Annotated in this window: 56 protein-coding genes and 1 tRNA gene (1 of these 57 running past the window's edge); 38 read left to right on the top strand and 19 right to left on the bottom strand. The window is 55.2% G+C overall.

Annotation, left to right across the window (positions count from 1 at the left end; translation table 11 throughout):
- Window positions 1–183 precede the first annotated feature (183 nt).
- The 4 genes from ASD8599_RS15780 to ASD8599_RS15765 all read left to right on the top strand — a co-directional run bounded on the left by ASD8599_RS15780 (window position 184) and on the right by ASD8599_RS15765 (window position 4,657).
- Complete coding sequence (locus tag ASD8599_RS15780) at window positions 184–1,200, top strand: amino acid ABC transporter substrate-binding protein (RefSeq protein WP_108829419.1); 1,017 nt, start codon at window positions 184–186, stop codon at window positions 1,198–1,200.
- A gap of 148 nt (window positions 1,201–1,348) precedes the next feature.
- The gene (locus ASD8599_RS15775) at window positions 1,349–2,575 is read left to right on the top strand and encodes an amino acid ABC transporter permease (protein WP_108829418.1); all 1,227 of its coding nucleotides are present in this window, start codon (window positions 1,349–1,351) and stop codon (window positions 2,573–2,575) included.
- A 1-nt stretch (window position 2,576) separates the two neighbouring features.
- Window positions 2,577–3,875, top strand: coding sequence for an amino acid ABC transporter permease (locus tag ASD8599_RS15770; RefSeq protein ID WP_108829417.1), 1,299 nt, complete (start codon window positions 2,577–2,579; stop codon window positions 3,873–3,875).
- 11 nt (window positions 3,876–3,886) lie between these two features.
- On the top strand, window positions 3,887–4,657 hold the full coding sequence (locus ASD8599_RS15765) for an amino acid ABC transporter ATP-binding protein (protein WP_108829416.1): 771 nt from the start codon (window positions 3,887–3,889) through the stop codon (window positions 4,655–4,657).
- A gap of 64 nt (window positions 4,658–4,721) precedes the next feature.
- On the opposite strand, the gene ASD8599_RS15760 is transcribed toward ASD8599_RS15765, so the two are convergent.
- From ASD8599_RS15760 to ttcA, 8 genes are all read right to left on the bottom strand, one after another.
- Window positions 4,722–5,351, bottom strand: a complete 630-nt coding sequence (locus ASD8599_RS15760) for a ferredoxin (protein WP_108829415.1) — start codon at window positions 5,349–5,351, stop codon at window positions 4,722–4,724.
- Window positions 5,348–6,142 (bottom strand): sterol desaturase family protein, encoded by a 795-nt coding sequence (locus ASD8599_RS15755; RefSeq protein ID WP_108829414.1) that lies wholly within the window; start codon window positions 6,140–6,142, stop codon window positions 5,348–5,350. Before ASD8599_RS15755 ends, ASD8599_RS15760 begins: the two co-directional genes overlap by 4 nt.
- Window positions 6,143–6,199: 57 nt before the next feature.
- Window positions 6,200–7,060: an acetylglutamate kinase gene (gene argB / locus ASD8599_RS15750; protein WP_108829413.1), complete on the bottom strand. Its 861-nt coding sequence runs from the start codon at window positions 7,058–7,060 to the stop codon at window positions 6,200–6,202.
- A gap of 101 nt (window positions 7,061–7,161) precedes the next feature.
- Window positions 7,162–7,812, bottom strand: coding sequence for a ribosome biogenesis GTP-binding protein YihA/YsxC (gene yihA, locus ASD8599_RS15745; RefSeq protein ID WP_108829412.1), 651 nt, complete (start codon window positions 7,810–7,812; stop codon window positions 7,162–7,164).
- Window positions 7,812–8,552, bottom strand: coding sequence for an MOSC domain-containing protein (locus ASD8599_RS15740; RefSeq protein ID WP_108829411.1), 741 nt, complete (start codon window positions 8,550–8,552; stop codon window positions 7,812–7,814). Before ASD8599_RS15740 ends, yihA begins: the two co-directional genes overlap by 1 nt.
- Window positions 8,552–10,363: a membrane protein insertase YidC gene (yidC, locus tag ASD8599_RS15735; RefSeq protein WP_108829410.1), complete on the bottom strand. Its 1,812-nt coding sequence runs from the start codon at window positions 10,361–10,363 to the stop codon at window positions 8,552–8,554. The genes ASD8599_RS15740 and yidC overlap by 1 nt, the downstream gene beginning before the upstream one ends.
- A gap of 137 nt (window positions 10,364–10,500) precedes the next feature.
- A complete protein-coding gene (locus ASD8599_RS15730) occupies window positions 10,501–12,051 on the bottom strand; it encodes a putative bifunctional diguanylate cyclase/phosphodiesterase (protein ID WP_422664754.1) in 1,551 nt (516 codons plus the stop codon).
- A gap of 73 nt (window positions 12,052–12,124) precedes the next feature.
- Window positions 12,125–13,012, bottom strand: a complete 888-nt coding sequence (gene ttcA / locus ASD8599_RS15725; protein ID WP_108829409.1) for a tRNA 2-thiocytidine(32) synthetase TtcA — start codon at window positions 13,010–13,012, stop codon at window positions 12,125–12,127.
- A 96-nt stretch (window positions 13,013–13,108) separates the two neighbouring features.
- On the opposite strand from ttcA, the gene ASD8599_RS15720 reads away from it, so the two are divergent.
- Window positions 13,109–13,639, top strand: coding sequence for a DUF3833 domain-containing protein (locus tag ASD8599_RS15720; RefSeq protein ID WP_108829408.1), 531 nt, complete (start codon window positions 13,109–13,111; stop codon window positions 13,637–13,639).
- Here ASD8599_RS15720 and yidD read toward each other — a convergent pair.
- Genes yidD through rpmH form a run of 3 tightly spaced genes read right to left on the bottom strand, consistent with a single transcriptional unit; the run spans window position 13,636 to window position 14,438 of the window.
- Window positions 13,636–13,884: a membrane protein insertion efficiency factor YidD gene (yidD, locus tag ASD8599_RS15715; RefSeq protein ID WP_108829407.1), complete on the bottom strand. Its 249-nt coding sequence runs from the start codon at window positions 13,882–13,884 to the stop codon at window positions 13,636–13,638. The two genes, ASD8599_RS15720 and yidD, sit on opposite strands and share 4 nt — an antisense overlap.
- Window positions 13,881–14,276 carry a ribonuclease P protein component gene (rnpA, locus tag ASD8599_RS15710; protein ID WP_108829406.1) on the bottom strand — a complete coding sequence of 132 codons (396 nt, stop codon included), beginning with the start codon at window positions 14,274–14,276 and terminating at the stop codon, window positions 13,881–13,883. Before rnpA ends, yidD begins: the two co-directional genes overlap by 4 nt.
- A 27-nt stretch (window positions 14,277–14,303) precedes the next feature.
- A complete protein-coding gene (gene rpmH, locus ASD8599_RS15705; protein ID WP_108829405.1) occupies window positions 14,304–14,438 on the bottom strand; it encodes a 50S ribosomal protein L34 in 135 nt (44 codons plus the stop codon).
- A gap of 295 nt (window positions 14,439–14,733) precedes the next feature.
- On the opposite strand from rpmH, the gene ASD8599_RS15700 reads away from it, so the two are divergent.
- From ASD8599_RS15700 to ASD8599_RS15635, 14 genes are all read left to right on the top strand, one after another.
- Window positions 14,734–15,477, top strand: a complete 744-nt coding sequence (locus ASD8599_RS15700) for a TVP38/TMEM64 family protein (protein ID WP_108829404.1) — start codon at window positions 14,734–14,736, stop codon at window positions 15,475–15,477.
- A gap of 4 nt (window positions 15,478–15,481) precedes the next feature.
- Window positions 15,482–16,900 (top strand): dihydrolipoyl dehydrogenase family protein, encoded by a 1,419-nt coding sequence (locus ASD8599_RS15695; protein ID WP_108829403.1) that lies wholly within the window; start codon window positions 15,482–15,484, stop codon window positions 16,898–16,900.
- Window positions 16,901–16,913: 13 nt separating this feature from the next.
- Complete coding sequence (locus tag ASD8599_RS15690) at window positions 16,914–18,302, top strand: sensor histidine kinase (RefSeq protein WP_108829402.1); 1,389 nt, start codon at window positions 16,914–16,916, stop codon at window positions 18,300–18,302.
- A gap of 68 nt (window positions 18,303–18,370) precedes the next feature.
- Window positions 18,371–18,447: transfer RNA gene (locus ASD8599_RS15685), tRNA-Arg, on the top strand.
- A gap of 120 nt (window positions 18,448–18,567) precedes the next feature.
- Window positions 18,568–19,740, top strand: a complete 1,173-nt coding sequence (locus ASD8599_RS15680) for a DUF3644 domain-containing protein (protein WP_108829401.1) — start codon at window positions 18,568–18,570, stop codon at window positions 19,738–19,740.
- A 502-nt stretch (window positions 19,741–20,242) separates the two neighbouring features.
- Window positions 20,243–21,082: an arsenate reductase/protein-tyrosine-phosphatase family protein gene (locus ASD8599_RS15675; RefSeq protein ID WP_108829400.1), complete on the top strand. Its 840-nt coding sequence runs from the start codon at window positions 20,243–20,245 to the stop codon at window positions 21,080–21,082.
- Between the two features lie 4 nt (window positions 21,083–21,086).
- Window positions 21,087–22,085: an ArsJ-associated glyceraldehyde-3-phosphate dehydrogenase gene (locus ASD8599_RS15670; RefSeq protein ID WP_108829399.1), complete on the top strand. Its 999-nt coding sequence runs from the start codon at window positions 21,087–21,089 to the stop codon at window positions 22,083–22,085.
- Window positions 22,082–23,347, top strand: coding sequence for an organoarsenical effux MFS transporter ArsJ (gene arsJ / locus ASD8599_RS15665; protein WP_281261560.1), 1,266 nt, complete (start codon window positions 22,082–22,084; stop codon window positions 23,345–23,347). The genes ASD8599_RS15670 and arsJ overlap by 4 nt, the downstream gene beginning before the upstream one ends.
- 236 nt (window positions 23,348–23,583) lie before the next feature.
- Window positions 23,584–24,399 carry a phosphonate ABC transporter ATP-binding protein gene (gene phnC, locus ASD8599_RS15660; protein WP_108829398.1) on the top strand — a complete coding sequence of 272 codons (816 nt, stop codon included), beginning with the start codon at window positions 23,584–23,586 and terminating at the stop codon, window positions 24,397–24,399.
- Between the two features lie 49 nt (window positions 24,400–24,448).
- On the top strand, window positions 24,449–25,360 hold the full coding sequence (phnD, locus tag ASD8599_RS15655) for a phosphonate ABC transporter substrate-binding protein (protein ID WP_108829397.1): 912 nt from the start codon (window positions 24,449–24,451) through the stop codon (window positions 25,358–25,360).
- Window positions 25,361–25,429: 69 nt separating this feature from the next.
- Window positions 25,430–26,311 (top strand): phosphonate ABC transporter, permease protein PhnE, encoded by an 882-nt coding sequence (phnE, locus tag ASD8599_RS15650; RefSeq protein WP_108830227.1) that lies wholly within the window; start codon window positions 25,430–25,432, stop codon window positions 26,309–26,311.
- Window positions 26,308–27,624 (top strand): phosphonate ABC transporter, permease protein PhnE, encoded by a 1,317-nt coding sequence (gene phnE, locus ASD8599_RS15645; RefSeq protein ID WP_108829396.1) that lies wholly within the window; start codon window positions 26,308–26,310, stop codon window positions 27,622–27,624. The genes phnE (ASD8599_RS15650) and phnE (ASD8599_RS15645) overlap by 4 nt, the downstream gene beginning before the upstream one ends.
- Before the next feature lie 141 nt (window positions 27,625–27,765).
- Window positions 27,766–28,383, top strand: coding sequence for a DapH/DapD/GlmU-related protein (locus ASD8599_RS15640; RefSeq protein ID WP_108829395.1), 618 nt, complete (start codon window positions 27,766–27,768; stop codon window positions 28,381–28,383).
- Between the two features lie 103 nt (window positions 28,384–28,486).
- On the top strand, window positions 28,487–29,713 hold the full coding sequence (locus ASD8599_RS15635) for a glycerophosphodiester phosphodiesterase family protein (protein ID WP_108829394.1): 1,227 nt from the start codon (window positions 28,487–28,489) through the stop codon (window positions 29,711–29,713).
- 49 nt (window positions 29,714–29,762) lie between these two features.
- Here the strand turns inward: ASD8599_RS15635 and phnF are convergent, their stop codons facing one another.
- Entirely contained in the window at window positions 29,763–30,503 is a 741-nt protein-coding gene (gene phnF / locus ASD8599_RS15630; protein WP_108829393.1) for a phosphonate metabolism transcriptional regulator PhnF, read from the bottom strand.
- Window positions 30,504–30,581: 78 nt separating this feature from the next.
- On the opposite strand from phnF, the gene phnG reads away from it, so the two are divergent.
- The 8 genes from phnG (at window position 30,582) to ASD8599_RS15590 (ending at window position 36,962) form a co-directional block, all read left to right on the top strand.
- Window positions 30,582–31,037 carry a phosphonate C-P lyase system protein PhnG gene (gene phnG / locus ASD8599_RS15625; RefSeq protein ID WP_108829392.1) on the top strand — a complete coding sequence of 152 codons (456 nt, stop codon included), beginning with the start codon at window positions 30,582–30,584 and terminating at the stop codon, window positions 31,035–31,037.
- Complete coding sequence (gene phnH / locus ASD8599_RS15620; RefSeq protein WP_245926069.1) at window positions 31,037–31,627, top strand: phosphonate C-P lyase system protein PhnH; 591 nt, start codon at window positions 31,037–31,039, stop codon at window positions 31,625–31,627. Before phnG ends, phnH begins: the two co-directional genes overlap by 1 nt.
- Window positions 31,627–32,715, top strand: a complete 1,089-nt coding sequence (locus ASD8599_RS15615; protein WP_108829391.1) for a carbon-phosphorus lyase complex subunit — start codon at window positions 31,627–31,629, stop codon at window positions 32,713–32,715. The genes phnH and ASD8599_RS15615 overlap by 1 nt, the downstream gene beginning before the upstream one ends.
- Complete coding sequence (locus tag ASD8599_RS15610) at window positions 32,712–33,575, top strand: alpha-D-ribose 1-methylphosphonate 5-phosphate C-P-lyase PhnJ (RefSeq protein ID WP_108829390.1); 864 nt, start codon at window positions 32,712–32,714, stop codon at window positions 33,573–33,575. Before ASD8599_RS15615 ends, ASD8599_RS15610 begins: the two co-directional genes overlap by 4 nt.
- Entirely contained in the window at window positions 33,572–34,342 is a 771-nt protein-coding gene (phnK, locus tag ASD8599_RS15605) for a phosphonate C-P lyase system protein PhnK (protein ID WP_108829389.1), read from the top strand. Before ASD8599_RS15610 ends, phnK begins: the two co-directional genes overlap by 4 nt.
- Window positions 34,343–34,344: 2 nt before the next feature.
- Window positions 34,345–35,028, top strand: coding sequence for a phosphonate C-P lyase system protein PhnL (phnL, locus tag ASD8599_RS15600; RefSeq protein ID WP_108829388.1), 684 nt, complete (start codon window positions 34,345–34,347; stop codon window positions 35,026–35,028).
- Window positions 35,025–35,570 (top strand): phosphonate metabolism protein/1,5-bisphosphokinase (PRPP-forming) PhnN, encoded by a 546-nt coding sequence (gene phnN, locus ASD8599_RS15595; RefSeq protein ID WP_108829387.1) that lies wholly within the window; start codon window positions 35,025–35,027, stop codon window positions 35,568–35,570. The genes phnL and phnN overlap by 4 nt, the downstream gene beginning before the upstream one ends.
- Before the next feature lie 198 nt (window positions 35,571–35,768).
- Complete coding sequence (locus tag ASD8599_RS15590) at window positions 35,769–36,962, top strand: alpha-D-ribose 1-methylphosphonate 5-triphosphate diphosphatase (protein ID WP_108829386.1); 1,194 nt, start codon at window positions 35,769–35,771, stop codon at window positions 36,960–36,962.
- A 162-nt stretch (window positions 36,963–37,124) separates the two neighbouring features.
- Here the strand turns inward: ASD8599_RS15590 and ASD8599_RS15585 are convergent, their stop codons facing one another.
- Window positions 37,125–37,532: an RrF2 family transcriptional regulator gene (locus tag ASD8599_RS15585; RefSeq protein ID WP_108829385.1), complete on the bottom strand. Its 408-nt coding sequence runs from the start codon at window positions 37,530–37,532 to the stop codon at window positions 37,125–37,127.
- 111 nt (window positions 37,533–37,643) lie between these two features.
- On the opposite strand from ASD8599_RS15585, the gene ASD8599_RS20360 reads away from it, so the two are divergent.
- The 7 genes from ASD8599_RS20360 to ASD8599_RS15550 are packed head-to-tail and all read left to right on the top strand — an operon-like array spanning window position 37,644 to window position 43,481.
- The gene (locus ASD8599_RS20360; RefSeq protein WP_306418885.1) at window positions 37,644–37,928 is read left to right on the top strand and encodes a DUF6525 family protein; all 285 of its coding nucleotides are present in this window, start codon (window positions 37,644–37,646) and stop codon (window positions 37,926–37,928) included.
- 12 nt (window positions 37,929–37,940) lie between these two features.
- Window positions 37,941–39,464 (top strand): ABC transporter substrate-binding protein, encoded by a 1,524-nt coding sequence (locus ASD8599_RS15575; RefSeq protein WP_108829384.1) that lies wholly within the window; start codon window positions 37,941–37,943, stop codon window positions 39,462–39,464.
- Complete coding sequence (locus ASD8599_RS15570) at window positions 39,461–40,144, top strand: ATP-binding cassette domain-containing protein (protein WP_108829383.1); 684 nt, start codon at window positions 39,461–39,463, stop codon at window positions 40,142–40,144. Before ASD8599_RS15575 ends, ASD8599_RS15570 begins: the two co-directional genes overlap by 4 nt.
- On the top strand, window positions 40,138–40,863 hold the full coding sequence (locus ASD8599_RS15565; RefSeq protein WP_108829382.1) for an ABC transporter ATP-binding protein: 726 nt from the start codon (window positions 40,138–40,140) through the stop codon (window positions 40,861–40,863). The genes ASD8599_RS15570 and ASD8599_RS15565 overlap by 7 nt, the downstream gene beginning before the upstream one ends.
- Window positions 40,860–41,798 (top strand): ABC transporter permease, encoded by a 939-nt coding sequence (locus ASD8599_RS15560; protein WP_108829381.1) that lies wholly within the window; start codon window positions 40,860–40,862, stop codon window positions 41,796–41,798. Before ASD8599_RS15565 ends, ASD8599_RS15560 begins: the two co-directional genes overlap by 4 nt.
- Window positions 41,791–42,585 (top strand): ABC transporter permease, encoded by a 795-nt coding sequence (locus tag ASD8599_RS15555; protein ID WP_108829380.1) that lies wholly within the window; start codon window positions 41,791–41,793, stop codon window positions 42,583–42,585. The genes ASD8599_RS15560 and ASD8599_RS15555 overlap by 8 nt, the downstream gene beginning before the upstream one ends.
- Entirely contained in the window at window positions 42,582–43,481 is a 900-nt protein-coding gene (locus tag ASD8599_RS15550; protein ID WP_108829379.1) for a DMT family transporter, read from the top strand. The genes ASD8599_RS15555 and ASD8599_RS15550 overlap by 4 nt, the downstream gene beginning before the upstream one ends.
- A 392-nt stretch (window positions 43,482–43,873) precedes the next feature.
- Here the strand turns inward: ASD8599_RS15550 and ASD8599_RS15545 are convergent, their stop codons facing one another.
- From ASD8599_RS15545 to cuyA, 5 genes are all read right to left on the bottom strand, one after another.
- Window positions 43,874–44,626: an alpha/beta fold hydrolase gene (locus ASD8599_RS15545; RefSeq protein WP_108829378.1), complete on the bottom strand. Its 753-nt coding sequence runs from the start codon at window positions 44,624–44,626 to the stop codon at window positions 43,874–43,876.
- Complete coding sequence (locus ASD8599_RS15540) at window positions 44,623–46,164, bottom strand: ABC transporter permease (protein WP_108829377.1); 1,542 nt, start codon at window positions 46,162–46,164, stop codon at window positions 44,623–44,625. Before ASD8599_RS15540 ends, ASD8599_RS15545 begins: the two co-directional genes overlap by 4 nt.
- Complete coding sequence (locus ASD8599_RS15535) at window positions 46,161–47,219, bottom strand: quaternary amine ABC transporter ATP-binding protein (RefSeq protein WP_108830224.1); 1,059 nt, start codon at window positions 47,217–47,219, stop codon at window positions 46,161–46,163. The genes ASD8599_RS15540 and ASD8599_RS15535 overlap by 4 nt, the downstream gene beginning before the upstream one ends.
- 72 nt (window positions 47,220–47,291) lie before the next feature.
- Complete coding sequence (locus ASD8599_RS15530) at window positions 47,292–48,251, bottom strand: ABC transporter substrate-binding protein (RefSeq protein WP_108829376.1); 960 nt, start codon at window positions 48,249–48,251, stop codon at window positions 47,292–47,294.
- Window positions 48,252–48,298: 47 nt separating this feature from the next.
- Complete coding sequence (gene cuyA / locus ASD8599_RS15525; RefSeq protein ID WP_245926159.1) at window positions 48,299–49,339, bottom strand: D-cysteate sulfo-lyase; 1,041 nt, start codon at window positions 49,337–49,339, stop codon at window positions 48,299–48,301.
- Window positions 49,340–49,503: 164 nt separating this feature from the next.
- Here cuyA and ASD8599_RS15520 point away from each other — a divergent pair, with 164 nt between their 5' ends.
- A complete protein-coding gene (locus ASD8599_RS15520; RefSeq protein ID WP_108829375.1) occupies window positions 49,504–50,394 on the top strand; it encodes a LysR family transcriptional regulator in 891 nt (296 codons plus the stop codon).
- A 20-nt stretch (window positions 50,395–50,414) separates the two neighbouring features.
- Here the strand turns inward: ASD8599_RS15520 and ASD8599_RS15515 are convergent, their stop codons facing one another.
- The gene (locus ASD8599_RS15515; RefSeq protein ID WP_108829374.1) at window positions 50,415–51,383 is read right to left on the bottom strand and encodes a LysR family transcriptional regulator; all 969 of its coding nucleotides are present in this window, start codon (window positions 51,381–51,383) and stop codon (window positions 50,415–50,417) included.
- A gap of 128 nt (window positions 51,384–51,511) precedes the next feature.
- Between ASD8599_RS15515 and ASD8599_RS15510 the strand changes: the two genes are divergently transcribed.
- The 3 genes from ASD8599_RS15510 to ASD8599_RS15500 form a co-directional block, all read left to right on the top strand.
- Complete coding sequence (locus ASD8599_RS15510) at window positions 51,512–52,519, top strand: TAXI family TRAP transporter solute-binding subunit (RefSeq protein ID WP_108829373.1); 1,008 nt, start codon at window positions 51,512–51,514, stop codon at window positions 52,517–52,519.
- 95 nt (window positions 52,520–52,614) lie between these two features.
- Window positions 52,615–54,834, top strand: a complete 2,220-nt coding sequence (locus tag ASD8599_RS15505) for a TRAP transporter permease (RefSeq protein WP_108829372.1) — start codon at window positions 52,615–52,617, stop codon at window positions 54,832–54,834.
- 2 nt (window positions 54,835–54,836) lie between these two features.
- Window positions 54,837–56,003, top strand: the 5' portion of a protein-coding gene (locus tag ASD8599_RS15500; RefSeq protein ID WP_108829371.1) for an NAD(P)/FAD-dependent oxidoreductase. 72 nt of this gene lie beyond the right edge of the window; 1,167 of the gene's 1,239 nt are visible here — the first part of the coding sequence; its start codon is at window positions 54,837–54,839; its stop codon lies beyond the right edge, outside the window.

Raw genomic sequence — 56,003 nt, 5'->3', positions numbered from 1 at the left:
CGTAATCGATGTTCAATCACGGATTTCTGTCTGGTTAAATGATCATCTCACCCTTGACCTTTTTGGACGTTTGCGACCACACTAAGCGCCACCATCGAGGCAATCTCGTGTGGTATCGCCTAAGGCACATAACGTGCCAAAGCATCTGCCGTAAAAACGGTGGAAAATCAGGAAGAGGTTAAAATGAAAACATCCGTATTTTTTGGTGCGCTGACAGTAGCTGGCCTTGCGGCTGGCGCAGCAGCGGCCGGTACGCTTGACGACGTAAAAGCACGCGGCAAGCTGAACTGTGGCGTAACAACGGGTCTGGTTGGCTTTGCCGCACCAGACGCAAACGGTGAATGGAAAGGTTTCGACGTCGCAGTATGTCGCGCCGTTGCAGCCGCTGTTTTGGGTGACGGCAACGCCGTTGAATTCGTCCCAACAACAGGCAAAACACGCTTTACTGCGTTGGCGTCTGGCGAAATCGACATGCTGGCACGTAACACAACTTGGACATTCTCGCGCGACGTGGACCTGAAGTTCACATTCGTTGGCGTGAACTACTATGACGGCCAAGGCTTCATGGTTCCAAAAGCATTGGGCGTGTCCTCTGCCAAGGATCTGGACGGCGCGACTGTCTGCATCCAAACCGGCACAACAACAGAGTTGAACTTGGCGGATTTCTTCCGTTCCAACAACATCTCCTATGAGCCAGTGCCTATTGAGACAAACGCCGAAGGCCAGCAGCAGTATCTTGCGGGCGCATGCGACACGTACACAACAGACGCATCCGGTCTGGCTGCGACACGTGCCACATTCGAAAACCCAGGTGACCACGTGCTGTTGCCAGAAATCATCTCCAAAGAGCCACTCGGCCCACTTGTTCGCCACGGCGACAACGAATGGGGCGACGTCGTTCGCTGGACTTTGAACGCAATGATCTCTGCTGAAGAGCTGGGCGTTACATCTGCAAACATCACCGAGATGTCTGCTGGTACAAACAACCCTGAGATCAACCGTCTCTTGGGCACCGAAGGCGAATTGGGCAAAATGCTGGGTCTGGAAGCAGACTGGGCGATGAAAGCTCTGTCCGTTGGTGGCAACTACGGTGAAGTGTTCGAAAAGAACATTGGCGAATCCACTCCAATCGGTCTGGCCCGTGGCCTGAACGCACAGTGGACAGACGGCGGCCTGCTTTACAGCCCCCCCTTCCGCTAAATCCAAAGTTGAAAGGCGCAGGGTCAAACCTGCGCCTTTCGCGCCTCTAGGGGTACAAAGAACGACCTTAAATAAGACGACCTAGACAAATTCTGGCCAAGCCGCGCGTAGACGCATTATGAGCAGGCCAGACAACGGGGATAATCCAATGACGATAATGACCGACCCTCCCAGAGGGCAGTTCCGTCTATCTATGCTATTGAGCGATACGCGATACCGCTCCCTTACTTTACAAGCGATTGCAGCCTTGGTTTTGGCGCTGTCGATTTTCCTTCTAGCCAGCAACGTGGCGACCAACCTTGCTGCACAGGGTTTGGACATCAGCTTTGATTTTCTTGGCACGCCAGCAGGTTACGATATTAATCAGCGTCTGATTGAATACACCAGCCAGTCCTCTAACCTACGCGCCGCAATTGTTGGCATCCTGAATACGCTGCTTGTTGCCTTTCTGGCCTGCGTAACAGCAACGGTTTTTGGGGTTTTGGCCGGGGTTTTGCGCCTGTCGAACAACTGGCTCGTGTCCAAATTGATGGCATTTTATGTTGAGATTTTCCGCAACATTCCCGTGCTGATCTGGATCCTCATCATCTTTACAATCATGACGGCTGTGCTGCCGGGGCCACGCGCCTTTCGAGGGGACGAACCCGAAGCCAGCATGTTGTTCAACGCATTTGCCTTTACCAATCGCGGCATCTACACGCCGTTGCCTTTCTTTCAGCGCGGCTTTGGTGGCGGTTTGGATTTCCTGCTGGTGCTGGTGTTGCTGGTCGGCTCCTTCTTTGGGGCGCGCGCCGTAACGGCCCGTGCGACCCGCATTCAGGAAGCCACAGGTGAGCGTCCAGCAACCTTGCTGACCAACCTTGCGATCTGGTTTGGCCCTCTGATTGCCGTTTCACTGATCCTCGGTCTGTCGTTTGAACTGCCAGAACTCAAAGGCTTCAACTTCAAAGGCGGCATTACGATCCGTGGGTCTTTGATCGCGCTTTGGTTTGCCTTGTCGATCTACACGGGGGCCTTCATCGCGGAAAACGTGCGTGCAGGCATCCAAGCGGTATCCAAAGGCCAAACAGAGGCCGCCGCCGCATTGGGTCTGCGCCCGGGCCGCACCATGAGCCTTGTTGTGTTGCCTCAGGCCTTGCGCATCATCATTCCACCTCTGATTTCCAACTATCTGAACATCACCAAGAACTCGTCGCTTGCGATTGCGGTGGGGTATATGGATGTGACGGGCACTTTGGGCGGTGTGACACTGAACCAAACGGGCCGCGCCATCGAATGCGTGATCTTGCTGATGTTGTTCTACCTCGTCATCTCGCTCAGCATTTCCGCTGGAATGAACGTCTATAACAACGCCATGAAACTGAAGGAGCGCTGATATGTCTGATCAATCAACCAATTCAGTCGCCTTCGTGCGCACACAAGAGGTGGCCGCAAAGCCCCCCCCAAACACAGCGGCTGGTCCGGTCAAGTGGGTGAAGGACAACTTGTTTGCGACCCCCGCAAACAGCATTTTGACTATAATTGCGCTTTATGTTGTTTATCTGGTGCTCAGCGGCGCGCTGCCGTGGATCATGAACGGGATATGGGATTCCCCCAGCCTGAAGGCCTGCCGCGAGATTTTGAACGGTGAATCAGGGGCCTGTTTTGCAGTTCTGACGGAACGCTGGAACCAGCTGATCTTTGGGTTCAAATATCCAACAGACTTGTATTGGCGTCCCGGGCTGGCCTTTGTCCTGCTGTTCTTTGCAGCCGCGCCTGTTCTGTTCTTTGATCTGCCACGCAAGTTGTTGATCATTACAGCATTGTTCCCGTTTGTGGCCTATTGGCTGATCTGGGGGGGGGCAATCTGGGCCCCCGTGACAGCGCTTTTGGGAATCATCGCAGCATATGTGTTCTATTCGCGCTTTGTGGCGCAGAATTTTGCGCTTGGGTTCTTTGGCGGGATTGCGACAGCATTTGTCGTCTGGATCATCTGTGGATACATCTTCCCCAGCAGCGAAATCACTGAAGGTGCGATGCGGTCTGTGCCGTCGCGTGACCTTGGGGGCTTCATGTTCAACATGATGCTGGGTGTGACGTGTGTGTCATTGTCCATCCCAATTGGGATCGCTTTGGCATTGGGCCGTCAGTCCAGCATGCCTTTGATCAAGTGGATCTGCGTGGTTTTCATTGAATTCATTCGTGGCGTTCCGCTGATCACCTTGCTGTTCGTGGCGAGTGTGATGTTGGCCTATCTGTTTCCTCCGGGATCAAATCCTGACTTGTTCATTCGGGTTGTGATCATGATTACGCTGTTCTCCTCGGCCTATATCGCCGAGGTGATTCGGGGTGGTCTGGCCGCTTTGCCAAAAGGGCAATATGAGGCCGCAGACAGCCTTGGTTTGGATTACCCGCAAGCGATGCGGCTGATCATTCTGCCACAAGCGCTCAAGATTTCCATTCCTGGGATCGTGAACGTGGCGGTGGGTCTGTTCAAAGACACCACGCTGGTGTCGGTCATTTCGATGTTCGATATTGTCGGCATGATCCGGGGGCCGATCTTGGCATCGACTGAATGGAATGGGGTCTATTGGGAGCTGTTTGGCTTCGCATCGGTTCTGTTCTTTGTCGTGTGTTACGGCATTTCACAATATTCGCAGTGGCTGGAACGCCGCCTTGCAACAGATCATAAGTAGGAGGTCGCGACATGGCTGACCAAGCAACAAAACTGGCCGTCTCTGACGAGATCGCAATCACCATTCAGAACATGAACAAATGGTACGGCACGTTCCACGTTCTGAAGGATATCGACCTGACGGTGAACCGCGGTGAACGCATCGTGATTTGTGGGCCGTCTGGTTCTGGTAAATCCACGTTGATCCGCTGCATCAACGCTTTGGAAGAACATCAGCAGGGGTCCATCGAGGTGGATGGCACATTGCTGTCATCTGACCTTAAGAACATCGACAAGATCCGGTCAGAGGTTGGCATGTGTTTCCAGCACTTCAACCTGTTTCCGCATTTGTCGATTTTGGACAACCTGACTTTGGCGCCGATCTGGGTACGTAAAACACCCAAGAAGGAAGCCGAAGAAGTGGCAATGCACTACCTTGAGAAGGTGAAAATCCCCGATCAGGCCAACAAATTCCCCGGTCAGTTGTCCGGTGGTCAACAACAGCGTGTGGCGATTGCGCGATCCTTGTGCATGAAGCCGCGCATCATGTTGTTTGATGAACCGACGTCAGCCTTGGACCCTGAGATGATCAAAGAGGTGCTCGACACCATGATCGAGCTGGCTGAGGAAGGCATGACCATGTTGTGTGTGACCCACGAGATGGGCTTTGCCCGTCAGGTGGCCAACCGCGTGATCTTTATGGATGCGGGTCAGATTGTGGAACAGAATGAACCGGAAGAGTTCTTCAACAATCCACAAAGCCCACGCACCCAATTGTTCCTGAGCCAAATTCTGGGCCACTAAAAACAATCGATAGATTTGCGCAAAGGCGGGCCAAGGCCCGCCTTACGTATTTGGTCAGTTTTGTTTATGTGCTTGGATTGAATGCACGCATATGAAACGCAGATTGTGCGTCCGGTCGATCAAACTGTATGCTTATTGGGCACAGGCGACGCGCCAAACATCCCTTTGACATGCAATCGCCACCTGCTGGCGTATCAAGATACGCCTTACATTTAGGCACATCGTAAAAGCTAACTGCATTCAACGCACCAACAGGGCATGCGGTGACGCAGGGCCGTGTTTCACAGCTGTCACATGGCGAGGCTTCAAGTGCTTGTGATGCAGCAAAGGTTCGGGGCAAGCGGATCGCGCCACGGATCGAAATCATCAACCCAGCGGTATCATGCACCATCATTCCCGTCGGGCTTTGCCAAAACCGACCGCTTTTCAACGCCCAAGTGATGAAAGGATCGTAGGGGGGGCCGTCAGACGGGAAGTGGGTCACGGCCCCGTCGGCCATGCCCCCGATCACTCTTTTTGAATAGCGATCAATTGGGTTCTTCATACCATCTTTGAATTCGGCGCTTTGTGTAAAGACGTCCCAGAAACCGGTATCGGCACCAACCAGAACCAATGTATCTTCACCGTCTGACAGATGCCCCATCACGAACATACCGTACGCCGCGTAGACTGTGTTAAGGCTGCCCAAGTTCATTGTCTGAAAAACGGCAGCCTTAACGACCACCCCAATTTGCTGGGACGCGTGTCCTGCCACTGCAACCCGATGGCCATTTTGTCATGACCTTGGGCGGGTTGGGCGATGTATGTGCCAAACACGCGATCCCAAATGGACAATGCAAACCCGTAGTTGCTGTCGTGTTCGTGACGGTGCACTGAGTGGTGTACGCGGTGCATGTCGGGCGTCACAAGAACACAGCGGACCAAGGCGTCTACGGCCAAAGGCAGTTTGATGTTGGCATGATTGAACATGGCAGTGCCGTTTAACAGGATCTCGAACAAAATGACCGCAATAGCGGCGGGGCCAAGCAGGTAAACAAGCCCGATTTTCAAAACCATAGATAGGGCGATTTCAATCGGATGGAAGCGGATGGCAGTGGTGACATCAATGTCCACATCAGCATGGTGCACGCGGTGCAGACGCCACAAAAGCGGGACGCGGTGTGTGATAAGGTGTTGCAGCCAGATTGCAAAATCCAGGATCAGCATGGCCAGGACAACTTCGATCCAGACCGGCAGACCCACCAGATTGAATAAGCCCCAACCATTGAATTGGGCATCAGCGGCCGCACCTACAGCGAGAAGGGGCAAAAACACGGCCATAGCACGTAAGGTCGCCGTGTTCACCAATGTCATGCACCAATTGGTGGACCACCGCGCTGTGCGGGTTTGGCGGCGCTTGCGTCGTGGTGCTGCGACTTCGATCGCGGCTAGGATCGCGAACAAGCCTAAAAAGATGCCGAAACGTATGAAGACTTCGTGTTGCATGCCACAGGTGTAGATGCCGATGGCACCCGTGCCAAGCGTTGGCTGGACACAGCTGTGTTACGTTCGGATCAAGCTTCCTGCGCCGTGGTCGGTAAACAGCTCAAGCAGGCAGGCGTTGGGCACTTGTCCGTCCAGAATGACAACGGCCCGAACACCTTCTTCGATCGCTTTCAAGGCGGTTTCGGTTTTCGGAATCATACCACCCGCAATGGTGCCATTAGCCGTCATTTCATGGATCTGCGCGGCTGAGATTTCAGTCAGCACATCGCCGGATTTGTCTTTGACACCGGGCACGTCGGTCAGCAGCAACAAACGATCCGCTTTCAACGCGCCCGCAATAGCGCCTGCCGCTGTGTCGCCGTTGATGTTGAAGCTTTCACCGTTTTCTCCTGCGCCCAACGGGGCAATGACAGGGATGGTGTTGCCATCAAACAGGTTGCGCAAAATGCCGGGGTCTACGGTTGTGGGGGTGCCGACGAAACCCAAATCCGGGTTCGTTTGGGTGCATGTGATCAAATGGGCATCTTTACCAGACAATCCAACAGCACGCCCGCCTTCAGCACCGATGGCCTGCACGATACGCTTGTTGACAAGGCCGGACAGCACCATTTCAACCACTTCCATAGTGGCGGCATCTGTGACGCGTTTGCCGTTGATAAAGTCTGACGTGATGTTCAACCGTTCCAGCATCGCGTTGATCATGGGGCCACCGCCGTGGACAATGACAGGGTTCATCCCGACTTGACGCATCAAAACAACATCGCGGGCAAAGCTGGCCATCCCTGCATCGCTGCCCATGGCATGACCGCCCAGCTTGATAACAACAGTGGCCCCCGCATAGCGCTGCATATAGGGTAGGGCGCTGCTTAGGGTTTCTGCGGTGGCGATCCAATCGCGGTTCATATCTTGTGTTCTCATCCCTGACCCTTTGGGTACGGTTATGGGAAATGCAATGCGGGGGTGCAAGCCATTGTGTGGCCTAACCCTTGGCAGTGCCGCGCATAAAGCCGTTGGGGGCGTTATTCCAACGTGGCAATGATGCTGCGCAATGTGGGGATACCGTCCCCTTTTTCCGACGAGGTCAACAGGATCTCTGGATAGGCGGCGGGGTGTTTTGCAAGTGCGGCACGGGTTACATCAAGAACCTTTTGCCGGTCTTTTTCTTTCACCTTGTCCGCTTTCGTCAGCACACATTGAAAGGTGACGGCCGCGCTGTCCAACAGGGACATGATTTCTTCATCGACCTGTTTGACGCCGTGGCGCCCGTCAATCAGCACAAAGGCACGGCGCAAAGTTTGGCGGCCTGACAAATATTGCTTTAAAAGGCGTTGCCACTTTTCGACAACAGACAAAGGGGCGTTTGCGTAGCCGTAGCCCGGAAGGTCGACAAGATAAAGGTCGTCCCCCGCAGTGAAATAGTTGATTTCTTGCGTACGGCCCGGGGTGTTCGACGCCCGCGCCAGCCCTTTGCGACCCGTCAATGCGTTGATTAATGTGGATTTCCCGACGTTGGATCGCCCCGCAAAACAGACTTCCATGCGGTCCGCTTCCGGCAGGCCTGACATGGCAACGACGCCTTTCACAAACTCTGTTTCACCAGCAAACAAAAGACGCCCGCGTTCTTGCGTTTGCGCGTCAGGTTCTTCGGCGATGGGAAATGGCATTTGCATCAAAGCACCTCGACAGTGTCGCCAACAGCGACAGGACCTGTTTCTATGACTTCAGCAAGCATACTGAATTCTTGATGCCCAAAGTGATCGAGCGCACCCAATGTATCGGCATCCCGCACCCCAGTGTCAGGGTTCGAAGCCGTCGACATGCAACGCGTCGCAAGTTCGCGGGCTTTGAACACACATCCACCAATCCGGATGATCTTGCCGGTCCATGACATTTCTTCCCATGGCGCAATACCATCAATCCACACGTTTCCGCGCCATCTGTGAATAGACAGTTCGGTGCCCAAATGGGTCTCTACAGCTTTATGAGACGCCATATTGCACAATGAGACAGACGCAAAAGGGCTGTCGGTATATCCGCGGCCGTCCAGCCGCATAATGTGGCTTGGCAAAGCGCGGTCTTTGGAAACCAGCGAAGCCGTCCAGTCGATTAACGCGTTTGGCGTATCATCCGGTTTGAAAGTCAGATCAGGCAGGTCTGGGTGAGACAAGGTGATCGTCTCGGACGTCTCATCCAAAGCGGCTGTGACAGCCATCAATGCCGGTGCTTTTGCAGCACGACCAAAGTTACCGCATTTGGCCCATTCGCCCGGTTCCGCTTTGGAAGCTTCATGTGCGACAGCCCAAACCCGGTCCCAAGGCATGGATTGCCCGGCTGCAAAGACCACTTTGTCTATCGCTTCGCGACCGTATCCTTTTATGGGATGACGCCAAAGACTGGCCACATGTGACATTACTTGCTGTCCGTTTCAGTTTTGCGGCGGAAACTTTTCATGATGTTTCCAAAGACATCAGGTTTGTAGCCCTGGCTGCGCATGATCAGGTACTGCTGCGTAAACGTGATGGTGTTGTTTGCAATCCAGTAGACAACGAGACCACTGGCGAAACCACCCAACATAAACATGAAGACCCAAGGCATCCAGGCGAAGATCATTTGCTGCGTGGGGTCTGTGGGGGCCGGGTTCAGTTTTTGCTGCAACCACATGGAGATACCCAAAAGCAGGGGCAAGATACCGATGAAGACCAAAGCCATGATCGAACCGGGCTCTGGTGCGCCGTTGGGCAAAAGACCGAACAGGTTTAGCAAGGATGTCGGATCTGGTGCTGATAGATCCTGAAACGGCCCAAGCCAAGGGGCGTGGCGTAATTCGATTGTGACAAAGATCACTTTGTACAATGAAAAGAAGATGGGAATTTGAAGTAGAATAGGCAGACATCCCGCAGCGGGGTTAACCTTTTCTTTCTTGTACAGCTCCATCATGCCTTGTTGCATTTTTTGACGGTCGTCGCCTGCCGCTTCCTTCAGCTTTTCCATCTGTGGCTGAAGTTCTTTCATTTTCGCCATCGAGACGTAAGATTTGTAAGCCAGCGGGAATAGAACGGCCTTGATGATCAAAGTCAGCCCGATGATGGACCAGCCCATGTTGCCGATCAGTTTGTTCAGTTCGTGCAACAGCCAGAAGATAGGTTTGGTCAGGAAAAAGAACCAACCCCAATCGATGCTATCGATAAAGCTGGTCACGCCTTCTGATTGGTATTCGCGGATGGTTTCCCATTCCTTGGCACCGGCAAACACGCGCAATGTGTTTGTGGCACTGGCACCCGGGGCGATGGTCACTTTCGGCATCACGGTTTCGGTCTGATAGATATCCGTCCGCGGATAATACTTGGCCGTCAGACGCGCGTTTGTGTCTGCCGGTGGGATCAGGGTTGTCATCCAGTAGTGGTCGGTAATACCAATCCAGCCGTTTTGAATGTCTTCATTGCGTTCGGCAGGCACCCCTTCTTTGGGATGCACGTCGAAATCCGGAATGTTGTCCCAGTCTGTTTCGGTCAGTTCGTCCGTCATCGTGACCAGGCCTTCGTGCAAAACGAAGAACCCTTTCAGATTGTCAGGCTCGCCGTGGCGGGCAAGGATGCCGTAGGGCGCCATAGACGCATCGGCAGAGCCGTTGTTTTGCACGCTTTGCGTAACGGTGAACATAAAATCGGCGTCGACTTCATATGTCCGGTTGAACACAAGGCCCGCGCCATTGTCCCAGCTTAGTGTAATGGGTGCATCGGGACGCAACACGTCGCCATCGCTGAGCGTCCATTCCGTATCAGGTCCCGGGACCGCGTCCGGTGTAACGCCTGTGCTCGCCGCCCATCCAAACAATGCGTAGTAGGGATCTTCGCTGCCAACTGGGGCCAGAAGGGTAACAATGTCGGCGTCTGGTTCCGTGGTCTCGCGGTAGTCGTTCAGTTTCAGTTCATCAATACGTCCACCCAGAAGGCTGATAGACCCCGTCAGGCGCGGCGTTTCGATCGATGCACGTGGCGCTTCAACGAGCGCTTTTGGAGCCTGCGTCGGAACCGCGACGGGCGCGTCTACTGAGGGGGTCGTTGCCACAGTTGTGTCGGCCGTTGACCCGGTCGTTTGAACGGCGCTGGTGCCGTCAATAGGCGTATCCGGTTCTGGTGGCGGAAAAAGCACAAACCATACGAGGATCACAGCAAAGCTGAGCGCAGTTGCAAGAATGAGGTTCTTGTTTTGATCGTCCATGGGGGACCGCCACCTGATGTCTTTTATATCTTGGTGGGTTCAACAGAGTGCGAGGCAAAAGGTCAAGCGGATTCGGCCTTTTGCCACCGTGACACAAGTGCAGTTTCCGATTGTTTTTGTCATTCGGAGTGGACTGGCTACTTCGTTCGTCCCGGTGTGATTTCCGGAGCGTCCTGCAATTTTGCTTCGTGTGATGCAATCCAGTCCAGTGTTTCGTGAAATGGCATAGGCTTTCCGATGCCAAAACCCTGCACGTGGTCACACCCCAATTGTGCCAGAAGGGCGTGTTCGCCCACGGTCTCGACGCCTTCAGCGAGAGTTTCCAGATTCAGTCTTTCGGCCATGGTCAGAATTGCGCTTATCATGCGCTGTTGTTCAGGGTCCCGGTCGGCCTTGATAACGAAGGATCTGTCAATTTTGATGCGATTGACGGCGAACCTGCGGATGGATGAAATGGAAGCATGGCCCGTTCCAAAATCGTCTAGATCCACCCGACATCCCATGGCCACCAACCCGTTTATATTGCGTGTAATAACGTCATCGGGGGCGCCCGCGATCACAGTTTCCAGAATTTCGATAGACAGACGATCCGGTGTTAGATTGAAGCGATCGAGTTCCCATTTAACTTTTTCGATCAAACGGGGATTGTTAAGTTCGACGCCGCTGAAATTGACGCCAACTTGGGGTACGACCACCCCGGCAGCATCCCATGCCTTCAACGCTGTGAAAGTGTGGTACAGCATGGCTTCTGCCAGCCGCTCCATCAATCCTGCCGCTTCAATGGCTGGAAGAAATTCGTTGGGTGCAATCATGCCCCGTTCCGGATGATGCCAACGTGCCAAAGCTTCAAATCCAGTCACTTTGCCTGTGTCTGTAGATATCTGTGGCTGGAACCAAGGTGTGACTTGGCCGGCCTCCAATCCATAAGTGATATCGTCGCGTAATTCTGCACGCGTTTCGCTGACCCGACGCATTTCCTCTGTGTATGCGCGAATGGCAGATGGGCCTCGTTTTTGGGCGGAACGTAGCGCTGTTGACGCTGCAGTTGACCAATCAACAGCGGATTTTCCGGGGGCACGTCCACTTAAGCAGAACCCGATGGCCGCAGTCATGTAAACGGAGACACCATCAACCGAAATGGGTTCTTCAATGATGTTTTGTATGCGTCCGGCAAGTTGGATGCAGACTTCTAGGTCGATAAACCGCGTCGCACCCATGCAAATTGCAAAGCGGCAATCACCAAGGCGTGCCACATTATCCATATCCCGCAAAGTCGATACAATTCGGTCACCTGTTCGCTGGATCACTGCGTCACCTGCAGCTTCACCATGCCGTTCTACCAATTGTGCGAATTCATCGAGTTCGATGTGAAAGACTGCAGAGGATTGAGTGCCATCCGCTGTTTTTTCGTAAGTGTGTTCTACAAGGTCTTCGAAGCCGTCGCGCTGAAGCAGTCCCGTGAAAGAATCACGTGCAAGACGCATGCGACGACTGTCCGGGGATAGACCACCAGCCAGTAGAAACAGCGCAGGGACGACCAACGCAGCGCCAAGCAGGGCAGCTTCCCCGCCTATCCAATAGCTGGCAAGGCTGAGCGCGGGCAGAAAGGCCAACGCTTGTGGACCAATCATGGCTGTGCACAACCGTTCGCGCAGTTGCGAAAAGTTGCGTTGAAAATTCATGCGCATGGTCGGTCCTTTGTGCAAATGGGTGCTGCCTGCATTTGAACAAAAGGAGTACGTGCCTTTGGTAATCAGCCCCTTAACGAAGCTTGGGAACTTCACCTGCTTTTAGGTCAACTTTTACCGATTCATCATTTGCATCTGCGTTGCGCACCAGATTCGCAAAGTCAAAAAGGTTCGTATCCAGCAGATGTGAGGGCCGTGCATTTGTTAACGCACGGAACATAACCTGACGCCGTCCCGGACTGTTGGCTTCCCAGCCATCCAGAATTTGCTTAACTTGCTGGCGTTGCAGCCCATCCTGACTTCCGCATAGATCGCAAGGAATTATGGGATAATTCATAGCTTGGGCAAACTTTTCGCAATCGGTTTCCGCGACATGTGCAAGTGGGCGATAGACGAATAAATCGCCTTCTTCATTTACCAATTTCGGTGGCATGGTTGCCAAGCGCCCACCATGAAACAAATTCATGAAAAACGTTTCTAGTATGTCGTCTCTGTGATGTCCGAGAACCACGGCAGAGCAACCTTCTTCGCGCGCCACGCGATAAAGATGCCCGCGACGCAAACGCGAGCATAACGCACAAAATGTGCGTCCTGCGGGGATTTTGTCCACAACCACCGAATAGGTATCTTGATATTCTATGCGGTGGGGGACGCCCATGTCTTCGAGGAATTTGGGCAACACAGTTGCGGGAAACCCCGGTTGTCCCTGATCCAGGTTACACGCCAGAATTTCGACGGGCAAAAGACCGCGCCATTTCAATTCGTGAAGAACAGCAAGCAACGTGTAACTGTCTTTGCCGCCTGACAAGCAGACAAGCCACCGCGCATCTTTTTCGATCATGCCGTATTGTTCGATCGCCTCGCGGGTCATCCGAACAATACGTTTGCGCAATTTCTTGAATTCGGTGGTGCGAGGGGCCCCGTGAAACAGGGCATGTATGTCGTCGAGTTCGTCTCGCATGGCGGGCCTCAAAGTTGTGTGGCGGAGTTATAGCAGATGTCGTGTGAACCAAAAGAGCCCCTGCCGCGTACCACATTCAAAGAAAAGGGAAACACCATGCGGCGTCTTGGGATAGCTATTTTGATGGTTTTGGGGCTTAGCGCCTGCACTGGAAAACCTGCATTGGAAGATGAAAAGCTGTCCAGAGCAGAATTCAATCTGGAAGAATTTTTTGACGGTCATGTCATTGCTTATGGTCAATTTCAGGATGTGTTCGGCACTGTACGGCGGCGTTTCGTTGTCGAAATCGACGGTAACTGGGATGGCAATACGTTGGTTCTGGACGAAAATTTCGTCTACGCTGATGGAACGACGGAACAGCGCGTTTGGACATTGCGCAAAACAGGCGCCCAGACATGGGCTGGCACGGCGCCCGGCGTGATTGGCAGCGCGACGGGGGAAGAACGGGGCGACACATTCAATTGGACTTACCAAATCGATCTGCCGGTTCCGGACGGTACACTGCGCGTGAACTTTGATGATTGGATGTGGCAGTTAAGCGAAACGCGGGTGCTAAACAAAGCATATATGAAACGCTTCGGCGTCGACATAGGAGAGGTAACAATAACCTTCGAAAAACAAATCTAACGACGTTTTGTGTGGTCTGGGACGCGGTCCGGGACGGGATCGTAACCTGTTCCGCCAAACGGATGACACCGTCCTATACGTCTGGCTGCAAGGTAGCTGCCCTTAAAGGCGCCGTGTTTTTCCAAAGCTTCCATAGCGTAAGCGGAACAAGTGGGCTGGTAGCGGCAGTTGAAGCCGATCCACGGGCTAAACACCAAGCGATAGGCGCGGACAGGCAAGGATACGATATAGGCGAAAGGCGTCATTCAGTATTGGCCAAGGCGCGACGCAAATCATCCAGCAAATCAGTGAACGGGCGCTGCGCCGTGCGTTCAAACCGTCCTATCAACACATAATCAGTGCCGTGTTTGCCGTGGTGGGGCAGAATGGCTTGGGCGATCTCACGAAGGCGGCGTTTGGCACGATTGCGCGCCACGGCATTCCCAACTTTCTTGGAACAGGTGAACCCGACACGCATGGGTGCATCGTCGCCGCGTGCGCGATATTGCAGAACAAATCCCTTCGTGGGGATGTGTTTGGCACGCGCTGCCCGTAAAAAGTCAGCACGTTTTTTCAATACGTCCAAACGTGACGAACCCGCCGCAGGCATGTCCGCGGCAACTTCTGCGTTGCTCGTGGAGGCCTCCGGCGGGGTCATGTCAGGCAATCCTGCGCTGGCGCTAAATTAAGCGCTTAGTTCTTTGCGGCCCTTGGCACGACGTGCGTTCAGGATTTTACGGCCTGCTTTTGTCGCCATGCGCGAACGGAAGCCGTGGCGCCGCTTGCGCACGAGATTGGAAGGTTGGTAGGTGCGTTTCATCGCTCCGTCTCCATTTTATGGTCCACCTTGTAGATTCGGCGCACCAAGTGTCATTCGAAGCCCGTCCTCTAAAGGCGATAGGGGGGCAAGTCAAACCCTGTGGACGGTAAAACGTATAGTTTTGCAACAAATATCCCGCGTGAACTTGGGGAATTGTTTCAAACGCCGAAAGTTGACGCAAGAAAAACCTCGATTCCCTTCACTCAACATCAAGCACCCGTGATCTAGGTGTTTCACGGTGGCACGTATGCACAGGTTCAGTGCATTGAAGTGGACAACCAAAAAGGCCAAGCTGATGAGTGATATGACCCAAGCCAATGAACCTACCCCCAAGTCCGGCCTGATGCGGCGGTTGCCGTTGATTGCAATCGCGGTGGTGGCTGCCATCGGGTTTTTCACTTTGCGCGATTACCTCAGCTTTGACACGTTGCGCGACAACCGTGAAGCATTGGTGGCGTTTCGTGACAGCAACTATGTTTTGACTGCGCTGCTGTTTGTCTTGGCCTACATCCTGATTGTCGGGTTCTCGTTGCCGGGGGCCACCATTGCCACGCTGACGGGGGGGTTCTTGTTTGGCACAGTCTTTGGCACGATCTTTAACGTCACGGGTGCAACCCTTGGGGCGACAGTTATCTTTTTGGCAGCACGTTACGGGTTTGGTGAAACGCTTGGTGCAAAGATGGAAGCGTCGACGGGCCCCATCAAAAAGTTGAAAGACGGGATTGATGAAAACCAATGGTCTATGTTGTTCATCATGCGCCTCGTGCCGGTTGTTCCGTTTTTCGTGGCGAACCTGGTGCCCTCCTTTATGCAGGTGCCGCTGCACCGCTTTGTGATTTCTACCTTTCTGGGCATTATTCCCGGCGGGTTGGTTTTCAGTTCTGTGGGTGCGGGCCTGGGCGAAGTTTTTGAAGCGGGCGAGACGCCGGATCTTGGCATCATTTTCGCGCCCCATGTTTTGTTGCCAATTCTTGGGCTTGCGGCATTGTCCTTGTTGCCTGTTTTGATGAAAGCCGTGACTGGCAAGAAAGGTCTGTAAGACAATGAAGCGTATTAAGACGGATGTTTTGGTTATTGGTGCGGGGTCCGGCGGGTTGTCTGTGGCTGCAGGTGCCAGTCAGATGGGTGCATCTGTGACTTTGCTGGAAGGTCACAAGATGGGCGGCGATTGTCTGAACTTCGGGTGCGTCCCGTCCAAGGCGCTGATCGCCAGCGCAAAAGCCGCTTACGGGCAGGCACATGCGTCGCCTTACGGCGTGGCGGACACAGACCCGCAAGTGGACTATGCCGCCGCCAAGGATCATGTGGCCGATGTGATCGCGACCATTGCACCGGTGGACAGCCAAGAGCGGTTTGAAGGCTTTGGCGTCAACGTGATCCGCGAATATGGCCACTTCATTTCACCCACGGAAGTGCAAGCAGGCGATACAGTGATCAAAGCCCGCCGCGTTGTTATTTCAACGGGTTCATCGCCTTTGGTGCCGCCCATTCCCGGTCTTAGCGATGTGCCCTACGAGACAAACGAGACATTGTTCGACCTGCGTGAACAACCTGAGCACCTGTTGATCATCGGGGGCGGCCCCATCGGGATGGAAATGGCGCAGGCCCACATCCGTTTGGGATCAAAGGTAACTGTGATTGAGGGCGCAAAGGCGCTGGGCAAAGACGATCCCGAACTGGCCAAGGTCGTGCTGGATACGCTGAAAGATGAAGGGGTAGAGATTGCTGAAGACGCAATGGCCGCTGAAATTCGAGGGCAAGCCGGTGCTATCGAAGTCGAGGTCAAAGACGGTCGCGTTTTCAAAGGCTCGCACCTGTTGATGGCTGTTGGCCGCAAATCCAATACCGATAAGCTGAATTTGGATGCCGCGGGCATCAAGACCACACGCACAGGTATCGAAGTCGACGCGTCCATGCGTACCAGCAACCGCAAAGTCTATGCCATCGGTGATGTGGCGGGCGGGCTGCAATTCACCCATGTGGCGGGCTACCACGCGGGCGTTATCATCCGGTCCATGCTGTTTGGGCTGCCGTCCAAGGCCAAGACGTCGCATATCCCTTGGGCGACCTACACGGATCCAGAACTGTCCCAAGTTGGCTTGACCGAAGCGCAGGCGCGGGACGCCCACGGCGACAAATTGGAAGTGATCCGCTTTGACTATCACCACAACGACCGCGCGATTGCGGAACGTAAAACCAAAGGCTTCATCAAGCTGATGGTGGTCAAGGGCCGCCCGGTCGGCGCATCAATCGTAGGCTACCAAGCGGGCGAATTGATCAACCTGTGGGCGCTGGTTCTGGCCAACAACATGAAGATGAGCCATGTCGCCGCCATGGTCGCGCCATATCCGACCATTGGCGAAGTCAACAAACGCGCGGCTGGTGCCTATTACACGCCTCGATTGTTTGATAACCCTACGGTGAAACGGGTGGTGGGCTTTGTCCAACGCTTCATTCCTTGAGTTCTGAGGCACCATGCTGAATTCGCTTTCTGGCCGCTTCCTGATCCTGACCACAGTCTTCGTCATGTTGGCTGAGATTTTGATCTTTGTGCCATCGATTGCACGGTACCGCGAAAACTACCTGCTGGATCACCTTGAGCGGGCGCAGATTGCTTCACTGGCGCTGCTGGCCGATGACATGTTGGACAGCGAACTGGAACAGGAACTGCTGGAAAACGCGGGCGTGTTCAACGTGGTGTTGCGCCGCGACGAGGTGCGCCAACTGATGTTGGCAACCCCGATGCCGCAGCCGATCTCGGAAACATTCGATTTGCGCGATGGCACAGCACTGGTGTTGATCCGCGACGCCATGATGCGGCTGACCAAGTCTGAGAATGAAGTGATCCGCGTGATCGGTGCACCTTTGCGCGAAGCAGGGCTGTTAATCGAAATTACCATGGAAACCGGGCCTTTGCGGACCGCGATGATAGACTATGGCGTGCGCATTTTGATCTTATCCGCTGTGATTTCGGTCTTCACCGCCGTGTTGCTGTTTCTGGCGGTACGTTCGCTTTTGGTCAAACCGATCAAGGGTGTTGTTGATCACATGCAACGTTATGCCGAAGCGCCAGAAGATGCGCGACGTATCATTGAACCTGGCGCGGGCGTGACGGAATTGCGCGAAGCCGAAGAGGCGCTGAAATCCATGCAAACGGAACTAACAAGCGCATTGCGTCAGAAAGAGCGCTTGGCGCAGCTTGGCAGTGCCGTTAGCAAAATCAGCCATGATTTGCGCAATATCCTGACTTCGGCGCAGTTGTTTACGGATCGTATCGAGTCCAGCGAAGACCCGTTGGTCGCACGGATGGCACCGAAATTGGTGAACTCGATCACACGGGCTGTGCATCTGTGTGAAAGCACTTTGGCCTTTGGCAAAGCAGAAGAACCCAGCCCCACTTTGACCGTGGCGATGCTGTCGCCGATCGTGGAAGATGTCATAGACAGTGAAAGGTTGGCCGCCGGAGACTATGATCTAAGTCTGTCCGAGGATATTCCTGTGTCTATGCAAATTCGCGCTGATGCAGAACAAGTGTTTCGTGTCATCGCAAATCTGGTCCGCAACGCGCGTCAGGCGATTATCGCCAGCGGCAAACCCGGCGAGATCAACGTATCTGCAAGTGAAGACAGCAGCGCATGGTTCATTGACATTCGCGATACCGGGCCGGGCTTGCCCCCCAAAGCCCAGGAACATTTGTTCACACCGTTTCAGGGCGGCGTTACAAAAGGCGGGTCTGGATTGGGGCTGGCAATTTCTGCGGAATTGGTCCGGGGGCATGGCGGTTCCCTCGAACTGAGCAACACCGGAACCGATGGAACCGCCTTTCGGATTAGGTTGCCGAAAGGCGATGTGACGCTGGTTTGATTTTCTTCGCAAATTGATGAAACGAGGGCTTGCATCTATCGCGCGGCAAGACTAAACCGCGCCGTAGTGGACCGATAGCTCAGCTGGATAGAGTACCTGACTACGAATCAGGGGGTCGGGGGTTCGAATCCTCCTCGGTCCGCCACTAAATCACTATCGAACGTCAGATGGCTTCGACCTTTCCTTCAAAAGCTGACCATATTCTCAAAATCATGACCGACAGTCGTTGAAGTTGTCGCCGAGAATAACTGAAGGCTCATAGGCATTGGCACGTAGAACAGGAAAGACGCTGGAAAAGTGGGAAGTGGCAATTGTGAAAGCGATGCTACAAAAGAACTACGTCCCGCAAGATGTTCACGCCTATTTTTCGCGACCAACACGCTCTGTGAACCAAGCTCGGATATCCCAGATTAAAGATGGGAAGATGCACGCAGCTATCAAACCGGCAAGCAACATTGAACTGGACGCATTTCTGAATGCATGGCCGGATATAGACCCTGTAACAGGGCTTCATTTCAAGGGCGATGAATTATCAATCAAGGCGCGGGAAGCGATGATTGCGGCTGTTCATACCTTTAACAGCGCAGGGCTGTTTTGCCGCGCTGAACTGTTCATCGTCACAAGCGTCATTGCATGGACGTACCTCATGCATGCCTATTACAAGAGGGAGGGCGTAGATTATCGGTACAAGCAGGCTGGGGTTGTAAAGAAAACAAAGCATGGTGCCGATATGTATTGGGAACTAGGTCAATGCCTTGCCCACGGCGGGTGTCCGATTGAAAAGGGCGTCATTGACAATCTCAACTTCCTGACGGAAATCCGTCATGAGATTGAGCATCAGTCAACTGACCGGATTGACGACGCACTTGGCGCCAAACTGCAAGCCTGCTGCATCAACTTCAATGAAGCGATCAAAACCCTGTTTGGCAAAGAATTTGCGTTGGAAAAGCGGCTGCCAATAGCACTTCAATTCGTTACCTTCGATGGGGGCCAGAGGGCCAGTTTAGTCGGTCAGGATTTGCCACCAAACGTGGCGACTGCAATGGATGACTTCCACAATGGTTTGACTGATGCAGAACAAGCCGATCCCAAATTTCGCTATCGCGTGGCCTTTGTGCCGAAGGTGGCAGGCAAGGCTTCAAAATCTGACTTGGCTATTGAGTTTGTCAAAGCTGGCACACCGGAGGCGGAAAATGTTGAGAGAGTGCTGCTGAAAGATACAGAGCGGCCTAAATTTCGCCCTACAGAGATAGTTGCCAAGGCAAATGCGGCTGGCTTTCCACAGTTTGCTATCTTCGATCATACGCAGCTCGTTAACCAGCTCAATGCGCGCAGTCCGGGCAAGGGCTATGGGGTTGAGATTGCAGGGCAGTGGTACTGGTATGATGCATGGTTTGAGAAGGTCATGGAAAAACTCAATGAGGGATGGACCCGTTAACAAACGGCATCCTGACTTACTTCATGGGTTAGAAATGCTTGACGTTTGGGCCAATATTTCGTGACGCGGCTGGTAGGCAAGGTGCAGAAAATTCGGCGCATCGAGACAAAGATGTGCGACGTTCTACAATCACAATATTAGCCTCCTTGATCTCTGATTTTTACGGCTGCTGTGGGTTTTACCACCGTAGCGTTTCGAATCTGATCTGACTTGCGGGCAGATTGTCAAATATGGACAACTTTATTTGCAGCGCCTGACCAATCTTGCGTGCAGTTCCTTGTTGTTGAAACCTGCGAAAGTTGTGCTGCATCGCGGATCAGAACGGGTCTGCCACCAGCCCCTTCCTTTCCCAGATGCCGCTGGTACGCGGGCCCATGGCACGCAGAACCTTGGTGATGCCTGTACCCAAGGCTGTTCACAAAAGTAATTTCAGAACAACGCTGGTTGCAATGTTACAAAAACTTCACTTTGTACTAGTCTATAATTCAATTATTCACGAACTATGGATACATTGATTCCCGACCGACTTTCAACGCTTGGCCATCCGCAACGGCTTGCCGTGTTCCGGCTGCTTATGCGTCGCTACCCTAATCGGGTTCCCGCGACGGAACTTGCGCATGCACTGGACTTAAAGCCCAACACGCTTTCGGGTTATGTGTCCTCGTTGTTGCATGCTGGTCTGATCTCTCAAGAGCGGGTCGGAACATCGCTGCGCTATGCGGTGGACATGGAAGCGATACAGGCGACGATTGGGTTCCTTCTTCATGACTGTTGTCGGGGGCGCCCCGAAATTTGTTTGCCTTTCGCCAATGATGCCGCGCACAGGTTTCCTGAAATGGGGGACCGAAAGTTCAATGTCTTGTTCATCTGTACCGGTAATTCCGCCCGTTCGATCTTTGCAGAGGCCATCCTGCGTGATCTCTCGCCGGATCGCTTTAACGTTTATTCCGCAGGCACCAAACCGAACTCGGACCTCAACGGGTTCGCCTTGGAGGTGTTAAAACAAAACGGCCATGATGTGTCGGTTTTGCGTGCCAAGAACATCGGAGAGTTTCAAACCGATGATGCTCCGGCCCTTGATTTTGTGTTCACCGTTTGTGACCAGGCTGCCAATGACGACTGCCCTGCATGGCGGGATCAGACCATCAGCGCCCACTGGGGGCTGCCTGACCCGGTCAAAGTCCAGGGCGCAGACGCAGAAAAAAGCCTCGCGTTCCGTCAGACCTACGGCGCGTTGCGCAATCGCATGACCGGGTTTGCCGCGCTGCCGATTGCGTCGCTTGATCGTATTTCCCTTCAAAAGGCCGTGGATGACATCGGCCAAATCAAAGACAAAGGATAACCCTATGACAGTCTACGCTCTGAACGGCCTTGGCCGGATTGGCAAGCTCGCGCTCAAACCCTTGTTGGCGCGTGGGGCTAAGATCGCGTGGATAAACGACGCTGTGGGTGACCCTGAGATGCACGCGCATCTGCTTGAATTTGATACGGTGCATGGTCGTTGGGATGCAGAGTTTACCTATGATAGCGACAGCGTCACGATTGACGGCACCCGTCTGCCCTTTGTCGGTACGCATGACATTGACGATTTGCCGTTGGACGGTGTCGATGTGGTCATTGACTGTACTGGCGTGTTCAAAACCGAAGCCAAGCTGGCCCCGTTTTTTGAAGCAGGTGTAAAGAAGGTGGTTGTGTCCGCCCCTGTCAAAGATGGCAATGCGGCCAATATCGTCTTTGGCGTCAATCATGATATTTATGATGCGGCGCACCATAATATTGTGACAGCGGCCAGTTGCACAACCAACTGCCTTGCCCCGGTCGTGAAGGTGATCCACGAGAACCTGCAGATCAAGCACGGGTCAATCACGACCATTCACGACGTGACGAACACGCAGACTATCGTAGACCGTCCCGCCAAGGATTTGCGCCGTGCGCGATCTGCGCTTAATTCTCTGATCCCGACGACAACGGGCAGTGCGACGGCGATCACGCTGATCTACCCCGAGCTTAAGGGGCGTTTAAACGGCCACGCGGTGCGGGTGCCGCTGCTGAACGCCTCATTGACCGATTGCGTGTTTGAGGTGGAACGCGCAACGACGGCGGAAGAGGTGAACGCCCTGTTCAAAGCAGCAGCGGCAGGCGAATTGAGTGGCATTCTTGGATACGAAGAACGCCCGTTGGTGTCGACGGATTATACCAACGACGAACGATCCAGTATTGTGGACGCGCTATCGACCATGGTCATCAATGGCACGCAGGTCAAAATTTACGCGTGGTATGACAACGAAATGGGCTACGCGCATCGTTTGGTGGATGTGGCATTTATGGTCGGAGACAGTTTGTGACCACAGCCCGCCCCGAAGGACTGTCCGCGTATATCGCCGTCACGGCCGCCTACTGGGCGTTCATGCTGACCGACGGCGCCTTACGGATGCTGGTGCTTTTGCATTTTCACACGCTGGGGTTCTCACCCGTGCAGCTGGCCTATCTGTTTGTGCTTTACGAAATCGCGGGCATCGTAACGAACCTGTGCGCAGGCTGGCTTGCGGCGCGGTTCGGGTTGACGTCTACCCTTTATGCGGGCCTTGGGTTACAGGTTGCAGCCCTTTTGGCGCTGGCGCAACTTGATCCAAGCTGGGCGCTGGGCGTGTCCGTGGTGTTTGTGATGTTGGTTCAAGGGGCCAGCGGGGTGGCGAAAGATCTTGCCAAGATGTCATCCAAATCGGCGGTTAAATTGCTGGCGCCTGCGGGAGATGCGGGATTGTTCCGCTGGGTCGCCCTGCTGACGGGGTCCAAGAACATGGTTAAAGGGGTGGGGTTTTTGCTGGGCGCGGCCCTGCTTGCATCGGTGGGATTTGTCGGTGCGGTACTTGGAATGGCGGCGGTATTGGCGGTGATCCTGATCGCGGTGTTGATGTTCATGCCAGCGGGCCTGCCCAAGGGGCGCAAGGACGCGAAGTTCACCGAAGTCTTGTCCAAATCGCCCAACGTCAACTGGCTGAGTGCTGCGCGCGTGGTTCTGTTCGGGGCGCGGGATGTGTGGTTTGTCGTCGGTATCCCAATTTATTTCTACGCGGTCTTGTCGGATGGAACACCGCAAGGCAATCGCACTGCGTTCTTCCTGATCGGGACGTTTATGGCCGTTTGGATCATATTATACGGGCTTGTGCAGGCGAACGCCCCACGCATCCTGCGCGCCAAATCGCGCCCCACCTCCGAACTGATCGCAGCGGCACGTGGCTGGGCATGGGCGCTTGCGGGGGTGCCAGCGGTCCTGGCCGTGGCGGCCTTGATTGCGAATGGCCCGCAGACTTGGCTAACGCTTTGCGTGGTCGCGGGTCTGTTGGTGTTCGGGGCGCTTTTTGCAGTGAACTCCTCGCTTCATTCCTTTTTGATCCTGTCTTTCACCAAGGCAGAACGCGTCACCATGGACGTCGGGTTTTACTACATGGCAAACGCTGCGGGGCGTTTGATCGGGACGCTCGCATCGGGGTTAAGCTATCAGGTGGGCGGGCTGCCCCTGATGCTTGGGATCGCTTCGGGTATGGTTGCACTGTCCGTCGTCGCAGTAAGTTTTCTGACACCCCAAGACGGGCAGGCGTCATGACAGACCTTGATCCGCAGGCGGCGCGTGCAGATGCGTTAATATAGCCAGTGTGTGACGGGCTTACTCGCATGTGTATCGCGATGAAAATTTTGCCGGGCAGAATGAAACCGCGAACCTTGCGGCTGCCCATTCACTGTCACGTAACCTTTAAGAAACCATCACCAATCTGATTCAAAACTGTCACCTGAGTGTTGAATTGCGGGCTTATGTATCTCTCAAATTCATCGGGGGATGACATGCTAAGCATCAACGGACTGACAAAACGATTTGGCGACAAAATCGCCGTGGATACTGCCAATATCCAAATCAATGAACCCGCAATGATTGGCATTATCGGGCGATCGGGTGCCGGCAAGTCGACCCTTTTGCGGATGCTCAACCGGTTGAGCGATGCGTCAGACGGTGAAATATTGTTTAAAAACGAAGATGTGACGGCGATGCGTGGTGCTGCGCGGCGTCAGTGGCAATCACGTTGCGCGATGATTTTTCAACAGTTCAATCTGGTGCCGCGCATGGATGTTGTGTCGAATGTGTTGCACGGCACGCTGAACCGTCGCTCGACACTGGCGACGATGTTCAACCTATATCCCCGGTCCGATATTCACAAAGCCATCGATATTCTGGATCGGCTTGGCATCGCTGAACAGGCGCCTAAACGTGCCGAAGCCCTGTCAGGCGGACAGCAACAGCGTGTCGCGATTGCGCGGGCACTGATGCAGGACCCCGCAATCATTTTGGCGGATGAGCCCATCGCGTCGCTTGATCCGATGAATGCGCAGGTCGTCATGCAATCCTTGCGCGACATTCACGAAGAAGACGGCCGCATGGTCATCGCCAATTTACACACATTGGATACCGCGCGCCGTTACTGCGACCGCGTGATCGGGATGCGCGATGGGCGTATCGTGTTTGATGGCACGCCAGCACAACTGACCACAGGCGTCGCCCGCGACATCTATGGGGCAGGCTCGGATTTTTCCGAAGCCGCCACATCAACCGAAATTGAAACGCTGGACAGAACCGACGCGCCCAAAGTCGAGGCCGTCGCCTGAGCCAGATAACCTGCGCCAACACGCGCTTAATTCCTCCATGGAGAGACTGATGAAAACTGTTATAGCCGCCGCTTTGGCCACAACTGCCCTAGCTGCCCCTGCCTTCGCTCAGGACGCAAAAATCACCGAATTCCGGATCGGAATCCTAGGCGGTGAAAACGCACAGGACCGCATGAACAACTATGCCTGCATGCAAAATTACACCACCGAAGCGCTTGGTGTTGAGACAAAGCTGTTCGCGCCTGCCGACTACAACGGCGTTATTCAAGGTCTGCTGGGTGGCACAATCGACATGGCATGGCTTGGCGCTTCCTCTTATGCTGCAACATACCTGCAAGACCCCGAAGCCATTGAACCCGTTTTGGTCAAGCAGAACCTCGACGGTTCCATCGGGTATCATTCGATCGGGTTCGCGCGTGTGGACAGCGGCATCGAAGCTTTGAAAGATGTAGAGGGCAAGGTTTTTGGTTTTGGTGATCCCAACTCCACATCCGGCTACCTGATCCCGTCTATCGAAATCCCAAAAGCGACTGGCGCCACGATGGAATCCGGCGACTATTTTGGTGAAGTTAAATTCACTGGCGGCCATGAGCAGACGATCATTGCCGTAGCAAACGGTGACATCGACGCCGGCGTCACCTGGGCCGACGCTCAGGGCGAATGGGAAGACGGTTACAACTCGGGTGCGCTGCGTCGTGCGGTTGATGCGGGACTTGTCGACATGAACGATCTTCAGCAGATCTGGATGTCCAACGTTATCCCAGAAGGTCCGGTTGTTCTGCGTGCCGACCTGCCAGCGGACGTCAAGGCGACGATGACCGAGCTGGTCGACACACTTTATGAGCGTGACGCCGAATGTGCCTACGGGGTTGCTGCGGGTGACACGCTTGGTTTTGTACCAGTGACCCATAAAACCTACGAAAGCATCGTTGCGGCGCGTCAGTCTGTGATCGGCAACTAAGATATTTTCATGACGGCCCCGGTCGCCTTCGCGTTGAAGGCGACCGGTCTTTTTATGCGAGGCAGCATTATGACAGCAACAGACACGACAGGCCGGGCAGCGACACCTGGCCTTGGTGATATTCGTGAAAGCTACCTTGCACAGGTTGGGCGGCGCAGGCTTTATAGTGGCTTGGCGTTGTTGCTGTTTGTGGTCTTGATGGTGTCCGGTTTTAACATTGCAGATGATCGCAATGCAGGCGGGTTCTGGGAGGGGTTGCACCAAATTGGCGACTACCCAAGTGAGGTGCTTGCCGAGGCTTGGGGCAAACGCCGCGATCTGCCAAGCCTGATTGCTAAATTTTTCCCAGCCCTTGTTGAAACAATCAATATCGCGGCTGTGTCTACAATCATCGGCGCTGTGGGGGGGTTGATCCTGTCGCTTTTGGGAACCCGTGGTCTTGCCAAATGGCCGCGGTTGATCCCGTTGTTTCGCCGTTTTTCCGATACTTTGCGCGCGATCCCCGAAATCGTTATTGCGTTGGTGCTGATCTTTATTTTGGGGGGCGGCCCTGTGCCTGCGATGATCGCAATCGCGCTGCACACCGCTGGTGCTCTGGCCAAGATGTTTTCCGAAGTGGCTGAAAATGCGGATCTTAAACCTGTGGAAGGTTTGGCTTCAACAGGGGCCACTTGGACCCAACGGATGCTTCTTGGTGTCTTGCCGCAAGTCGCGCCAAACTATGTCAGCTACACCTTGTTGCGGTTCGAAATTAATATCCGCGCCTCTGCCATTCTGGGTTTTGTCGGTGCAGGCGGCCTTGGCTATGAGCTGCGCAATGCGATGGCTTGGGGGCCGGGCCGGTTCGATGAGGCCGCAGCGATCTTTGTGCTGCTGTTCGGTACGATCGTTTTCTTTGACCAGATTTCAAGCCGCTACCGCAACCGTTTGACCGAAGGACAAGCCCAATGACATCGTTGGATATTCAAGCCTCGAAGACCCACGCTGAAGGTCTGTTTCGCCGAAAGCGTCTGTTTGCTTTTGGTGTGCCCGCGGTGATCTTGGTTTATTTCGCCTATATCTTCTTTGCGTTTGATGTGCCGGGCTTGGTCCAACGCGCCAACATGGACAACGCGCGCACGCTGACTTCTGACATCTGGTCCCATAAGGTACACGTCACCCGCGATAACCGGAATGGTGAAATCTCTTATGCGGTTGAAGGCGAGCGCAAGGGAGAATACCCAGAAGGCAAGCGCCCAGCCTGGGTCAGCGGCGCAGACGTTATCACGGTTGATCTGGGTGGCGATACGATTGTCCGCTTTCTGCCCGACAACCGCACCGAGATCGACGTCCCCGGCTTCGGGTCTGTCGAGGCGCAGGCCGAAGGCCGCACCGTCACCACCAATTTGCCGTCGGATCTGCCCGACTGGATCAACGCATCGGACCGCCGCGTCGCCATCGCAACACCCGAGGGCCGGATCACCCTCACGGGGTCAAAGACCGAAGTGTTCAACTATTTCGCAGGATGGGAATTGTTCTGGTTCACATTCGACAGCCCCTATCATGGTATGGGATTTGGACAGATCGTGTTTGGTGAACAAATCGATCCCGAACGACGCAACATCATCGGTGCGATGTCGGACTTTTGGCATAACAAAATGTGGCGCCACAAGGATATCGCTTGGGCGCTGGGCGAAACGATCCTTATGGCGTTCCTTGGGACCATGGGGGCTGCGATGATCGCGCTGCCACTGGCGTTCTTGGCCGCTAAAAGGTTTGCGCCTGTCATGTTGCTGCGGACCGCCACCCGCCGCTTGTTTGACTTTGTTCGCGGCGTGGACGCGCTGATCTGGACAGTGGTTCTGGCCCGTGCGTTCGGACCGGGACCAATGACTGGCGCCTTGGCGATTTTGATCACCGATACAGGCACCTTCGGCAAAACCTTTTCCGAGGCGCTTGAAAATGTTGACGACAAACAGATTGAGGGCGTGACATCGACAGGCGCCAAACCGCTCCAACGGTACCGGTTCGGGGTTATTCCGCAAGTGATGCCCGTTTTGCTGGCGCAAGTCCTGTATTTCCTCGAATCCAACACGCGCTCTGCCACGATTATCGGCGCGATCACGGGTGGCGGGATTGGCCTGATGCTAACGCAGGCGATCCAGACCCAAAAAGACTGGGAGGAAGTCGCCTACTACATCATCCTGATCATTTTGATGGTCATGGTGATGGACTGGTTGTCAGGTTGGCTGCGCGGTAAATTGATCGGAACCAAAGACGGATGACGACTTACCTTACAGGTATGAACAGGGGCATCGGGGCTGCATGCGTCGCGGCTGGTATCCTTGATGTTTCCACAGGACTGAAGCTGGCTAGGACAGGTAAGGTCTTCCGCTTTTGATGAAGAAGAAAGAGAACTCTGATACATGCCCCGACTAAGCGCGACTGCTCCGTTCATCCACGCCGATTGCGACATCACCGACAGCACCTTTGGCGCCTACGTCGAAATCGGGCGTGGCAGCCGGCTGAACAATGCGGCGTTCGGGGATTATGCTTACTGCGACCGTTACGCCGATATCGCCAACGCGCGGATTGGCAAATTTGCCAACATCGCCGCGTTCAGCCGGATCGGTGCGACGGACCATCCCTTGGATACGGCCGCCTGCCACCATTTCCTTTATCGCTCGGCGGATTATTGGGATGACACGACGCGGGATGAGGCATTTTTTGAACATCGGCGGTCCCGTATCGCCCAAATCGGACATGACACATGGATTGGTGCAGGTGCGATGATCAAGCCCGAGGTGACGTTGGGTGATGGCGCGGTCGTGGCGGCGGGGGCCGTGGTTACAAAGGACGTCGATCCCTACACAATCGTCGCTGGCACGCCTGCCAAGCCGCTGCGTTTGCGCCAACCTCGCAGCATCGCGGATCGTCTCATCGCGCTGGCCTGGTGGGATTGGACCCATGATGCGTTGCGCGCGGCATTGGACGACTTTCGGGCAATGAAGGCTGAAGCGTTCTTGGAAAAATATGAAGGTTAGCCTTTTCGCATCTTCAATTTGATAAAACTTTGATCTTTCTGTGATGTGCCGTTCATATGGCCCGATTACCCCAAGCCGACATGAGCACCAAAAGGGGAATTTCATGCTTCGTATCATCGCACTGCCAACCGTCGTACTGGGCGCAACACTTGCCGTGGCACCTGCCATCGCACAAACGCTTGACCGCGTTGAATATGGCCCACGTCCGTTCTATCTGATTGATCGGATGAAAGACGGTCCTCTGAAGGATCAATTGCAGTCTTGCCAAAACCAAGAGGCATCCACGTCGCTGTTTTCCATTGGCCACCGCGGTGCGCCGATGCAATTTCCAGAGCACACGGTTGAATCCAACCGCGCGGCGGCGCTGATGGGGGCGGGCATTCTGGAATGTGATGTGACGTTTACCGCCGACCTTGAGCTGGTATGTCGTCATGCACAGAACGATTTGCACACAACGACCAATATTCTTGCCACGCCTTTGGCCTCAACCTGCACAACGCCGTTCACGCCAGCGAACGGCGACACAAGTGCCAATGCCGAATGCCGCACATCCGAAATCACGCTGGACGAATACCGCAGCCTGACGCCCAAAATGGACGCCGCTGACAGAACCGCCACAACGGTCGAAGCCTACCTTGACGGTACAGCGAATTTCCGCACCGATCTTTATTCGGCTGAACCTGCAATGCTAATGACACACGCAGACTCCATTGAACTGTTCCGCGGTCTTGGTGCGCGGTTCACACCAGAATTGAAATCGCCCGCCGTCAAGATGCCGTTCAACGGGTTTACGCAGGAAGATTACGCGCAAAAGCTGGTCGATGAATATGTGGCCGCTGGTGTTCCTGCGGCAGATGTCTGGTTGCAGTCGTTCAACCTTGAAGATGTGCTGTATTGGATCAAGGCCGCGCCAGAATTCGGTGCGCAGGCTGTTTACCTGATGGATGAATACGACATTGATGGTTATTCGCCGATGGATGCGGCCACTTGGCCCAACACCATGCAAGAGCTGAAGGCGATGGGCGTGAACTACATTGCACCACCCACGTGGATGCTGGTGACGCTTGAGAATGGTGACATCGTGCCATCAGAATTGGCCATTCAAGCCAAGGCCGCCGACATCAACATCATCACCTGGACCATCGAACGCTCTGGCCCGCTGGTGAATGGTGGGGGTTGGTATTACCAGTCCATCGCAGATGCGGTAAACAGCGATGGCGTGATGTATGAGTTGATCGATGTTCTGGCGCAGGACGTTGGCGTCAAAGGCATCTTTTCGGATTGGCCTGCGACAGTGACGTATTACGCAAACTGCATGGGTCTCGAATAATGCGTCTGTCGTGACGATGATGGCCTCGCCTGTTTTGGGCGGGGCCTTTTTAGTTTTCCAAGGTCAATGTGACCCGATCACCGACAAACCATGTGCGACCATATTCGATGGGATTGTCGGCCAAATCAACATTCACACTGGAGGATCGCAGCAACGGGTCCCCCTCAGTGATCAGTAGATGCAGGGCCTGCGTCGCGGTGGCCCGCACTGCCGTCAGCCGCGTAGACGCACGGGTGTAATCTGGCACACCGACGGCAGCCAAAGCTTTTGTGACGCTACTTTGTCCGCAAAAGGCTGCTGATATGCCGGGGGTGCGCACCTGTGGGAAAACGCTTTCGAACACGGCGATCGGCTGGCCATCAGCCAAAGACAGCCCGTGGTAGGAACAGACTGGTTCGCCGGTTTGGATGGCAAGCGCTTGTGCTTCGCCGGCTGTGGCAACCCGGTCTTCGACCAGCAGAACGCGTTTTTCAGGCAATCGCCCTGCCGCAACCAAATTGTCGTGGAATCTGACCTTGCGTCCGATGGGATAATCGGTGGGCGTCGAAGCCACAAAGGCCCCCGCACCGCGACGTGTGCGGATCAAGCCTTCGTCCACCAACGCAGAAATCCCATGGCGCACAGTGTGTCGATTGACGCCAAACCGCTCGGCCAAGGCCGCTTCGGTCGGAAGCCTGTCACCTGCCGCATAACGGCCTTCGGCCAGATCGCTACGCAAAGATTGCGCGATAGCCTGCCAGATCGGTGTCTTGGTGCCGGGTCCGTGTCTTGGGGGTGTGTCACGCAAAATTCACAAATCTCCGCTGGGGGAATCGATCAGATATGTTAATATATGTCTAGTTGTATAGGATTTGAAGAAGTTGTCGAGATGAAAGACATGAACGAAGATTATGCCGCCCGCCAGAACTGGCTTGGCATTATGGCCAAAGCGCCTAAAGGGCGCGTTGCCAACCTGTTGGACGCGACAATGATGCCGCCTGCGTTCACATGGCTGCGTGCACCTGAGGTGGGCAGCACCATGGTACAGGCCCGCGCCGGTGCAACAGGTGCACCGTTCAATTTAGGCGAAGTCTCTGTGACGCGCTGTGCGCTGACGCTTGCCACGGGTGAGGTCGGCCATGCCTACATTCAGGGGCGCAGTAAGGCTGATGCAGAGGCGGTGGCTGTCGTGGATGCCTTGATGCAGACGGCGGCGGCACCGATGTTGCAGACCGCAGTGTTGGACGTGCTTGACGCAGAGCAAACAGCCAAACGCGAAGCCCGCGCGGCCAAAGCCGCCGCCACAAAGGTTGATTTCTTTACAATGGTACGAGGAGAAGACTGATGCAGGCCCAAATCCCAAGCCAAACCCTGAGCGGCGGATTCGCCGACCCCGCCATCGCCTCTGCAGCCGCATTCCGTCAGGTTATGGAAGCAATGGCCCGACCCGGCACAATCCACATGGTATCAGGTGCCGCCCCGCCAGCACCGCTTTCCCCCGCGACAGGGGCAGTTTTGCTGACGCTGTGTGACCCTGACACCCCTGTGCATCTGGCCGGGGAACTGGACTGCGAAGCGGTGCGTGCTTGGATCGCTTTTCACACAGGTGCGCCCATTGCCGGTCCGTCCCATTGCATGTTCGCGGTGGGGGGCTGGTCAGACCTTATGCCGCTGGGGGCCTATCAAATCGGTACACCGCAATACCCCGACCGTTCCGCGACGCTGATCGTTCAGGTCGGTCGGCTAGAGCCGAAAGGGGCTGTCTTGTCTGGTCCTGGCATCAAAGACACACACATTTTGTCGTTACCAGAAATAGAGGCGTTTCAGGACAATGCCGGGCATTTTCCCCTTGGTCTCGATTTCATCTTTACGTGCTGCGACCGCGTCGCGGCCCTGCCGCGCAGCACGGTCGTCACGCAGAAAGGAGACATCTGATGTATGTGGCTGTCAAAGGGGGTGAGCGTGCGATTGAGAACGCACATGCGTGGCTTGCCGAAGAACGCCGCGGGGATACGTCCCTGGCTGAACTGAGCGTCGCACAAATCCGCGAACAGCTGGCATTGGCCGTCAATCGCGTCATGGCCGAAGGGTCGCTTTATGATCCTGATCTTGCTGCCCTTGCGATCAAGCAGGCGCGCGGTGATCTGATTGAAGCGATCTTTCTTATTCGCGCCTATCGCACCACGCTGCCCCGATTTGGAGCGTCCTTGCCAGTGGACACGGGCAAGATGGCCTGTGATCGGCGCATCTCGGCGACATTCAAAGACCTGCCTGGCGGGCAGACTTTAGGGCCGACGTTTGATTACACCCACCGTTTGCTGGACTTCAAGCTTGCCGCCGAAGGAGAGGTGCCTGAGGCCGCGAAACGAGAGGCCGCAGGCGGAGATGTTCCTCATGTGACCGAATTTCTCAACCATGAAGGTCTGATCGAAGAGGCGGTTCATGATGACACGACACCGCCGGACCTGACCCGTGAACCGCTTGAAATGCCTGCGGAACGCAGCTTGCGACTGCAGGCGCTGACCCGTGCGGACGAAGGGTTCACGCTGGGCATGGCCTATTCCACCCAGCGCGGTTATGCGCGCAATCATGCCTTTGTGGGTGAGTTGCGCATTGGCGCGGTGCCCGTTGAAATGGACATCCCCGAACTTGGGTTCAGCATCGAGATTGGCGAGGTCATGCTGACCGAATGTGAAACGGTCAACCAGTTCACAGGCTCAAAATCCGAGCCGCCCCAGTTCACGCGTGGCTACGGGCTGGTTTTTGGCCAAACCGAACGAAAAGCGATTTCAATGGCGCTGGTCGATCGGGCGCTGCGTTGGAAAGAGCTTGGCGAAGAGGACGAAGGCGCCCCTGCGCAAGACGCCGAATTTGTTCTGTATCATGCGGACAACATTCAAGCGACAGGGTTCCTTGAGCATATCAAATTGCCCCACTACGTCGATTTTCAAGCCGAATTGGAACTTGTGCGCAAACTGCGTGAAGAGGCGGGTGTGGATCAGGTTGCGGAGGCAGCACAATGAGCGATTACAACTTCGCCTATCTTGACGAACAAACCAAACGCATGATCCGCCGCGCGATCCTGAAAGGGTTGGCGATCCCCGGTTATCAGGTGCCGTTTGCCAGCCGTGAAATGCCGATGCCTTATGGCTGGGGCACAGGCGGGGTGCAGGTGTCTGCGGCGGTCATGACCCCACAGGACCGGTTCAAGGTGATCGATCAAGGGGCGGACGACACGACCAATGCCGTGTCGATCCGCACATTCTTTGAACGCACAGCAGGGGTCGCAACGACCACCACCACGTCAGAGGCCACAGTCATCCAGACCCGCCATCGCATCCCCGAAGAACCGCTAAGCGAAGGCCAGATCCTTGTCTACCAAGTGCCCATCCCCGAGCCTTTGCGATTTCTGGAACCGCGTGAAAGCGAAACACGCAAAATGCACAGCCTTGAGGAATACGGGCTGATGCATGTGAAACTATATGAAGACATCAGCCGCCACGGCCATATCGCCACGTCCTATGATTATCCGGTTAAGGTGGAAGGGCGCTATGTGATGGACCCGTCCCCGATTCCGAAATTCGACAACCCCAAGCTGGGCGATATGGCGGCGATCCAGCTGTTTGGGGCAGGCCGGGAACAGCGCATTTATGCGTTACCCCCTTACACTCAGGTGGTGTCTCTTGATTTTGAGGACCACCCGTTCGAAGCCTCTAAACCGGATCACCCCTGTGCCATGTGCGGAGCGGAAAACAGCTATCTCGACGAAGTGATCACAGACGACGTGGGGGGGCGGATGTTTGTCTGTTCAGACACCGATTTCTGCGAAGGACGGCAGGCTGCTGGTTACACTGGCAAGATGAATGGAAAGGACGCGGCATGACACCTTTGCTTTCGGTCCAAGGGATCACAAAGTTCTACGGCCACCATATTGGCTGCAAAGACGTGGGGTTTGATCTTTACCCCGGCGAGGTCATGGGGATTGTCGGAGAAAGCGGGTCCGGCAAGTCCACCTTGCTCAACTGTATGGCCGGACACCTGACGCCCGACGCGGGCGCGGTCGTTTTTGATACGAGAGCCGATGGCCCGAAGGACACCGTCACAATGTCCGAACCCGAACGCCGCATGCTGTCACGGACCGATTGGGCTTTTGTGCATCAGCATGCCCGCGACGGACTGCGTATGGGCGTCAGTGCGGGCGGCAATGTCGGCGAACGCCTGATGGCCGTGGGCGAACGTCATTATGGCGACATTCGCGCATCGGCCACCGATTGGCTTGGCCGCGTGGAAATTGATGCCGCCCGTGTCGATGATCGCCCCACGACATTTTCCGGCGGGATGCAACAGCGCCTTCAGATTGCCCGCAATCTAGTGACGGGGCCAAGGCTGGTGTTCATGGATGAACCCACGGGCGGGCTGGATGTTTCAGTTCAGGCGCGGCTGCTTGATCTGTTGCGCGGGTTGGTGCGCGATATGGGGCTATCAGCGATCATCGTGACGCACGACCTCGCCGTTGTGCGGCTTTTGGCGGATCGCCTGATGGTTATGAAAGACGGCCATGTGGTCGAAGCCGGCCTGACCGATCAAGTGCTGGACGACCCCCAGCACGCCTATAGCCAACTTCTTGTCAGTTCTGTTTTGCAGGTGTGAAAATGATTGAACTTAGAAACGTATCCAAGACTTTTACGCTGCACAATCAAAGCAGTGCGGTGATTGAGGTCATTAACAACGTGTCATTGTCCGTGGCGGCGGGTGAATGCGTGGCACTAACCGGCGCATCTGGCGCTGGCAAATCGACACTGATGCGGATGATCTACGGCAACTACCTCACGCAGGCCGGTCAAATCCTGATCGACGGAACCGATGTGGTACAGGCTGAACCGCGCGACGTGATCGCCTTGCGCCGCGAGACCCTTGGCTACGTCAGCCAATTTCTGCGGGTTGTGCCGCGTGTGCCGACGCTGGATGTGGTGGCTGAGCCGCTGCGCGCCGTCGGTGCTAAAGCTGAGATCGCGCAGGCTCGTGCCGAAGAATTGCTGGCCAAACTCAACATTCCGCAGCGGCTTTGGTCTTTGTCACCCACCACCTTTTCGGGCGGTGAACAGCAGCGTGTGAACATCGCCCGCGGGTTTGCCCACACCTATCCCGCGATGTTGCTGGACGAACCAACAGCCAGCCTTGATGCAACCAACCGAGACGTCGTGCTGTCGCTGATCGAAGAGGCCAAAGCCCGAGGTGCAGCAATCATCGGCATCTTTCACGATGAAGCCGCCCGCGTCCGCGTCTGTGACCGTGAAATTGATGTCAGCCAATTTACACCCGGGATTGCGGCATGAAAGCCGGGCGTCTCATCGCCGTTGTAGGCCCGTCCGGTGTAGGCAAGGACAGCGTCATGGAAGGGCTCGCCGCAGCCGATCCATCGCTCCATCTGGTGCGCCGCACGATCACGCGCACACCGGAACTGGGTGGTGAAGACTACGATTCCGTCAGCGTTGCAAAGTTCAATGAGATGGCAACAGCGGGGCATTTTGCCATTCACTGGAGTGCGCATGAATTGCAGTACGCCATACCCGCGCATGTCCGGATGGTTCTGGCCGAAGGCCGAGACTGCCTTGCTAATTTTTCACGCTCTGCGTTGCTTGCAGGTGACGCGGCTTTTGCGCGTTTCTGTGTCCTTAACATTACTGCGCAGTCCAAGACGCTTGCGGCGCGTCTGGCAGCACGTGGCCGTGAAAACGAGGCCCAAATCGAAAGACGGTTGGCGCAAGCAACCAAACCGCTGCCCGAAGGGTTGAACGTGAAGACGGTAAGCAACGACGGTCCACTTGACGCAACAATCGCGCAAGCCTTGTCGTTGCTTCAGCCCGTGAGGGTGTAGCGTTGGATAAGTGCAAATCGCCTGTCGGGATCAACGCGAGACATCCGCCCAATGCTGTCAGCGTCAACCCACCGCGTTGTGTAGGCGTACACCGCGCATTTTGTGTAGCCGCACAGCGCCCAGCCCAGTCAAATTACCCTAAAGTTGACCAATGCGCCATCAATCGGCGCGTCATAAATCGCGAAGCGAGTGTATGTCATGAATTATCCTCTTAGACCTGAAGCTGCGGACCACTCAGATGACGGGTTTGCTTCAGGCGACCTTTGTCTTGCCAATGCGCGTCTGGTCATGCCTGATCAGGTTCTGACAGGATCCATTACAATTGAGAAAGGTGTGATCACCGACATTGACGAGGGCGATGATAGACCAAGCGGCTGCGTGGATTGCGCCGGCGATTTTGTGATGCCGGGCCTCGTTGAACTTCATACCGACAACCTGGAGCGCCATATGGAGCCACGCCCCGAAGTGGACTGGCCACATTTGCCTGCGTTAATTGCCCATGATGCAGAATTGGCATCGGTCGGGATCACCACCGTGTTTGACGCCTTGCGCGCAGGATCCATCCATTCCGGCAAAGGGCGCTACATTGATTACGCACGCGCAGTTGCAGATGAGCTTTTGGCGGCCCGCGCCAAGGGTGTGTTCAAGATCAGCCATTTCCTGCACCTACGCGCAGAGATTTGTTCTGAAACCTTGCTCGAAGAATTGGCCCGTTTCACGCCAGACGACCGTGTCGGTATCGTCAGCTTGATGGATCACACACCCGGTCAACGTCAGTTCCGCGACTTGACCGCCCTGCGCACCTATATCGCAAAAAAGCGTGGCATGGATGACAATGACTTTGCTGAACATGTTGCGAACCTGAAAAGGTTGCAGTCCCAGTTCGGCGATAAACACGAAAAGGGCGCCGTGTTAGAGGCCAACCGACTGGGCGCGGTTCTGGCCAGCCATGACGACACAACCCGCGATCACGTTGTAACATCCCAAGAAAACGGTGTCGGGTTCGCAGAGTTCCCAACCACACGCGAGGCCGCGCAAGCGTGCCGGGACCGCGGTATTGCGGTCATGATGGGCGCACCCAACGTCATCCGCGGCGGATCCCATTCTGGTAACGTCGCCGCGATGGAATTGGCCGAGGCCGGTCTGCTGGATATTCTGTCGTCTGATTATGTGCCCGGCGGGCTGTTGATGTCGGCCTTTCGCATAGCGGACGTTTGGGGCGATCTCCCGCGCGCGATCGCGACAGTCACCCGCACACCCGCGCTCGCGGCGCGATTGCCGGATCGTGGCAGCCTTCAAACAGGACTGCGCGGCGATGTCTTAAGGGTTAGCAATACGCAAGGCACCCCGGTTCTGGGTGGCGTTTGGGCGAAGGGGGTGCGCATCGCCTGACACCCGTTCTGCGACCCAAGGGGCGGCCATACAGGGCGCCGGGCCTTGGCCGCATGTTGCATTTCATATAGCTTAGTCTTGGAACACGACCTTGGGTTTCGCGTGAAGCTGGTCCTGAACATCCGCACGCGTGTTGCTGGCTGTGTGAACCACCAAATTGATCTAGCGGGTGTTGGCGATGTCCAAAATGGATGTTTGGTTTAGCTGGAGAACCAGCTGTTTCTCGACGTCTTGCAGCACATCGGCGACCTTATTTTGCAAGGTATCTTCAAGAGAGCAGTCACTTGAGTTTGGAGCGACCTTTGACGCAACCAGACTTTCCCCGAGGGCCAGATAAACGTCCGCCAAACTGATGTCTTCTGGTTTGCGGGCCAGACGCCATCCACCAGCGTGCCCTTTTTCCGATGATAAAAGCCCGGCATCCTTCAAGGTGCCCAGCACGCGACGCACAACAACAGCATTGGTTCCGGAATGTTCCGCGATACTTGCGGATGTGCGCATTTTTGTAGGTGTCATGGCCATATGACCAAGAGTGTGAAGGGCAAGAGATAGCCGGCTATTACGTTTCAAAACCTGTCTTTCATAATTTCACGTGTCACGTAACATCTCTTGTTGCGCATGTCTCGTAACTGCTCTAGGTGCGTAATAGTATAACATACACTGCGAAAAGGGTGCAGACAGATGCGAAACGGGCATATGCAAAACCTTGGGAAAACATGCCTTCCCGTCCGGCGTCGAAACGCAAATCCCATGCGCACCTATGATGCGCTACCGGTGCCTTTGCGTCGCTGGTTGTCGCAAGCCGTTTTGCCCTGGTCCCCGAAATCTGCTGCTCGCCTTTGGGCGCAGGCCCGCAAAAAAGGGCTGAGTGTAGAACTGACGTTGCAGTCGTTGCAGAACGCCGAGCGAAGAACACTCGCCAGCGATACACACGCGATCCCCCAACTTACCAAAACTTCAACCTGAGGAACGTACCTGATGTCCGTATTTACGCGCGTTGTCGCCGCCGCATTTTTCGCAGCCAGCCCGTTGTTGCCAGCCGCAGCACAAGAAGGTGTGTTGTCCATTTCCACCACGTTCGGCACCACCGACGAAGTCCCTGATCCACGCGCAGGATACAACGGATGGACTTCCAATCAGGTCGGCGTCACTGAGACGTTGATGGGCATTGATTATGACATGAACCTGTACCCGCGTGTCGCCGAAAGTATTGAGCAGCTCAGCCCCACAACATGGCGCGTTACGTTGCGCCCCGATGTCCGGTTTCACGATGGAACACCCGTCACTGCAAGCAGCATTGTAGATGCAATTGCCGCGATCTCGGATGACGCGCATGCCGGCTACAATGCGCGTATTGCAAAGCTTCTTGATTTGGCGTCTGTGTCTGCTGAGGGTGATGCTGTCATAGCGTTTCAAACCAACGCGCCGAACGCTGCATTCCTCTGGACTTTGTCCGATCCGGGCATCGCAGTTTTGGGGCCCGTGTCCGATGCGTTCCCGATCAATGCGACAGGTCCGTTTGTGTTCAAGGAAGCGGTGCCAAAACAGCTGTACCGCGCCGAAGCGAACACGGATTACAGGCTTGGTACACCATCCCTAGAGGAAGTGCGGATCGTGTACACAGCCGACCCTGCAACGGCCGCTTTGGCGTTTGAGGCGGGTGAAGTGGATATGGTGATCAACTATCCCGAAGCAGATTTTGCGCGTATTCAAGAGACGGGCGCCCTTGGATTTTCGGCGCCAACAGGTCGCCTGTATTTCTACACGGTGAACGCCCAAAGCGGTCCAATGGCGAACCCGTTGATCCGTCGCGCCGTGTCTTTGGCGATTGACCGCGACGGTGTGGTTGCAGCGGCATTGTCCGGTGTGGGTGGTGTGCCTGCGGGCACGATTTATCCCGAGGGCAAAGGGTGGGCGGCTGACATTCCAGCGGTTTATGACCCATCCAAAGCTGAGGAATTGTTGACGCAGGCCGGAGCCGTCAAAGACAATGGGCGTTGGATGCTGGATGGTGCACCGTTGGAAATCGATATTGTGACATATTCAGGTCGCGCGGCACTTGCCCCTACAGCGGAATTGACTCAGGCGTTCCTGCAAGCCATTGGTGTGACCGCAAATGTGCGTGTCGGTGAATACGGTGCCAGCAATGACGCCATCGCAGCAGGAGACGCGGATATGTTCCTTCAAGCATGGGTGACAACGCCCCAAGGTGATCCAGGCGCTGTGCTTGAGACGTTGTTGAAGTCGGATGGCGGATCGAACGCCGGGCAATATGCAAACGCTGATCTTGATCAACTGCTGGCGGATGGGCGCACGACCTTCGATGCGGCAAAACGCAAAGCCATCTATGACAAGGCCCAGCAGATCATCGCGCAAGACGCAGCCATGATCCCTGTGTTCCATGTGGCGCAAGTCAACGTCGCGCGGCGGGGCCTGACCGGTTATGCCGTTCATCCGACCGAAACCTACATTGTCACCCACGAGACTGCGCTGGAAAAATGAAACGAACGGTGTCCGGCCTAAGCGTGATCCGTGCAGGTCGGACGGTTCTATATCCAACATCCCTGACCATTGCCGCGGGTGAGCGGATCGGGGTTGTTGGTGCTTCGGGGTCGGGGAAATCAACTTTGGGTCATGCCCTTGTCGATGATCTGCGCCAACAGGGTGTGCGCGTTGCCCATGTTCCTCAAAGCCCCGATGAAGCGCTTGATCCGCTTCGCTCAATGGCGTTTCATTGGAATGAGGCGACACGGGCCTTGGGACTTCCGCAAGACAAAAACCTGCAGCAACGGTTGTTCAAAGCCCTCAAAATTGACCACGGCGATCTTCGAAAGCGTCCTTGGGGCTGGAGCCGCGGCATGCAGCAGCGGTTTGTCATTGCGATGGCCATGATCGGGGCGCCGGATGTGCTGGTTATGGATGAACCCACGTCTGCGCTGGATCCTATTGTTGCAGTGCGCACTATGGTTTTGCTGGACGAACAATTGCGTGGCTCAAGCACTGCTATGCTTTTGATCACGCATGATCTGGGCCTTGCAGCGCAATATGTGACGCGCCTTTTGGTGATGGACGGTGGCCGCCTTGTCGAAGACAGCCCAACCCGCACATTGCTGGAGCAGCCGCAATCAAAAACAGCGAAATCTCTTTGCGCACACCGAAGCTGGCTTTCCCTGCCATGCTGAGGGTCGAAAATATTTGTGTAAAACGGGGCAAGGTTCAGACACTTACGGATGTGTCTTTGTCGCTTGATGCAGGCCGCACGCTGGCTGTTGTGGGCGAAAGCGGGGCGGGCAAGTCGACGTTGATTGCCGCCATTTTGGGCTTGGTCAAACTGGCGCAGGGGAAGATAACCTGGGCAAGTGTGGCTGTGCCTTCCTGCCGTCCTGCCTTGGTGATGCAAGAACCCCGTGCCGCATTCAATCCCGCGTTGCCGCTTTTGAGGTCTGTGTCCGAGCCGATGGTCGCGCAAGGGGCCTTGATGTCACAAGAGCGACTGGTGCGTTTGTGCGATGGTCTGGAATTGCCGCTTGACGTGTTGCTGCGTCGGCCCGCCGAAGTCTCAATCGGTCAGGCCCAACGTGTGGGCATCTTGCGCGCACTTATCGCAAAGCCGCCTTTGGTGTTGTTTGACGAACCGCTGTCTGCGCTGGACGCGGTCACCCAAAAGCATACGGCAAGATTGATCGCGGATTTACAGCGCGAAGAAGGTTTTGCGTCTCTGATTGTAACACATGATCTGGGCTATGCGGCGGCCTACAGCAACGAAATGGCAATCTTGCGCGATGGCAGGGTTGAGGAAACGACGCCCACTGACATCTTCATACAAGAGCCGCGTTCGGATTATGGCTGCGCATTGCGCACTGCCGCCTTCGCTTTGGGCGCGTTGGAGGCGGTGGCATGATACATGCGATTTTCGGGCTGGGCTTGCGGGCGACGGTTGTTCTGGCTGGGACCGCAATCGCTACATTTGCGTTGCTTTGGCATGCGCCGGGTGATCCTGCACTTGCGATTGCGATGGCACGGTATGATGTGGTTGTGACGGCTGACGTTATCGACATCGTGCGCGCAGAGGCCGGATTGGATGGCGGGTTCTGGCCCGCGTTCCAAGGATGGATTGGCCCGCTTCTGACAGGGGATTTTGGCAGGTCGTCCGTCACAGGGCGCCCGGTTTGGCCTGATCTGGTCACGGCACTGTCCTATACTTTTCCACTAGCACTTCTGGGTCTTTTGATTGGCATGGGGATCGCCGTACCGCTGGCAGTTGTCGCTGCGCGCCATAAAGGGGGGTGGCCGGACCGGCTTGCTGTTGCCCTAGCGTCCCTTGGGGCCGCTATTCCGGCCTATTGGTTGGGGCTTTTGCTGATCTTATTGTTTGCGGTCAAGCTGGCGTGGTTGCCTGCAGTGGGTGCGCGCACCACAGCGCATATGGTTCTTCCAGCGCTGACGCTTGGGCTTGGGGCAGCGGCGGCTTTGACGCGGATTTTACGCTCGGGCATCCTTGAAGCGCGCTTGCAACCTTTCCTGCCTGCATTTGAACGGCGTGGCGTCAGTGCTGGCGGAATTGCACGAAACCATGTCACCCCGCATGCCGCTATCCCTGTTGTGACGGTCTTTGGATTGGAACTGGCCTTTTTACTAGAAGGGGCTGTGATGATCGAAGTGATCTTTTCGCGCCCCGGTTTGGGCAGTTTTCTCGTGCAAGCCATCGGTGCACGTGATTTCCCTAAAGTTCAGGCTGTCGTAATTTTGACGGCTCTGCTTTTTGTCACCATCAACCTTCTGATTGACCTTCTTTACCACACGATTGATCCGCGTATCGGAGACCACGATGCGTAGCGTTCTCGGCCTTGTTTGTGTGTTCATCCTGCTTGCTGTCTTCGGGCCTTTGCTTGCGCCTTATGACCCCACGGCGATTGACATTCCGAACCGGTTGCATGCGCCAAGTTTTGATTGGCTGTTGGGCACCGATGCTTTGGGCCGCGACATCCTTTCGCGTCTTTTGCATGGTGCGCGCTGGTCACTGGGGCTGGCATTTGTCATATCGCTGATCGGGCTTTTTATCGGCACCACGCTGGGTTTGGTGGCCGCATTGTTTGGCAAGACGGTGGATTGGGTTGTGATGCGCGTCACGGATTCGTTTTTGGCCTTCCCCGAATTGATCGCTGCTGTAGTGATTGCGGGCGTTATGGGAGGCGGGGTCAACAGTCTGATTTTTGCGTTAAGTGTCACGGGGTGGATGCGCTATGCACGGGTTGCACGGGGGATCGGGCTGTCGCTGCAAACGCGCGGTTATGTTGTACAGGCGAAACTGGCCGGTCTGTCGCCTTTGGGCATTTCGCGGTGGCACTACCTGCCGTCATTGTTGCCATCCCTGACAGTTGTATGGACGGGCATGTTCGCGCGGGCCATTCTTGGCATATCTGCGCTTGGCTTTTTGGGGTTCGGAGTGCAACCGCCCATGCCGGAGTGGGGCACAATGCTGCTGGATGCGCGTATTCACATGCGTTCGACCCCATTGCAAATGATTTGGCCGGGACTGGCGGTTGTTGTGTGCGTTTTGGCGATCAACCTGACCGGTGATACTTTGCGCGATTCATTGGCGGACGAAGGTACAGAACAATGAGCGACGTCAAAGATCGCCCGATGTACGGCATCGGCTTGCGGGTCCTGTCGGGGCTTTTGTTCGCGGGCATGTTCATCAGCGTCAAAGCCATCAGCGCAGATGTTCCCCTTGGCGAACTCGTGTTTTTCCGGTCCTTCTTTGCATTAATCCCCTTGGTCATTTTCCTTTGGATCCGATGCGAGTTTCCCGGCGGGCTGGCCACAAAACGGCCCCTAGATCACGTCTTGCGCGCAAGCTTTGGCGCCATCGCGCTGTTCACGTCTTTTGCGGCACTCGCACGTCTGAACATTGCTGAAGCCAGCCTTTTGGCGCAGCTTTCGCCAATACTGACGGCCTTGGCAGCAGTGGTATTGCTATCAGAGCGGTTGACCATCTGGCGTGTCGGCGGGCTTGCGCTTGGCTTTGCGGGCGTGGTCGCATTGGTGTGGCCGGAACTGAGCGGGGGTGCGCTGGAGCGGACGCGCCTGATTGGCATTGGCTTGGGCCTTATTTCGGCAGTGTTGGCGGCGTTGGCATTGATCATGGTGCGCAGCCTGAATCGCACCGAAAGCCCAGGGGCCATCGCATTCTATTTTGTGATCGCATCGATGATTGGGGGAGTGATCTCCATTCCATGGGGCTGGATCATGCCGGACGTATTTATGTTGGTTTGCCTTGTGCTTGCAGGCCTGTTCGGGGGCTTTGCCCATATCGCGATGACGTTGTCATTTCGCTACGCGGAAGCATCGCGGCTTGCACCGTTCGAATATCTCACCCTGCTTTGGCCATTGCTTGCGGATGTGTTCCTTTTCCGCCTGCCCATTTCGACAACATTTGTCCTTGCGGCCCCTTTGGTTCTGGCAGGGGCCGCTGTGGCCGCCGGTGAAGGGCGCAGGTTGGGGAAACTTGGCGCTTAGAAAAGGCAGATGGATGGCTGTCCAGTTTGCCTAACACGCTACTATACATGTGAAATTCAGGTTGGGCCCGATTGCGAATTGCTATCGAGCCCATAGGTTATTCGACGACGTGTTGGTGCCACATGTCTGTGACAATGTCCCACCCTTCATCGTTTGGTTCCAACACAAACAAATAGGTGATTGGACGCGCGATCTTTGCTATCAGCAGAGACCACTGCGACGTCAATTCTTAGCGGCCTCAGGTCTTGGATGATCGGGTAAAGATGATTTTTCTTGATCGGTTGGGCCGTTGTTGCTTGGCCCCTGTGCTTGTATGGCCGTGTGCGTGTTCGGCTGCCACCAAACGGGCACTTAGACCTGTCGCTGCCAGAAGGTTTGCGTCCTTCGGGCACTTAAGTGCGGGAAGGCATTTCCCGCTTATTAGTTTGCAACAGGAAATCAGACAAAAGCATAGAAAACAGGGTTGGTTTTTCAAGGTGAACCGCATGGGCACAGGCCGGAACAACAGCGAGATGGGCATGCGGGATAGTCTGCCATAGCAACGCCGTTTGTTCCCAAGCGTAAGTGCGATCGCGGTCGCCCCAAATCACCAAAGTTTCGGATTTGATGGCCGCCAGATTTCCTACGCCAGACCATTCTTGCATCGCATCAAGACCTGCAAGTATGGCCTCAATGCCTGATCTTGCCGCAATGTCTGCGCAGTTTGCATAGCCCTTTGCGTCTTCGCGTTTCAAAAACCAGGTTGCGGCAATCCGGTGGGCGGTTGCATTCGGGCCGTCCTGCTTAGTGCGGATTTTGCTTTGTGCGATGGTCTCGAACCGCCCCGGCAAAACCCCCTGCGCACCTGTCGCATAAAGCACAAGCTTGCGGACACGGTGGGGAATTTTGCGTACCACTTCCTGCACAATCATTCCGCCCATGGAGTGCCCAAGCAGATCGAAGCTATCCACGCCCCGCCCGTCAAGTTCCTCTATGACCCAATCGGCAAAACCACCGATGGTGTTGATAGGATCAAGGTCACAGTTTGCGCCGAACCCCGGAAGGTCCAGGGCGATGACGTCGCAGGTGTCTGCAAGGGCCACGACATCGCCTGCCCATTGGGCGCTGCCGCCCATGAAGCCATGCACCATAACAAGGGGTATCACTTGCGTTGTCCCTGAACGATCCGGTCAAGGATCATCGCGCAGAACAGGATCGCAAAGCCTGCCAGAATACCTTGGCCAACGTTGGCGTATTGCAAAGCCTCAAGCACATCCTCACCCAGACCTTTCGCACCGATCAGTGATGCCACGACCACCATTGCAAGCGACAGCATTATGGTCTGGTTGATACCTGCCCGTATCGAAGGGCTGGCAAGTGGCAGGTCCACCCGTGTCAAAAGATACCATTTGTTTGCTCCAAACGAAATCGCAGCTTCGCGCACGCTTTCGGGGACGCCCCGCAATCCAAGCACGGTCAAACGCACAACAGGGGTGCCGCCAAAAATCATCGTGGTGACCACAGCGGCGGGTTTGCCTGTGCCGAAAAACGCAATGACCGGGATCATAAAGACGAAAGCAGGCATGGTTTGCATGAAGTCCATGATGGGTTGAATGGCTGCATAAAAGCGTGGACGACGTGCCGCAAACATACCCAAAGGGATGCCGATCAGGATCGAAAGACATGCGGCCGTGCCAAGCAAAGCAAGTGTCGTCATGGCCTTTTCCCAAAAGCCCAACAGCCCCATGTAGGATAGGAAGGCGCCTGAATAGATCGCCATGCGCACGCCGGCTGTCAGCCACGTCAGAAGGATAATCAAGGCTGCAATCACGATCCACGGTGTGCTGACAAAGACGATCTCAAGCGCGTCCAGCAACAATCGTATCACAAAGGTGATCCCGTCGAACAAGGCTTCTCCGTTCAGGACGGCCCAGTTGAAAAACGTCTCAACCCAATCAATGCTGGTCAGGCGAATACCCGGATCGGTGGGGAAGCTGCCAAGAAGTTCGAAGCGCCCCGGCAGGCTATAATGCAGCATCGCGGCCAGCACGATCAGCCCCATGAAAATTGCACTGAACACGATCTGGGACAACGGCATTCCCGACCTTATGGTGCGGTCAGACACCCAGTCCGAAAAACGCCCTTCAAGCGCCCAATTGGCGACAGTGGCTTGAACGGCTTTGGTGACAAGAAGAATACACAAGCCAATCAGAACAATTTTCGGCCCTTGCGCGGCCATAGCTGCGGCTTCGTCGCGCATGCCGCCGATGTTGGCCTCTAGCCCCTGAACGGCGCGCTGGAACGCATCGATCCTATCTGAACCGTCTTCGATGGCGGCTGCCAATTGCCTGCGTCGCAGGTCTAATGTCCCTTCAATGGACGCGATGCGCGCCATGGCGTCGGCACCCAGATCACCGAACAGCCCACGGGCAATTTGGACCAATGCCAAAGCTTCAAGGATTAAAAAAGGCAGCGCCCACGACCAAAGCCCGCGCGCTCCGAACCAGACCGGCCCAAACAGGCCCGCCATCAGGTTCAGCGTGGGTGTGAACCGCGATGATCCGCCGATTTTGTTGAAATTCTTGACGTAGTAGTCTGGGTTGGTGCGCACAAAGGTTCGAATATTGGCGCGGCGTTCTTCGGCATAGGCGATGGCAGCGTCGCTGTTGGGGTCGTCCAGCGGGTTCACGGTTGTGTCCATCATGATACCTCTGTCCCTTCGATGACAGTGCGCAATAAATCTGCTCGTGTGATTATACCGACGTCGCGGCCCCCGTCCTGCACAAGGATCGGGTTGTCGTCGTCAATGGCAAGATTGATGAGATTGCTCAGCGTTTCATGGCCACCGACGTGGCGGGCGTTTGCAGAAACGGGACCTGACTTGGCGATGTAGGCGTCAATCGGCTGCATGACCGCGTGGGCATGCACAACTTTCAGGCGCGAGATGCCAGCTACAAAATCCGCAACGTAATCATCGGCGGGGTTCATCACGATGTCTTCGGCGGTTCCGGTTTGCACCACTTTCCCATCCCGCATGATGGCGATGCGGTCGCCGATGCGAACGGCTTCGTCCAGATCGTGGGTGATAAAAATCGTGGTTTTCTTCAAGATTTTGGACAAGCGGATGAATTCATCCTGCAATTGTCTGCGGATCAACGGATCCAGCGCCGAGAAGGGTTCATCCATTAAAAGCACGTCGGGGTTTGCGGCCAAGGCACGCGCCAATCCGACACGCTGTTGCATCCCACCGGACAATTCATGCGCGAACTTTGAGCCCCACGCGCCAAGTTCCACAATATCAAGGATCGCGGCGGCTTGGCGCAGGCGTTCGTTCTTGGAGATTTGCCGGATTTCAAGCGGCATGGCGACGTTGTCCAGAACAGACCGGTGCGGCATCAAGGCAAAGTTCTGAAACACCATGCCGATCTTGCGATTGCGAAAGGCCTGTAGTTCCTTTGCGCCCAAGGCCATCACATCTGTGCCTTCGATTTCGATCTTGCCAGCAGTGGGTTCAAGAAGGCGATTGAAGTGGCGCACCAAAGTGGATTTGCCGCTGCCGGACAATCCCATTATGCAGAAAATTTCGCCACGATTGACAGACAGGCTGACGTCCGCAACACCGACCACGGCGTTGAATTCCGACAGCACTTCGGCTTTGGTTAGCCCCCGGTCGCGGATGGCTTGTAGCGCGACGTCTGGCCTGCCACCAAAAATCTTCCAGACGTTCGAGATTTCAATGACACAGTCGTTGGTTTCCATGGTTGCCCCACCCACCATTAAGAAGGCCGGCGCAGAATGTCCGCGCCGGCTATGATCAAGTTGCGTTTAGGATCAAAGACCCAGCATCGCATCAACACGGTCGGAATTTGCAGCAACCCATTCTGCCGCCACATCAGCCGGTTCACGGCCATTGGCGCTGATTTCAAACGCAAGGCTGCTGACATCGTCGGCCGTCAAATTGAAGTTCGCAAAGAACTCTGCAATCGCGGGGGACCGCTCAGGCAATGAATTTGACCATGCAATTTGCACCTGCTTCAGATCATCCTTGGTCGCAACCATAGAGTTTTTGTACCAGTCGGCATCATCCGAAGGCTGAACCATTTTGTATTTGGCAGGGTCATATGTTGGTTCTGTCAGCATCACGACATCAAACATGTACCAAACGGCGTGTGGCTCATAGCAATAGAATGCATAGCCTTCACCCTTGGCGATGCTGTCTTTGATACGGGCTGTCTTTACCGCTTCTTCTGCGCGAATGGGTTCGATGAAATCCAGCAATCCGTAGTCGCGGACTTTCACTTCGTTGACATTGGCAGAGGCCCAGCCGGGGGCCCCGATCCACATCTCGCCCAGGCCATTGCCATCGCTGTCCATCAACGCGGCCACGTCGGGGCGCCCAAGATCTGCAATATCTGTGATACTGTTGGCGGCGGCAAAGTCTTTTGAGACGCAAAACCCCTGATTGCCCTGATACGGATTGCCGGACAACGACACGGTGCCGGCACCGTCAACATATTGTTTGGTAAAGCTTTCCTGATTTGGCAGCCAAACGTCGGGGTGTACATCAATATCCCCTTCACCTTGGTCCATGGCCTGAAAAATCGTCGCGTTGTTGCCGGGCACATAATCGACCGTGCCGCCGATGCGGGTGGTCACGACTTCGCCCAAAACATAAGCAATGGCTTGCGCCCCTGTCCATGTGGGAACGCCGATATTCACCTCTTCGGCAAAGGCGGGAACAGCTATCACGCTTGCAAAGGCCGCAGTCATTAATTTCTTTTTGAGTGTCATGTTTTGTCTCCTTGTTGGGTCGGCTTTTTATTATTGCAGTTTATTTTTTAGGCAGAGTAGCCGGGCAAACCGAAGGTGTCGGGATATCCAAACAACGCAGCGCTGCCGCCAGTGTGCAGGAACACCACGTTGTTCATACCATCGAAATGCCCCTTCCGAGTCAAATCTATCAATCCGTCCAGCCCTTTGCCGGAATAGACCGGATCAAACAAAAGCCCTTCGGTTTGGGCCAACAGCTTCAATGCGGCGATCATCCCATCGGTAGGCAAACCGTATCCGGGACCGACATAGTCACAGTTGGCGCGCACTGAACTGCGTGGAATATCGTTTTGGATGCCCAGATGTGCCGCTGTGCGCTGGGCCAAATCATGCACCATGCCTTCTTGTTTGTCTTGTGGCGCACGTACGCCAATGCCCAGAAGGTGGATATCGCTTTCGATTGCCGCCAGTCCGGTCACAAGCCCGGCCTGCGTGCCCGAACTGCCTGTGGCATGCAACAGCGCATCAATGTCCAAACCTACGGCACCGGCCTGATCAACCAACTCGCGGGCGCAGTTGACGTAACCCAAAGCGCCGGTGGTGTTTGACCCGCCGCCGGGGATAATGTAGGGCGTTTTGCCTTGTTGCTGCAACGTATCGGCCAGCGTTTCCATTTCGGCATTCATGTCTGTGCCACCGCTGCGTTTGGACACGCTTGCACCATGCAAGCGATCCAGCAACACGTTGCCGTTCATGATGTAGCTGCCGTCATTTGATCCTGTGCGATCTTCCAGCAAGATGTGACACGCCATGCCCAGCTTTGCGGCCGCAGCCGCTGTTTGACGGGCGTGGTTTGATTGCGTTGCACCTTGGGTAATGATTGTGTCTGCGCCCTGTTTTTGCGCATCCGCCATCAGAAATTCCAGCTTTCTGGTTTTGTTGCCTCCGGACGACAGGCCGGTGCAGTCGTCGCGTTTCACCCAAAGACGCGGGCCGCCCAATTCTTCGCTTAGGCGGTCCATAGGTTCAAGCGGTGTTGGGAAGTGCCCCAATGCAACGCGCGGAAATTTCGCCAAGCGTACAGCAAGGTCCTTGCAGCGGCTGGCCATCAGATCAGCCGACCCCGTTGCGTCTTGCCCAGTCATATCATCAGTTGCAGTCACGATATCCCCCATGTCTCGCTCAGGCAAAGCATCGCCTAGGGCCACGCAGAAAAACAATGCTATTTTCTATGGCTGCTCATATGATTTGTTTGAGTGGAAAGGTGTGCACAATGCAATTTCAATGGTTGGATGACGTTCTTGCGTTACTGGAAGAAGGAAACCTGTCGCGTGCTGCTGCACGTCGCAATATCACGCAACCTGCGTTTTCCCGCCGCATACGCGGGTTCGAAGACTGGTTGGGCGTGACGATTTTGGAACGGCAGGCCAACCGCGTGGACATCAGCGCAGCACTGCTGTCCAACGAAGATGAAATCCGCGCCCTGATGACGCGGCTTCGTGAGCTGCGCACAAAAATTGCGCATTTTGACAGCTCTCAGATGACCGTTGCTTTGGCTGCCCAGCACGCGCCGATTTGTGCGACATTTCCGGATATGGCACTGCGGGCAAAGCAGCATTTTCCGGGCCTGCAATTCAGGCTGCGTGCGGGCAATCTAAACGATTGTGTTTCGATGTTTTTGCGTGGCGATACCAGCATGCTGCTATGCTATGAGGCGGAAACAGTCGGCGCATTGCAATTTGGCCCCGATGTCCAAAGGGGTGTTTGGGGCAGCGACTATCTGGTGCCGGTTGTGGGGGGCGCTTTGCGTTACGTGGTGACGGACATGGGGGACATTCCTGCGGACACACCCGCGATTGTTTACCCCGAAGACAGCTACTTTGGTGAGGTGTTGCGCAACATTCCGACGTCTTTGGGCAAGGCGGGGTCCGGCGCCAACAGTTTCATCGTGTCGGCGTTTTCCAGCGGAACGCGTGAACTTGTCTTAAAAGGCCTCGGAGTGGGGTGGATCCCCTTCAGCATGGCCTACCGCGAAATTGAAAGCGGAGACCTCATTTCATTGGCCACGCGCTACGGGCAAGAAGCGCTGCAGGTGGTGGTTTACGCAAACCAGAATGAGGAAATTGCGCAATCCTTGATGAAGATTTGGGCTAAGGAGAGGTGACAAAAAGCCCAATTGCCGCGTCAAAGCGCATGGTCTTCATCGGTCAAAGGCGGATGATGGGCTGGGGCTGCGCCGATGCTTTCCAGCATTTCGTAAAGCGTTTGCATCCAGTCGCGTTTTACCCGCGTTGCCAGTCTTGATGGGGGTCGGTGCAGGGGCGTCAGAATTGCGTATTCGTAACGTACAGGTGCGTCAAAAGGGCGAAAAACGATTTGGCCTTTGGCAATGTCCAATTCGCGTTCCGTCACCAGGGTCAAAGGATCCAATATTGTGCAGCAATGCCCCAAAGCGATGAAGGGAATAAGGGGCAGGAAGAATTGCGCTGCGATTGATGATGTGAAGCGCGCCCCTTCTGCGTCAAACGCATGTTGTAGTTTTCGGGTCAACGGGTGGTCGCCGTGCAGTTTTCCGATGGGTTCCGCATCCAGATCCGCGACAGAGATTTTGTCCTTGGCCGCCAATGGATGGTCTTTGTGTAAGGCGCAGTAGCAATTGGCGCTGATGATTTGTGTTGCATATTGTGCATTGTTTCCAACAGGTTCGTCAAAGTCGGAAAAGCCGAAGTCGATGCTTTGGGTGCTCGCAAGTTCACGAATTTGTGGTGTGCTACGTGACGCAATAGTGGTGCTGAACTGCGGGTCAGTGGCCACATTTTCACTTATGAATTTTGGAAATATATATGCGGACGGTCCGGGCATGGCGGCCAAATTCAAACTGCCAGTTTCGGTGGATCTAAGGCCCTTCATGGTGGCTGAAACCGTGGATACCCGGTTTAAAATCTCGGTGGCTTCCACCATTAAATAACGGGCTTCAGGTACTGGAACCAGTTGTCTGCCGCGCCGTTCAAACAGTGTCAGATCCAGACTTTTTTCCAAATTCTTGATGGCAAGACTGATGGCGGGCTGCGTGCGTCCGAGTTTTTTGGCGGTCTGCGACACGGACCCTGTTTCCATGACTTCCCGAAAGACTTTGAGCTGGGTGAGGTTCATGCGAAATCCATAAGAAAAACTATGGTTTTGTGAAATATATTAAATTTGTATTTATGTAAAACTTTCTTACGCTGGGACAATCAAAATTCGGCTGAACCGAATCCAAACTCATCCAGAGGGAGACGACCATGAAAATCATCAAAAACCTTGCGGGCATCGCGTTAGCCAGTGCACTGGCTGTGCCAGCATTTGCGCAGGACCCAACATTCTTTCGCATCGGCACAGGTGGTGCAGGCGGCACCTATTTCCCGATCGGCGGTACAATCGCTAACGGTATTTCGTCGCCTCCCGGATCGCGTGCTTGCGATCAAGGCGGGCAATGCGGCGTACCGGGTTTAATCGCCATCGCGCAATCCACCACCGCTTCTGTTTTCAACAACGCGGCGGTTCAAAACGGTGAACTGGAAGCCGGTCTGGCGGCAGCCGATGTGACGCGGTCCATGTATTTGGGCGAAGGTAAATTCGACGGCAAACCGCATCCGAAGCTGCGCATCGTCGCCAATCTTTTCCCCGAGGATCTGCATCTGGTCATGCCAAAAGGCACAACAATCTCGGACCTTGGCGACCTTGAAGGCAAGCGTGTTGGTATTGCGCAGGCGGGGTCCGGCACACAAGTGGCCGTTTTGCAAATGCTGGATGCATGGGGCGTCAATCGCGACAACATGGACGAGGCTGAATTGAACAACAGCCAATCCGCGGAACGTCTGGCTGACGGTCAAATCGATGCCTATTTCTATGCGGCCGGCTGGCCTGTGGCTGCGATGGTTCAGTTGGCTTCGACCAAAGGTATGAGCCTTCATTCCTTCACCGAAGAAGATCTGGCCAAGATCAACGAAGTCATTCCCGCCTACATCCCGTCGAAGATTCCCGGCGGTGTATATGAAGGTGTGGACAGTGACGTGCTGACACCGGCTGTCTCCGCGATGCTGGTGGTATCTGCTGATCTGTCTGACGAGCTGGTCTATGGTTTGACCAAGGCGCTGTGGAACGACAATACGCGCAAGTTGCTGGACAATGGTCATGCCAAAGGCAAACAAATCACGCCTGACACGGCACTTGACGGTGTTGCAGCGCTGGGCGTGCCTTTGCATGCAGGCGCCGAGAAATTTTACAAAGAAGCTGGTCTTCTGAAGTAATCCCCGATCTCTTTTCCTGAGATATGACACTCTGTGGTGCCCGTTTTCGCGGGCGCCGCAGGCCTTGCCCGCACGCGCAATCCTAGGGGACCCCCATGTCAGCATCCGACCAAACAGAGACCCACGAGCTGACCGCCGAAGAGCTGGCAGCCATCGAAGAGAAATACGACGAAGGTTCCGCCACCCGTGCGGTCGGTCCTGCGACAGGCGTTGTTTTGCGCGCCGTTGCCCTGACATTTGCTATCTATCATTACATCACTGCCGGTTTCGGCCTGCCTGCCGATCATTGGCACATGGGCTGGCACCTGACTGGTCTGTTTATCCTGACGTATGCGCTGTTCCCCATCATCGGGTCGAAAAGCCTGTTTGCGATGAAAGCCAGCGCATTGCGCATTGGCAATATTCCCGTTTACGACATTGTTTTCATGGGTTTGGGGGTGGCTTCGGCTTTGTACGTAGGCTTTGCATGGCGCGGTGTTCCGATGTTGGGCATCGAAGAACAGACGTTTCGCATGGGCAATCCCAACACCTATGATGTGTTCTTTGGCGTGGTCATTATTTTGCTCGTGCTGGACATTGCCCGCCGCACATTGGGCTGGGTTTTGCCGCTGATCATTTGCGTCTTTATTTCCTACGCTTTGCTGGGCCAGTATTTTCCCGGTCTGTTGAAACATCCGGGGGTGAATTTCAAAACCTTCGTGTCGTCGATGTACTTCCCGCAAGAAGGCATCTTTGGGGTGACGTTGTGGGTGGTCTCTACAATCGTTTTTCATTTCGTGTTGTTTGGAGTGATCGCGCAGCGCACAGGGCTGGGTCAGTTGTTCATCGACAATGCAACAATTCTGGCCGGGCGTTACACGGGCGGGCCTGCGAAGGTTTCTGTTGTGTCATCTGCGTTTTTCGGCACGATTTCAGGGTCTTCCGTGGCCAACACCGTGTCCACTGGCGCATTGACAATCCCCAATATGAAACGCTTAGGCTATCCGGGGCACTTTGCAGGCGGAGTTGAAGCCGCTTCATCTGCAGGCGGCCAAATCACACCGCCGATCATGGGGGCTGCGGCCTTTATCATGGCCGAATTTCTGGAACTGCCCTACACCACCATTGTGATCGCCGCGATTTTCCCCGCGCTGCTGCATTATGTTGGCGTGTTCACTGTTGTGCACTTGATGGCGCGTAAGCTGGACCTGAAAGGTTTGACCAAGGAACAACTGCCCAAACTCAAGGCGGTTTGGTCCGAAGGTTGGGCAAATATTGTGCCGCTGGTCGGGCTGCTTGTGGTGCTTTTTTCTGGCTACACGCCGTTCATGTCTGCCTTTTGCGGCATTTCGCTGGCTGTTGTCACCGGCATGTCACGGCTGAAAGAGCCCCCGACATTGGTGTATTCAGCCGCTTTCATTGCGTTTGTTTTGTGGAAATTCACTGGCGGCGGATTTGATCTGACTATGACGATTATCTTGTGTGCAGGGTCTGCGATTGCCACGTTGAACCCACAAGACCGGATCAAAGTGCCAGAAATGGCCGCCGCCATGGAACTTGGGGTGAAATATGCACTTGCCGTGGGTGCTGCTTCGGCTGCGGTGGGCATTGTGGTGGGGGTAATCAACACCACCGGTATTGGCTTTCGCATCGGGTTTATGGTGACGCAAGGGGCGGGCAACCTGGCCACGGATATGTTCGGGATGTTGTCGCTTGGGGGGCTGATCGAATGGTTCACCGTGCAAGACCTGCAACTGTTCATCTCGCTGATCTTTATTGCCATTGCGTGTATCTTGATGGGTGCAGGGATTCCGACGACGGCGCTTTACATAATGTTGGTGTCTGTGGCGCAGCCTGCATTGGCCCAACTTGGGGTGCCGCCCATCGCAAGCCACATGTTTGTGCTGTATTACGGGGTGGTGTCTGAAATCACGCCACCGGTTTGTACCTCCGCCTATGCGGCGGCGGCGATTGCAAATTCGAACCCGTTCCGTACCGGGCTTTCGGCGTTTTCGCTTGGGTTGGGTAAGGTGGTGGCCCCTATGGCATTTGTATATGCGCCGGTGCTTTTGTTTGTGTCCTCGACCGGGTTCGATTTATGGGAATTCAGCTACACGGCCACCAGTTGCATTGCCGGTGTGATCGCGTTGTCTACGGCGGTTGTGGGGTACTGGTTTGCGCCGATGGGGGCGCTGTCGCGTGTGTTGATGGCCATTGCGGGGCTGGTTTTTGTGGCCCCATCCCTCAGCGCGGACCTTGTGGCCTTGCTTATCGCGTCCCCTGTCATTGTCATGCAGATGATGGCGCGGCGCGGCCCAAGCCAATCTGCGGCCTAGCTGTGGACGATACAGTCACCATTCTAGGCGCAGGCATTGTCGGCATTTGCTGTGCGCTGTCTTTGCAAAACCGCGGCGTTAAGGTGCGATTGATTGATCGCGGTGCACCGGGGCAAGAAACGTCATATGGCAACGCGGGCATTATTTCCCCTTGGTCCATTGTGCCGCAAGCGATGCCGGGCATTCTGAAATCCATCCCGGGCATGTTGCTGGATCGCAACGGGCCTTTGTCGGTGCGCCCGTCGTTTTGGCCGAAGATGATTTCGTGGGGATTGCGGTTTGCGGCGCATTCCAATGCCAAGGCTGCCCATGCCACTTCGGACGCGATGGAGATTTTGTGCCAACCCAGCATCATGCTGTACCGCAGGCATCTGCAGGGCACCGGCCATGAGCATCTGGTGGCTGACAGTTTCTATGTGCATGCTTTCCGGAACGCATCCAAGGCCAGTTTAAACGATTTGGGCTACAAAATCCGCGAAAACAAAGGGGCAGAGCTTGAATTGATTGGTGGGGACGCACTGCGCCAGCTAGAACCTGCATTGTCGCCTGCCTTCAAAGCGGCGGTCTTGATCAAGGGGCAGGCGCGGGCCGTATCCCCGGGACGTATCGGGACTGCGCTGGCGCAAAAGGCGTTGGATCAAGGTGCCGAAATTTTGCGCACCGATGTGTCGGGACTGACCCGGCAAGCTGACGGAACATGGGCGCTTGCCACCTCGGACGGGACGGTGCAGACAAAAAACCTTGTGATTGCAGCAGGGGTTTGGAGTGCCGCTTTACTGAAACCTTTAGGCTTGGATGTTCCGCTTGTGGCAGAGCGGGGATACACCGTTGAATTCCCCAATGCCGCAATAAACATCAACAATTCTGTCATGGATGTAGACGCCAAGATCGTGGCAAGTTCGATGTTGGAGGGTGTCCGTGTCGCCGGATCGTCGGAATTTGGCGCGATTGATGCGCCAGCGAACCCTCGTAAAAAGGCGTTGCTGAAAGCCCAAGCCAAGGCGATGTTTCCTGATCTTGGTACAAAAGGGACTGTGTTTTGGATGGGGCGGCGGCCCTCATTTCCGGACAGCCTACCTGCTTTGGGGGCTGTGGACGGGGCGCAAGGGCTGTTCACGGCGTTTGGGCATTCCCATTACGGTTTGATGATGGCGCCCAAATCGGGCGAA

It is taken from the genome of Ascidiaceihabitans donghaensis (genome assembly GCF_900302465.1).
In the GTDB taxonomy this organism is placed as follows: domain Bacteria; phylum Pseudomonadota; class Alphaproteobacteria; order Rhodobacterales; family Rhodobacteraceae; genus Ascidiaceihabitans; species Ascidiaceihabitans donghaensis.
This window is presented reverse-complemented; position numbering and strand designations above follow the sequence as displayed.

Excerpts from the sequence above, each read along its gene's own strand:
- ASD8599_RS15780 (WP_108829419.1), top strand. The coding sequence starts at position 184 with ATGAAAACATCCGTATTTTTTGGTGCGCTGACAGTAGCTGGCCTTGCG.
- ASD8599_RS15775 (WP_108829418.1), top strand. The coding sequence starts at position 1,349 with ATGACGATAATGACCGACCCTCCCAGAGGGCAGTTCCGTCTATCTATG.
- ASD8599_RS15770 (WP_108829417.1), top strand. The coding sequence starts at position 2,577 with ATGTCTGATCAATCAACCAATTCAGTCGCCTTCGTGCGCACACAAGAG.
- ASD8599_RS15765 (WP_108829416.1), top strand. The coding sequence starts at position 3,887 with ATGGCTGACCAAGCAACAAAACTGGCCGTCTCTGACGAGATCGCAATC.
- ASD8599_RS15760 (WP_108829415.1), bottom strand. The coding sequence starts at position 5,351 with ATGAACTTGGGCAGCCTTAACACAGTCTACGCGGCGTACGGTATGTTC.
- ASD8599_RS15755 (WP_108829414.1), bottom strand. The coding sequence starts at position 6,142 with ATGCAACACGAAGTCTTCATACGTTTCGGCATCTTTTTAGGCTTGTTC.
- argB (WP_108829413.1), bottom strand. The coding sequence starts at position 7,060 with ATGAGAACACAAGATATGAACCGCGATTGGATCGCCACCGCAGAAACC.
- yihA (WP_108829412.1), bottom strand. The coding sequence starts at position 7,812 with ATGCAAATGCCATTTCCCATCGCCGAAGAACCTGACGCGCAAACGCAA.
- ASD8599_RS15740 (WP_108829411.1), bottom strand. The coding sequence starts at position 8,552 with ATGTCACATGTGGCCAGTCTTTGGCGTCATCCCATAAAAGGATACGGT.
- yidC (WP_108829410.1), bottom strand. The coding sequence starts at position 10,363 with ATGGACGATCAAAACAAGAACCTCATTCTTGCAACTGCGCTCAGCTTT.
- ASD8599_RS15730 (WP_422664754.1), bottom strand. The coding sequence starts at position 12,051 with ATGCGCATGAATTTTCAACGCAACTTTTCGCAACTGCGCGAACGGTTG.
- ttcA (WP_108829409.1), bottom strand. The coding sequence starts at position 13,012 with ATGCGAGACGAACTCGACGACATACATGCCCTGTTTCACGGGGCCCCT.
- ASD8599_RS15720 (WP_108829408.1), top strand. The coding sequence starts at position 13,109 with ATGCGGCGTCTTGGGATAGCTATTTTGATGGTTTTGGGGCTTAGCGCC.
- yidD (WP_108829407.1), bottom strand. The coding sequence starts at position 13,884 with ATGACGCCTTTCGCCTATATCGTATCCTTGCCTGTCCGCGCCTATCGC.
- rnpA (WP_108829406.1), bottom strand. The coding sequence starts at position 14,276 with ATGACCCCGCCGGAGGCCTCCACGAGCAACGCAGAAGTTGCCGCGGAC.
- rpmH (WP_108829405.1), bottom strand. The coding sequence starts at position 14,438 with ATGAAACGCACCTACCAACCTTCCAATCTCGTGCGCAAGCGGCGCCAC.
- ASD8599_RS15700 (WP_108829404.1), top strand. The coding sequence starts at position 14,734 with ATGAGTGATATGACCCAAGCCAATGAACCTACCCCCAAGTCCGGCCTG.
- ASD8599_RS15695 (WP_108829403.1), top strand. The coding sequence starts at position 15,482 with ATGAAGCGTATTAAGACGGATGTTTTGGTTATTGGTGCGGGGTCCGGC.
- ASD8599_RS15690 (WP_108829402.1), top strand. The coding sequence starts at position 16,914 with ATGCTGAATTCGCTTTCTGGCCGCTTCCTGATCCTGACCACAGTCTTC.
- ASD8599_RS15675 (WP_108829400.1), top strand. The coding sequence starts at position 20,243 with ATGGATACATTGATTCCCGACCGACTTTCAACGCTTGGCCATCCGCAA.
- ASD8599_RS15670 (WP_108829399.1), top strand. The coding sequence starts at position 21,087 with ATGACAGTCTACGCTCTGAACGGCCTTGGCCGGATTGGCAAGCTCGCG.
- phnC (WP_108829398.1), top strand. The coding sequence starts at position 23,584 with ATGCTAAGCATCAACGGACTGACAAAACGATTTGGCGACAAAATCGCC.
- phnD (WP_108829397.1), top strand. The coding sequence starts at position 24,449 with ATGAAAACTGTTATAGCCGCCGCTTTGGCCACAACTGCCCTAGCTGCC.
- phnE (WP_108830227.1), top strand. The coding sequence starts at position 25,430 with ATGACAGCAACAGACACGACAGGCCGGGCAGCGACACCTGGCCTTGGT.
- phnE (WP_108829396.1), top strand. The coding sequence starts at position 26,308 with ATGACATCGTTGGATATTCAAGCCTCGAAGACCCACGCTGAAGGTCTG.
- ASD8599_RS15640 (WP_108829395.1), top strand. The coding sequence starts at position 27,766 with ATGCCCCGACTAAGCGCGACTGCTCCGTTCATCCACGCCGATTGCGAC.
- ASD8599_RS15635 (WP_108829394.1), top strand. The coding sequence starts at position 28,487 with ATGCTTCGTATCATCGCACTGCCAACCGTCGTACTGGGCGCAACACTT.
- phnG (WP_108829392.1), top strand. The coding sequence starts at position 30,582 with ATGAAAGACATGAACGAAGATTATGCCGCCCGCCAGAACTGGCTTGGC.
- phnH (WP_245926069.1), top strand. The coding sequence starts at position 31,037 with ATGCAGGCCCAAATCCCAAGCCAAACCCTGAGCGGCGGATTCGCCGAC.
- ASD8599_RS15615 (WP_108829391.1), top strand. The coding sequence starts at position 31,627 with ATGTATGTGGCTGTCAAAGGGGGTGAGCGTGCGATTGAGAACGCACAT.
- ASD8599_RS15610 (WP_108829390.1), top strand. The coding sequence starts at position 32,712 with ATGAGCGATTACAACTTCGCCTATCTTGACGAACAAACCAAACGCATG.
- phnK (WP_108829389.1), top strand. The coding sequence starts at position 33,572 with ATGACACCTTTGCTTTCGGTCCAAGGGATCACAAAGTTCTACGGCCAC.
- phnL (WP_108829388.1), top strand. The coding sequence starts at position 34,345 with ATGATTGAACTTAGAAACGTATCCAAGACTTTTACGCTGCACAATCAA.
- phnN (WP_108829387.1), top strand. The coding sequence starts at position 35,025 with ATGAAAGCCGGGCGTCTCATCGCCGTTGTAGGCCCGTCCGGTGTAGGC.
- ASD8599_RS15590 (WP_108829386.1), top strand. The coding sequence starts at position 35,769 with ATGAATTATCCTCTTAGACCTGAAGCTGCGGACCACTCAGATGACGGG.
- ASD8599_RS20360 (WP_306418885.1), top strand. The coding sequence starts at position 37,644 with ATGCGAAACGGGCATATGCAAAACCTTGGGAAAACATGCCTTCCCGTC.
- ASD8599_RS15575 (WP_108829384.1), top strand. The coding sequence starts at position 37,941 with ATGTCCGTATTTACGCGCGTTGTCGCCGCCGCATTTTTCGCAGCCAGC.
- ASD8599_RS15570 (WP_108829383.1), top strand. The coding sequence starts at position 39,461 with ATGAAACGAACGGTGTCCGGCCTAAGCGTGATCCGTGCAGGTCGGACG.
- ASD8599_RS15565 (WP_108829382.1), top strand. The coding sequence starts at position 40,138 with ATGCTGAGGGTCGAAAATATTTGTGTAAAACGGGGCAAGGTTCAGACA.
- ASD8599_RS15560 (WP_108829381.1), top strand. The coding sequence starts at position 40,860 with ATGATACATGCGATTTTCGGGCTGGGCTTGCGGGCGACGGTTGTTCTG.
- ASD8599_RS15555 (WP_108829380.1), top strand. The coding sequence starts at position 41,791 with ATGCGTAGCGTTCTCGGCCTTGTTTGTGTGTTCATCCTGCTTGCTGTC.
- ASD8599_RS15550 (WP_108829379.1), top strand. The coding sequence starts at position 42,582 with ATGAGCGACGTCAAAGATCGCCCGATGTACGGCATCGGCTTGCGGGTC.
- ASD8599_RS15540 (WP_108829377.1), bottom strand. The coding sequence starts at position 46,164 with ATGATGGACACAACCGTGAACCCGCTGGACGACCCCAACAGCGACGCT.
- ASD8599_RS15535 (WP_108830224.1), bottom strand. The coding sequence starts at position 47,219 with ATGGAAACCAACGACTGTGTCATTGAAATCTCGAACGTCTGGAAGATT.
- ASD8599_RS15530 (WP_108829376.1), bottom strand. The coding sequence starts at position 48,251 with ATGACACTCAAAAAGAAATTAATGACTGCGGCCTTTGCAAGCGTGATA.
- cuyA (WP_245926159.1), bottom strand. The coding sequence starts at position 49,339 with ATGGCCAGCCGCTGCAAGGACCTTGCTGTACGCTTGGCGAAATTTCCG.
- ASD8599_RS15520 (WP_108829375.1), top strand. The coding sequence starts at position 49,504 with ATGCAATTTCAATGGTTGGATGACGTTCTTGCGTTACTGGAAGAAGGA.
- ASD8599_RS15515 (WP_108829374.1), bottom strand. The coding sequence starts at position 51,383 with ATGAACCTCACCCAGCTCAAAGTCTTTCGGGAAGTCATGGAAACAGGG.
- ASD8599_RS15510 (WP_108829373.1), top strand. The coding sequence starts at position 51,512 with ATGAAAATCATCAAAAACCTTGCGGGCATCGCGTTAGCCAGTGCACTG.
- ASD8599_RS15505 (WP_108829372.1), top strand. The coding sequence starts at position 52,615 with ATGTCAGCATCCGACCAAACAGAGACCCACGAGCTGACCGCCGAAGAG.